The sequence below is a fragment of the Pedobacter cryotolerans genome, assembly GCF_005116475.1.
GTDB lineage: Bacteria > Bacteroidota > Bacteroidia > Sphingobacteriales > Sphingobacteriaceae > Pedobacter > Pedobacter cryotolerans.
On the sequence record NZ_SWBO01000007.1, the window covers coordinates 57,672 to 115,342 of the forward strand.

Genomic DNA, 57,671 nt, shown 5'->3' on the forward strand with positions numbered 1-57,671 from the left:
TGGTTTCTTTGGTGGTTTATTTTTTTTGAAAACGAGTGCTAGGGGCTTTTGGCTAATGCAGCCCTGCTCTCCCTTCTGCCAATTAAACCTGTTATTTATTTTCGCTACACTATAAAAAAGTAACCAATGCTATTTGAATTGGCATTACGCTAAATCAGGTTTATATTACAAAGGCAGTAGTTTTTGGCAACAGCAAAACGCATAAAACATCAGACCTAAAACAAATCTGCTTAGGTAAACTTGGGTCACTTTGGTGGTAAAAAATTAAAACTAATCTATGTTTTAAAAGGTAAAACACAAAATAATACCTTTAAACTTTTCGTTAAATATAATATGAAGATAGCTGCAATAGACCTTGGAACAAATACTTTTCACTTAATCATAGCCGAACAAAACGGAACAGAATTAGAAATCATTTACAAAACCAATCAGCCTGTTAAATTAGGTGAAGACATTACGAAAGACAATCTAATTATTCCAGCAGCTTTTGAAAGAGGAATAAATTGCTTAAAACAGTTTAAAGAAGAGTTAGATCAGCATCATATTGTAAACCTAAAAGCTACTGCAACTTCTGCAGTTCGTAGTGCCATAAACGGTCAGGATTTCGTAACCGCTGCAAAAGCCGAAGCCGGAATTGAGATTGACATTATTGATGGCGATGAAGAAGCACAATTGATTTACGAAGGTGTAAAGTTAAGTGGCGCTATTACTGGTAAATCATTGATAATGGATATTGGTGGCGGCAGTACTGAATTTATTTTATGTGATGAGGAAAACCTAATCTGGAAAAAAAGCTACAATATTGGTGCAGCAAGATTAATGCAAGGCTTTTTTAAGTCAGACCCAATTAATGAAATTGATCAACAAAAAATTCAGCAGCACGTTGCAAATGAATTAAAAGCCCTTAAAGTAATTTGTGAAGAATACAAACCAGAAACTTTAATTGGTTCTGCCGGCGCCTTTGAAACTTTTGCCCAGATGCTATTGCCAGAATTAGACATTAAAACAATAAGTACAGCTGAGATTTCTTTTGCAGCTTATCAAAATTTAGCAACAAAGTTGATCAGTTCTTCTCATCAAGAACGGGCAAAAATGGACAACCTAATTCCATTGCGTGTAGATATGATTGTGATGGCAACTTTGCTAACCAATTATGTACTAAACGAGTTTAACATCAACAATATCAAACTATCTACCTACGACCTGAAAATGGGCGTTTTGCAAAGTTTGAGAGATTAGTTTGATGGCATATTAGCTGCAAATTCATTAAAACAGATGCTAAAATAAATTCAGCATCTTGAAACTTTGATTTGACTTCACCTGAATTTATTTCAGCTTTACGAAAAATATCAAACTAATGTATTCTGTAATTGACTTGTTGATCATCATCAGTTATTATAGCCCGTAGTTAAAAAGTGTCGTCATTGCGAGGCACGAATCAATCTTAAAGCGGTAGTTTTGTTACCTACAATAGTTGTAGGATTGCTTCGTGCCTCGCAATGACGGATAAACAAGCAAAACAACGTTAAACTAGATAAATTAAATCTATCTTAACTCTTGCAAAGCTTTATACAACTTCTCTGTTGGTAAACCCATTACATTGGTGTATGAACCTTTCATAGCAGTTACAACAGCCAAACCCCACCAATCTTGTATACCATAACTTCCAGCTTTATCAAATGGCTTGAAGTTATCAATGTAATAATCAATTTCTTCTGCTGTAACGGTTCTACAAGTAACTTCAGTTAAATCATAAAATGAGGTAATTTGATTATTTTTAACTAGAGTAACACCAGTATAAACCTCGTGTACACTTCCAGAAAGTTTAGTTAGCATTTCTTGAGCATGAGCTTTATCTTCAGGTTTACCTAATATCTCGCCATTCAAAGCTACAATCGTATCAGCAGTTATCACAATGTGGTTATCTTTTGCCTCAAATGCCTTAGCCTTTTTTTCTGATATATAAACTGCAATTTCTGATGGTGATAAATCAGTCGGAAAACTTTCGTCAACTTCTTTTAGTTCAATCGTGAAATCTAACCCCATCAATTGCATTAATTCTTGTCTACGAGGTGATTTAGAGGCTAAAATAATGGGTGAGTTTTGTTTATACATATTTAATGGTGCGTTTAGCTTTGTCAAAGTTATAGCGAATATCAAATAACTTTGACAAAGCTTATTAAATTTTAAGCTAAAATAACAAAATCATATTTGTTATTAAAAATTGTGCGTCTTACCCAACTCGATTGGGTATCGTAAAGCGTAAAACATTACTTATATGCATTCTTTTTTATTGCTTTACGATTCCCGCCTTCGCGGGAATGACGAAATCTCAAAAACAACAAAAGCGACCCGAAAGTCGCTTTTGTTGTTTAAATTTATTTTGATTATTGACCGCCAGCTTGACGTTCTTTCATCATTTTCTCTCTATCTGCTTTCACCTGATCTTGCCAAACTTTGTATGCTGTTTTTTGCTCTGCAGTAAAAATCGCATTTAATTTCGTGTCAGTTTCTGCGTTCATTTTCTGCATTTTTTCCATCATTGCTTGTCTATCTCCGCCACCTTGCATTTCTTCACGCATCTTTTTCATTTCATCAGCCGCTGCTGTGTAAACTGCAGTAGCTTTAGTTTTCTGATCGTCGGTTAATTTTACCTTCTCATCTAATTGCTTAACTCTTTCTTCTGGTGCTGCCATCATTCTGCCACCGCCTTGTTGTGCATTAGCAAATGCAACTGTTGCGAATAATAATCCGCAAATCATCAATAATTTTTTCATGTTTTTTTTGATTTTGATTCTTGTTTTAAACCTCAGTTAAAAGAGATTTATGGTTGTTGTTTTATGCCTATTTGAGCATAAATTTATCAGAAAGTTTAATTTACAATTTAAAATAATTGTAACATTTTTAAACCTATATCCGCAAGAATTAAAATTGTATTATTTACTGGCTTCAGCAGCATCTGGATTAAGATCAAACCAGTTTTTTTGAACTTTCAACACTTTCTCTATCACATCTCTTACTGCACAATCTCCTCCTTTTTTAGGAGAAATGTAATGTGAAATATCTTTAATTTCGTCAATAGCATCACTAGGGCAAGTAGCTAAGCCAACTAATTTCATCACATAATAATCTGGCATATCATCGCCCATGTACAGTACCTGTGCTGGTGAAATGTTATTTTCTTTCATGTATTGTTCAAACACAGCAACTTTGTCGCTTACTTTTAAATAAACATCAGGCAAACCTAAATTTTCGAAACGTTTGGTTGTTGCCGCACCTCCACTGCCAGATATGATACAAATTTTATAACCTTTCTTTAAAGCTAACTGTAAAGCATAACCATCTTTGATGTTGAATGTACGGAGTAAATCTCCAGATTCTGATGCAATAACAGTTCCATCTGTTAATACACCATCAACATCAAAAATAAATGTGGTTATTTCTTTAAGTTTTTCGAAGAACATGTATAGGGTTATGTTTAAAGGTTAGCCCTTCGACTACCAGCCTTCGGCAGGCAAGCGCTAAGGGTGACAACTGTAAACTAGAAACTGTTAACTTAATCTTGGTTATCTCTCCACTCATAAACCCAAGCAGATTGAATTTGCTCTAAATGGCCTTCGTTACTTTCTTCACGAGTTCCTTTAAAATTAGGTAATTCTAATACCCATTCTAACAATTCTGTAAAGCGGATGCGGTATATTTTTGGTTCACCAAATTCATCGCCAAATTTTTCGTAAAGCTCTTGCGCAATGTCTTCGTGATCGTTCCAGTAAATTGGTAATGCAAATTTATCGTTGTTCATAATTGTTGTTCAAATGTTGAAAGGTTGTAATGTTGTAATGTTAATGTCCTTCGACTACCAGCCTTTGGCGGGCAAGCGCTCAGGATGACAAATAACTGAAACTGACTAGTGTCCTAAAAATTCTGACTGATCAGGTATAGTTACTTCAATATCACCATCTAAAACTACACATTGGCAAGCCAAACGCGAAGAAATTTTTGGTCTAACTGCTCTATCAATAAAATCTTCTTCTTTATCAGAAATTTCTTGAAGGTTATCCATACCCTTATTGATGTATATATGGCAAGTACTACAACCACATACACCACCGCAATTATGCTGCAATTCTATACCATTGTCTAAACAAATGTCTAAAACATCTTCTCCTGCCGCAATAGGCAATTCTATGGTTGCTTTATCAGCTTCTTCGAAGTTTATTTTTAATTTATAAATACTCATAATTATTTGCAAAGGTATTAGCTAAAACGGCAATTTTATAATTATCTCGTTTTTTTAATGCTATTACTTAATATTTTATAGATCTCAAGCAATTCTTGATGATCATTTAGCAACTCTTCATGCTTTTTGAGCGTTTGCTCATCATGCCTAATCGCTGGTCCGGTTTGTACTGTTAAAGGTAAAGCATATTGTACTTTACTTGCTGTTTCGGTAATTAATGGCCTAATGATATCGAAATCTAAATCATTTGCTTTTAACAAATCATCCGCTAATGCGTACAAATGATTAGTGAAATTACAGGCAAAAACTGCCGCCAAATGCAATATCTTTCGTTTATCGCTATTTACTTCTAAAACATTTGTGCTTAATTTATTGGCTATTTCTTTTAAAACAGCTAAACTTTCTTCGTTATTGGCTTCTAAACAAAGTGGAATAGTCGAAAAATCGACCTGCTTATTTTTAGAAAAAGTTTGTAATGGATAAAAAACTCCAAAATTTTCGGAATTTTCTAACACAGCTAAATTCACTGAACCAGAAGTATGGGCGATGATACCTTTAAATGATTTCAATTGATTTACTATGTTAACAATTTCATCATCCTTAATAGCAATCAAACATACATCTGCATCAAAATCTACCTCCGAAAGCTCTTTAATTGCAGTTGCACTAACATCATTAGCTAAAAGCGATGCATTTTGATAATGATAAGACCAAACTTGCGCTATATTTACATTTACTGCATTTAAAGCTTTAGCAATATGTGTGGCAACATTTCCTGATCCTATTAGTACAACATTCATTTTATGTGGTAACTTCTTTCTTTCTTCTAAAAATAGAAATTATAAAACCTACTACCATCACAATTGTACCTACCCAATATAAGTTGATGTAAGGGAACTCAATCGATTTAAACACCAACCAATCTTTAGCTTGTTGTGGTTTTTCATAAACCTGTATTTCAAATTTCCCCTCTTCAGGAATAATTTTAGTAAATCTTAACCTTAAACCTAGTTCCTCAATTTTTCTGGCAAAATCAAATGTATTATTTCCTTTAACCATAAACAAAGGCTCGGCTTTGTATAATTTACCACTCACATTTACTTCTAAAGGCAAAGCAACTGCCAAATCACCTTCAGCAATTTTTAAATCTTTAACCACTGGTTTTGCGTTCAATTGGCCAACTGTTAAAATTCCGCTGCTGGTGTGTATGGTATCACCTGGTTTTACACTTAATATTCTTGGCGCTTTGTAATTCTCCTCTTCTGTATGCCCTTCGTGATCACCATGTTCTTCTTGCTTTTGTGCTGCACTAGTAATGTGAGTATAAATATCAGAGGTTAAATAGTGTTTGGTATCAGGTGATGCAATTAAACCCATATCTCCGTTTTCTTGAATACTTGGATTTAAATCAAAATCTTCTTTTACCTTACCCGCAGCATCAAAAACTTTAAAATTAAGTTTGTAATAGGTATTTGGAGCAACTGTTGTATCGCTTAAATACGTGATGGTGTACTTGCCCATTTTTTTAGGCTCATTTTTGTACAGCATGATATTTTCACCAGGTTTTGCTGCTTTTTCAAAATCTTTAACTGGAATAAAATTGGTTTCGTTAATTGAAATTGTATTACTTGTTGCCGCAGCTACTAGAGCTCCCAATAATAATATGGCAAAGCCGATGTGTGCAATTGACGAACCCAACATTTTATTTGCTTTACCAAAAGCTCCACTTAATAAACGAGCATTAGATAAAACAGCAAACAAACAACTAAATGTTAAAATTATGTACAGTAAGTTTGTATAAACTCCTGTTAGCCAAACAAAACCACCGGTAAGTACTAATGCAAAAACAACTGATGACACTAAGCTACTGTAAAACTTACGTGGCTCGGTTCTTTTGTATTTTAAAAACTGCGAAAAACCAGAAATTAAGGTAATAAATACCGCAAAAACTGCTTGCCATTTGTTATAATATTGAATTGGGTCTTGTAAAACTTTTGAAGTACCAAATACTTTATTAAATACTGGATAAGAAGTGGTTACTATTACTTGAATACATGCTACAGTTAGCACTAAAGCACCAATAAACATCCAAAACTCACGAGAATAAGTTTCTTCATCTTTAGTAGTAATTGGTAAACTTTTCCACCTTGTGGCAACAAAATATACAGAGATTGCTAAAAATGCTACAATGTAACCAATTAAATGGCCAAACATGCCCAAATCTGTAAATGAGTGTACTGAGGTTTCTCCTAAAATACCACTACGTGTTAAGAATGAAGCATAAAGAACTAAAAGGAAACTAATTAAAATTAGTGCAATTGCAGTAAAATAAGCATGACCAGTGTTTTTGAAAACAATTAATACGTGTACACCAGCAATTAATGTTAACCAAGGAATAATAGAAGCATTTTCTACTGGATCCCAAGCCCAAAAACCACCAAAATTTAACGCTTCGTAAGCCCAAAAAGAACCCATAATAATACCTGTACCTAAAATCATTACTGCAAATAATGCCCAAGGTAAAACTGGTTTAACCCAATCTTTAAAACGTCTTTCCCATAATGCAGCAATTGCATAAGCAAAAGGCACAATCATGCTGGCAAAACCTAAAAACAAGGTTGGTGGATGTATAACCATCCAATAATTTTGCAATAATGGATTTAAACCTTTACCGTCTGTAATAAATTTTAAGTAATTTTTGTAGTTTTCTGGATCAGCAAAAACTACTGGTGCAAATTCTTTTAAATTTCTTGCCTCTCTTAACAGGATGAATGGAGAACTTCCCACTCTTTGACCAAATATTTCAACACCTAAAAGCATTGAAGTTAAAAACAGCTGAGAAAAACCAATTACAGTCATTACACCATTTTCCCAAGTTTTGGCTTTCCAAATTAAAATGGCACCTATTAATGATTGCCAAAATGCCCATAACCAAAAACTTCCTTCTTGGCCTTCCCAAAAAGCAGAAATAATATAGTATACAGGTAATGATTTAGAAGAGTGTTGATAAACGTAATTGTATTCGTAATAATGATTTAAGATTAAATAGAAAAGCGTTGCACCGATACCAATAATACTTACAATATTAACGTAGAAACCAATTCTACCTAAATTCGTCCACGATTTATCTGCTAAATCTTTGTTTTTAGTCGCGAAAAAATAAGCGATTGTTGAAAATAATGATGCTGCAAAAGCTAAAACAATAAAAAACTGCCCTACTTTACCCGGAAGGAGTGTTTCTCCGTAAAATTGAATATCCATTAAGATTTTTTGACTTGAGTTACTGTTCCATCTTGATTAACTTCAACCATGTTGTCGTTATATTTAGAAGGGCATTTCATTAATATTTTAGAAGCATAAAAGGTGTCATTTTTCATTTCGCCTATGATAACCAATTTCTCAGAACGCTCAAAATCTTGAGGTTTGGTGCCATTTAGCACCACTTTATTTACTTTGCCTTTTTCATCTTTCATGTAAAAAGCAAAATGGTTAGGATCTTTAACTGCATCATAATGCATTCCTTTTGTTTTTTCCCAATGCCCTATCACATGCTCTTCTTTTTCAGAGCCAGCTGCTTGAGTAAAATTAGAATACGAATCAGTTTCTGCATTTAAGCTTACCAACAGCCCGATGCAAATTGCAATGGTAATTAAACCGATAATAGCACTTTTTCTCATTTTGGTTTGAATTGAAAAATCCTTGACCACAAAGATAAAAAAACAATACTAGCTAAGGCAATTTGGCATGTTTGGAAAGTGTAACGTGACAATTAATTGATAGTTCGACATAAAAAGTTCATTTGTTCACTCGCTCATTGGTAGAACCAAATCATTAAAGCTATTTAAGTCAACCAATAATAAGAGAAATTAACTATACAGTATTTCGTTATCTAATTATTAATAATAAAGAAATGAGAATATATATGCGTAAAGTTCAAAGGTAAACCTTGACCAAATGAACCTATAACTAATGAACCATTGAACGAATGAACTACTTATACTCCTTTTTCAATAACTCTGGAAAAGCTTTTCGCAACTTTTGCACTTTTGGTCCACATACATTTTGGATATAAGAACTATTTGGATTTAACTTATAGTAATTTTGATGATATGCTTCTGCTGGATAAAAAACTTCGAATTTTTTAACTTGTGTAACCACTGGCTGCGAAGCAAAACCAGCATTTTTATATTTCTGTATGGCTTGTTCAATTTTGTTTTTTTCGTCTTCTGTACGGTAAAAAGCTATAGAACGGTAGCTTTCTCCATAATCTGGGCCTTGGCGGTTGAGTTGTGTAGGATCATGCATGGTAAAAAATACTGCTAATAATTGGTCAAAACTTATCACACTTGGATCATAAATTACTTGCACCGCTTCTGCATGACCAGTTTTCTCCGCACTTACTTCTTCGTAAGTTGGATTTTTTTTGAAGCCGCCAGAATAGCCACTTGTAGATTTTTTTACTCCTTTTAATTGAATAAAACCTTCTTGTAAACCCCAAAAGCAACCGCCTGCAAAAGTAGCCGTCTGTTCGCCTTTGCTTGCTTTAGGCAAATCTGCAACTTTTTCTCCTTTGCTTCCTTCGGCATTGTTGCAAGAAGATAGCACTACCAGCGTTAATAAAAATCCAAATAATATTTTCATACTACAATATACGGAGTTAGTTGTATTTTGTTTTTGTGTGTTTGTCATAAAATGATAATTATTTGAAGCGCAGAGGTAGAATGATGAATTATCTGTAGTTCAAATTCCGTTTAATCCTTTTTGCTCTTCAACCCTAACTACACCTGGCAATAGCTCAATGTGATTAGGTTAAAGATTTTTAAAAATTAGCGGGGACGCCAACGTTGGAAATCTCTGGGGTTGGCGCCCCCACCAACTCTTAACAAAATAACATTGGGCAAGAGCATCAGCAAGGACAAAAAAGTATACCGCTTCAATTCTTGTCTGCCGTGGCTGATAGGCTATTTAACCTGGGCTAGTGCATTAAACCCCATAGTAGCAAAAACCTAAGTTTACAAACCTGATTGAAGTGTAAATACTTTTTTCTAAACCTCGTAGGTTTTAAAAACCTACGAGGTTTGATGAGAAAAAAGATTGAAACGAAAAGCAGGGCTAACTTTAAGATGAAAAACTGAACTTGCTTTTCAAAAAAAATCCCTGCAACTTTAAAATTGCAAGGATTTGTTAAAACTTACGAAGTTTCTAATTAACTGCACTAATAAAACTTCGTAAGTTTATGGTCGTTATCCTTCGACAAGCTCAGGATGACAATTTTCTACGGCCAAATCCCTAAATTCATGTAAGAAACAGCAATTTTATCAATTGAATTTACAAAAGCAGCAGTTCTTAACGTTTTAACTTCTGGTTTGGCTAACCAAGTAGCTCTAATTTCTCTGTACGAATGGATCATGGTATCTTCTAAGCCAGAGTTTACCAATTCCATTTCAGAGGCACCTTTAACAATCATTAAACGATTTTCTGCAGGAATTTGTTTACCAGTTAAACTTTCTAAAGTGTTAATTAAGTTGGCATTTGAGTTCTCAGCATAGCGACTTTCCATACGGCCAAAAGCAACGTGAGAAAGATTTTTTAACCACTCGAAATAAGAAACAGTTACACCACCAGCATTACAGTACATATCAGGAATGATCATACCGCCCATTGCCGTAAAAATTTCTTCTGCTTCTGGTGTACATGGTCCGTTTGCACCTTCGGCAATAATTTTTGCTTTAATGTTACGAATGTTTGTTTCAGTTATTACATTTTCTAAAGCTGCAGGAACTAAAATATCGCAATCTTGCTCTAAACCTTCCATAGAATTTTTAAAGTCGGTTGCACCAGGGAAGCCTAAAATTGAACCAGTATTTTTACGGTGAGCAAAAACCTCATCGATATTTAAACCATTTGAATTATAAATAGCACCTTCAAATTCGCAAATACCAACAATAGTAGCACCGAATTCTGCCAAAAATTTAGCCGAATGATAACCCACGTTACCCAAGCCTTGCACAATAACTCTTTTACCATCTAAACCAGCGGTTAAGCCAACTTTAGCCATATCTTCGGCAAAAGAAACACACTCGCGTACTGCATAAGCAACACCACGACCAGTAGCTTCTTTACGACCACGGATACCATGTAAAGCAATTGGTTTACCTGTTACACAACCTAAAGCATCTAAAGAACCTGGGTTCATGGTCATGTAAGTATCTGCAATCCAGCTCATTTCACGCTCACCCGAACCGTAATCTGGAGCAGGAACATCGATACCAGGCCCAATGAAATTCTTTTTAATTAATTCTGTGGTGTAGCGACGAGTAATTGTTTCTAACTCGGCAATTGTATAATTTTTTGGATTGATACAAATACCACCTTTAGCACCACCAAAAGGAACGTTTACAATTGCACATTTGTAGGTCATTAAAGCTGCAAGTGCCATTACTTCGTCTTCGTTAACCATTTCGCTGTAACGAATACCGCCTTTTGTTGGGCTCATGTGATGTGAGTGTTCTACACGCCAAGCATCAATTACTTCGAAACCGTTACCCCTACGAATAGGGAATTGAAAACGATATACACTGTTACATGCTTTTATTTGAGCCAATAAACCTTCGGGATGGTTGGTAAATTGTGCGGCACTATCAAAGTTCTTACAAACATCTTGAAAGAAACTTGTAGGGTTTGCTGTATTAGCCATTATTTTTTGTTTTATAAATTGTAGTTTTCTTCTTTTACGGGTGCAAAATTGCATTAAAAAACACCACTATTGCAAGTAAAATTTTGCTTAGTGTAAGATAAACACTTTAGCAAAATGGGTAAAAGATTAGGCTTATGAGGTTTAAAATTAGTTTTTAGCAGAAGATTTTTTTTCTAACATTTTTAAACGTCTATCTAACGCGAATAAATAGAATAGTAAGCCGAATAGAATTATCAGGATTACAGCTACTACAACATAGATTTTTCCGTCACTACGCATAGCATCGGCCATTTCTACATTATTTTCTTGTGCAAATATGTTTAAGGTAGTAAGTAACATCAATAAAGTAAATGCAATTTTTTTCATCGGTATATTTTTAATAGTAATGAATTTAAGTTTATCGGCTTGTTTAATTAAAGTGAGGCTGATGTAATGTATTTAAAGCTGTTTATTTTCTATACTTCTAATTCTGAAACGGATGGTATAAATCCAATAACCAATAATGATCCATCCTAAGCAAGCTGGGTAAAATACAGCCCTCATACGGCTATCTAAATCGTAACTATTAAAACCTGGATTACCGCCGTTACCAGGATGCAAAGAAGATTGTAAACGTGGCAATACAAATAACAAAACCACCATCATCGGAAAAGCAAATATGTTATAAATGGCTGAAATTTTTGCTCTTTTTTGTTCTTCGTCTATCGCATTGCGAAGCACTAAATAAGCAAAATATAAAAGAATTGAAATTGCCGCAAAATTTTGTTTTGGATCGAAACTCCAATATTGCCCCCAAGTAAATTTTGCCCAAACTGCACCAGTTACTAAACCTAAAACACCAAAAACGATACCTACGTTTATGCTTTCAACGGCTCTTAGATCGTCAATTTCGCTTTTAGAACTTAATGATTTTATACTGTAAAACACTGAGATAGAGAATAAAACTATCATAGCAAACCACATAGGTACATGGAAATACAAATTTCTGATGGTTTCGTTTAAAATATTAAGATGTGGAACACCTAACAACAAGCCAGCAACAGTTGTGTAAATAACTAATACGGCACCTAAAATTTTCCACCAATTTTTACTCATAATGCTTTAAAATTTTGAATGATTGATTTTTAAATGATTGAATAAGTTGGCAACTTAATATAATTCAGTCATTCTATAATTCTCTCATTTAATCATTTGTTTTAATCTCTCCACAAAAATGGAAACAGCAGCAAAGATACCGCCATTACCAACACATTTACAATAGCAACCATGCCAATATCATCTAAACTTACACTTCTGTCTAAACCGTCAACTGCATTTTTAGCCAATTTAATTAATAATATTAATACCGGAATAATAATGGGAAAGCTTAAAACTGCCATTAACATACCCCCATTACCAGCTTTAGATGCTATAGCCGAAACCATTGTAAAAATAGTTGCAAAACTTAAACTACCCAATACGGTTGCAATGATATACATTAACAAATCTCCAGTTTCTGGAAACTCAAAAACCAAACAGTAAAACAATAAAGCGATTAGCGTTAAACCAATCATCAACAAACTGTTGTAAATGGTTTTAGCAATAATTAATGCCGTTGGACTAACCAATGTGTAGATGTATAAATGACGACCTTTACTTTCCTGTAAAAAACTTTTGGCAACAGCGTTGATAGAAGCAAAGAGCATAATGATCCAAAAAAGAGCGTTCCATGTTATTTTCTCGATACTAATGAAAGACAAATAACATACAAAAACGGTAGAAACAACATACAACAATACACCATTAAGTGCATATTTTGAGCGCCATTCTAATAGCATCTCTTTTCTGATGAGTTGTTTTACCTGTTTTGCTAATTGCATTGGCGCAAAGATAGTTTTATTGCCAAATTGTTGTATTGATAAATTGTTGTATTGTTGTAATATTGTATGTTGAATGAAAAAATTTTGTAGTGTAGTTAAAAGCCCTATTGGCGATGTAATTATTTTAGCTGATGAAAATGCGGTTAATGTGGTTTCTTTCCATCCTAAAGAAGTTGATGGATTAACAGAAAATCACATCAGCCAGTTGGCGGCAAAAGAAATTGAGGCCTATTTTACGGGCAATTTAACTATCTTCTCCTTCCCTATTTCACAGAACGGAACCGAATTTCAGCAAGAAGTTTGGAAAAATTTAATGCAAATTCAATATGGCGAAACTTTATCCTACGCTAAGTTTTCGGCACACCATCCCTTAGCTATTAGAGCTATTGCAGCAGCCAACGGAAAAAACAATTTAGCTGTAGTTGTTCCTTGTCACCGGGTAATTGGTAGTGACGGTAAACTAGTTGGCTATGCAGGCGAACTTTGGCGTAAAAAATGGCTTTTGCAACATGAAAGAGAAGTTGCGCAAAAAGGGCAAACAGAGTTGAAATTTTAAGTATAATACGAAAGTTTTTAGTCGGGAAGTCGGAAAGAGTTAAAGTTTTAAGTAGGAACTGTTAGCTGCATCTTTTTTACAGAAGTTACCAATAATAAAACACCTACCAACAAAACAATCCATCCCCATTGGTAATGAATGGTTTTAGCTAAAACTTTATCAAAAAACTTCGATCCGAAATAGTTGTTAGATTTAAAAAACACTGCAGCTGCCATTAAAACACTCCAAATAAATAGCACATAAGTAAAAATCCTAAATGCGGCTACTCTTCTTAGGTATAAACAAAATCCTGTTAAGGCTACCAAAACAAAACTGATAAAAAATAAGCGATCATCAGTTTGATATAAAATCCAGTTGCCCTTAATTGGTACTTTTATTATTGGCGATATGGTAATCGCGATTACAACAAGCAAAAAACCGATGTAAGCATTCGTTTTTCTAATGGTTAACATAATTTAAAAACTTTGAAGTATTGTTTAATTGTGAGATTGTTTAATTATCAGCTGTCCTTCGACTACCAGCCTTAAGCGGGCAAGCGCTCAGGATGACAAGCAACTGAAAACTGATTTACTTTTTAGGATCAATACCCATTTTCTCTGCAAAATGCGCACAATAATCACGCAAATCTTCTACAATATTTTCTTCGCCTGTGGCTTTTAAAAAGCTATCTCCCATGGTTTGTAAAGTTTCGTAGAAAAAGCGCTTCATCTCATCAACTGGCATATCTTTAGTCCATAAATCAATACGCATTGAGTTTTTATAGTTATGATCCCATAAAGCCAAAATCATAGATTTAACAGGCACCTGATCTTTAGTTTCGGCATCTGTACTTTCCCAAAGAATATTCTCTGGCATATTTTTATCGTCTAGCTCTACGGTAATTTTTATTTCTGCTGTTCTCATTATAAAAGGATTTCACCGATTAAGATGATTTCACCGATTAAGATGATTTCACCGATTTCGGTCTAAATATATTTTTCGGTTGCAAATATGCTCATTTTACAAAGCAAATTTAAGCCCTCATCGTTTTACTTTTGTAATATTAAAAATAATACTTTTTAAGTATTAAAAACAGGATAACTGTTAAAGCAATAAATAACAGTTCTACAAACCAAATACGTTTTAAATCTTTAAAAATAAATCTAAAAATCATATCGGTAATAAAAGCAACCAGCACCATTCCGCCAAAAATTACTTTGTAAAACACGCTAAAATCAACATGGCCCCTATTTTTATCCGTTTGAAAAAATGATATGATAAAAAATGCCAGAGCTAGTGCAGCAACAATATTTAATGGCGTTATTCTTAGCTTTTTCATTCCTATACAACGATCTTTTTAATCCTAAAATCCTGATCTTTATTTCTTCTTATCAAAACGTTTTTTATTCTTAAATACTTTTGTTTTATGCGCCTTGTTTCTAGCTTTCTCTCTTTCACGTTCCTCTATCTGCTTGGCATTTTTCTTTTCGTGGAAAGCACCTTTAAAATCAGGGTCATCTTTACGTTTCTGTAAATCTATTTCTTTTGCAATTTGCTGTTTTTCATCATAACCTGTTTCTTCAATAAAAACACCTTCTGGTATAGGCTCAACATTTATAAACTGGCGAGTTAACTTTTCAATCTTACGGACGTAATATTTTTCAGCTTCTGTACAAAAAGTTATGGCATCGCCTTTAGCAAAAGCTCTTCCAGTCCTACCAATTCTGTGTACATAATCTTCAATAATAATGGGCACATCAAAATTAATTACATGGCTAACCTCTGTTACATCAATTCCTCTACTTGCCACATCTGTAGCCACCAAAACTCTAATATTTCCTTCCTTAAAGCTATTAATTGAGTTTATTCTTGTATTCTGACCTTTATTAGCGTGAATAACACGAACACTTTCTTCTCCAAATTTTCGCACCACGTAACTAAAAATATTATCAGCCACTGCTTTGGTTTTACAGAAAATAATTAACCTATTAAACACTTCAACATCCTTCAGCAAATGCTGTAAAAGATTAATTTTAGTTTTAAAATTTGGCACTTCATACAAAACCTGCGTAACCGTTTGTGCAGGTGTTGCTTGCTCAGAAGCCTCAATAACTGTTGGATGTTTCAAGAAATCTCCGGCAATTTTTTGCACTAAATCGCTCATTGTGGCAGAGAAAAGTAAGTTTTGACGTTTACGAGGCACCACTTCCAAAATCCTATGGATTGAGCCAATAAAGCCCATATCCATCATTTTATCAGCCTCATCTAACACCAAAAACTGCAAATATTTGGTGTTAATTTCTCCTGATAGGTAAATGTCTAAAAACCTGCCTGGCGTTGCAATAATAATATCAACCCCAGCTTTTATCTGTTCTTTTTGCGCTTTCGGACCAATACCGCCAAAAATAACCACTGAACGTAAATCTGTATAAACAGAAAAACGCTTCACTTCCTCTGCAATTTGCATGGCCAATTCACGTGTAGGTGCTAAAATTAATGCCCTTGCAGCATCGCCTTGCGCATATTTCAACTTCATTAACATTGGCAAAACGTAGGCAGCTGTTTTACCAGTTCCAGTTTCGGCAATGCCACAAATATCCTGACCAGATAAAACTGGTGCAATTGCTTTTTCTTGTATTGGCGTGGCAACAGTGTAACCAGCATCGGCAACTGCGTTTAATATTTGCCTATTTAAATTAAATTCTTCGAACGATTTTGCCATAGCGCACAAAGATAGCTTTTTTAAGCTGAAAGCTTAAAAGACTAAAGAACACAGCTTAAAGCCGAATTATATAAGTAAAGCAAAGTCCCCTTTAGGCGATTTAGGGGTAAAGCAAATTAAGTGCTAATCGGTTGCGATAGTCCTGCCCTCGCTGCAATCCCCGAAGAAAAATCGGGGGATTTTCGCTAAGTCAGGTTTAGAGAACAAAAGCTTGTACTACTATCAGCGGCTAAAGCCAAAAATGTAAAACCTACAGTCCGTTGGCTGAAGCCAACGGCAATGAACAAATAGTTATTAAGAACGCAACTAACGGCACTTTTATGAACTCAAGATGTTCTTTGAATAGAGCTAAATCTTAATTTATGCAAAATCAAAATCTAGTATTCATTGCCGCAAGATCTTCTTTGAATAAAGCTAAATCTTTAATTTATGTAAAATCAAAATCTAGTATTCATTGCCGCAAGATCTTCTTTGAATAAAGCTAAATCTTTAATTTATGTAAAATCAAAATCTAGTATTCATTGCCGTTGGCTTCAGCCAACGTCTAAGAAACAGAATACAATTGGCTTTAGCCACATTTAACTTTATCAAAGTAATTTGGGGTGTACTAAAACTTCCCGACATTCGGACTTTCCGACTCTAATTCCTACCTTTACCAAATGAATACTTACCTCATAAAAGGCGCTACTTTAGTAAACGAAGGACAGCAATTTATAGCTGATGTTTTAGTTAAAAACGGTTTAATTGAGAAAATTGGGCAATCGCTTTCTGCTCCAGAAGCACAAGAAATTAATGCCGAAGGCCTTTACCTTTTACCAGGAATGATAGACGACCAAGTTCATTTTCGTGAGCCTGGCTTAACCCATAAAGCAGATATTTTTACAGAAAGTATGGCTGCCGTTGCTGGTGGTATTACTTCTTTTATGGAGATGCCAAACACAGTTCCGAATACTTTAACGCAAGATCTATTAGCAGATAAGTATCAAATTGCGGCAGAAACATCATTGGCTAACTATTCGTTTTATATGGGTGCTAGTAATGATAATATTGAAGAAGTTTTAAAAACCGACCCAAAAAACGTGTGTGGCATTAAGGTTTTTATGGGTTCATCAACCGGCAATATGTTGGTTGATAATGAAAAAACACTAGAAAATATTTTCAGTAAAGCACCAATATTGGTAGCTACGCATTGTGAAGATGAAGCAACAATTAGGGAAAACTTAGCCAAGTTTACAGCACAATATGGCGAAGATTTAACAATAGATATGCATCCGTTAATTCGTAGTGCAGAAGCTTGTTATAAATCATCATCATTAGCGGTTGAGTTAGCTAAACGTTACCAAACTCGTTTACATATTCTACATATTTCAACCGCGAAAGAAATTGCTTTATTTGATAATACCATTGCATTAAAAGACAAAAAAATAACTGCCGAAGCTTGTGTGCATCACCTTTGGTTTAACGACCAAGATTATGCAACTAAAGGAAACTTTATAAAATGGAACCCTGCAGTTAAAACCGCTGCAGACCAAGCTGGAATTTTAGCTGGCGTTTTAGCAGACCATATAGATGTAATTGCAACCGACCATGCGCCACACACTTTAGCAGAAAAGCAGCAGTCTTATTCGCTAGCGCCATCTGGCGGACCGTTAGTGCAACACGCTTTACCAGCATTGTTGGAAATGCATTTGCAAGGCAAAATTTCTTTAGAAAAAATCGTTGAGAAAACAGCGCATAACTTAGCTATTTGTTTTGATATAGAAAAACGTGGATTTATTAGAGAAGGTTATTGGGCAGATTTGGTTTTGGTAAACTTAAACGACCCTTTTAAAGTAACACCAGTAAATATTTTTTACAAATGCGGTTGGAGCCCATTTGATGGAGAAACTTTTCAAGCAAGCATAACCCACACTTTCGTGTCTGGAAATTTGGCTTATAAAAACGGTAAATTTGTAACTAGTGAGATTGGCAAGAGGTTGAGCTTTACTAGATAATTGATTATATTTGTTTAGTTAGCAGCAAATTAAGATGACAGATTTACAATTATATTCAGAAATTTCTTCACTTCCCTCTGATTTAAAACAGGAAGTTTCTGACTTTGTTGCCTTTTTAAAGCAAAAGTCAAAAAGAAAAGAAAAATCTTCTGATGCGGTCAACAATGTTGAAGAGCCTTCGGTTGATTATAATTTTAAAATTTCTGATATTTTATTAACTGGACCCGTTTTTTCTGAAGAGCAAGTTCAAAAAATTGAGCAGACTAGAAAATCTATAAATGAATGGCGGACCAAATGATAATGAATTCTATTTAGCAAGATGAATTCAAAATCTATATTTAAACAATTCATTATATTATCTATCACAACCTTAATTATCTTCCTATTTGGTTTATTCCCTCAAATAGTTCTAAATATTTATTCAAAGGGTTTATATCCAATTATCTCTTCTGTTTTAAGATGGATTTCTTCATTACTTCCTTTTGCAATAGGAGACATTTTATATGCAGTAATAATTGTCTTTCTATTAAGACTAATCTTCAAATTCTTTATAAGAATTAAAAAAAATGGATGGCAAAAAACCGATAAAATCATTATCCCTATTTACATCCTAAACACCCTTCTGATTTTTTACATCAGTTTTAAATTACTTTGGGGATTAAATTACGCTCGCCCAAGTATTAGCAAGCAGTTAAACATTAGCGACGAAAAATATACGGTAAAAGAATTGCAATTGTTAGCTAATTACTTTATCGAAAAAACCAATAAATTACAACCTCAAATATCACAAAATCTAAACTATAACATTAAACAACTACAACTAAAAGCAGTTATCGATTATCAAAACGCTGCAAAAGAAAACCCGTTTTTTAAATACAATCAGCCTTCTGTTAAACCTGTAATTAATGGCTGGCTCATAAGTAAAATAGGTATCGAGGGCTATTACAATCCATTAAGTGGCGAAGCCAATGTAAATATGAAGTTGCCTGCTTGGGTTTTACCATTTGTAACCTGTCACGAAATTGCCCATCAATTAGGGGTTGCAAAAGAAGATGAAGCTAATTTAGTGGCATATTTGGTAGGCGTAAAAAGCAATGATGTTAATTTTCAATATTCCGTAAACTACAATATGCTGAGGTATATTTTGTTAGAAATCAGGATCAAATCCCCAGAAGATTACATCGCCCTACGTACTAAAATTACTCCAGCAGTTTTGGCAAACTTTAAGGCAGAAAACGAATTTTGGGCTAAATATAACGGACAAATGTCTACTTATATGAGTATAGCATTCGATAAATTTTTGAAATTTAACAACCAACCAAAAGGTATAGATAGCTACCAAGATATTGTAATTTGGTTGTGGAATATACACAAAGAAGAGTTAACAGTTGGCAATTAACGGTTTCCAGTTTTGGGGGCAAATCTAGAAACTGCTTAAACTTAATGCCATAAAGCGGAAGCAACTGAAAATTGCAAACTGAAAACTGGGCTACCCGTGTATCGCTTCCTTTTTACCAAAATTTTTAATCAATTCGCCTTCAAATGCTAACCATTCTTTCCAGCGTTTATCAACATCAACATCTATTGTGTATTTACGAGCAAAGTTTAAAAAAGTAGTATAATGTGTAGCTTCAGAAACCATTAAATCGTGGTAAAATTGAGCTAATTCTACATCTTTAATATTTTGAGACAAGGTTTTAAAACGTTCGCAACTTCTAGCTTCTATCATTGCAGCAAACAACAAGCGCTCAATAAAAGCATTATTACGTGAGCCATCTTTTTTGCAAAACTTCATTAACTGCCCAACATAATCATCTTTTCTTCCGCGACCTAAAGTATAACCTCTCTCTTTAATTATGTTTACCACTTGCTTAAAATGCTCCATTTCTTCCAATGCAATTAACGTTAGCTCATCAACTAAATCCTGATGTTCGCAATTATCCGCTATTAAATTAATCGCATTTATGGCAGCTTTTTGTTCACACCAAGCATGATCGGTTAAAATCTCTTCTAAATTAGTTTCCGCAATGTTTGCCCAACGTGGGTCTGTTAATAATTTTAATCCTAACATCTGTGCTTGTTGTTGATTTGCAAAATTAAAATAATTAAATTAGAAAAACAGTGTCATCCAAAATCGCTTTCGGCAGTCCCTCTTTTCGTTCCTGCCGATGTAAAATCGGCATACACTTCAATAGGGTTTATATTTTAAAGCCAGTAATTCTTGGCTACCTTTCCCTTCAATCGCCTTAAACTATTGCCAATCGAAATCATTTTAATTCTCGAGAGAAAAAAAACACTTATTTTGCATAAATTTTAGAAGATGAGTGTAAAGAAATTATTAATTATTGGATTAGTTTGGCCTGAACCTACCTCATCAGCAGCCGGAACTAGAATGATTCAATTGATCGAATTATTTCTTGCCAATGATTATCAAATTACCTTTGCCTGTGCGGCAGCTAAAAGCGAATTCAGTTATAATTTGCAACAAATTGGCGTAAATGAACAATCTATTAAATTAAACGACCAAAGTTTTAACGATTTCATCATTTCATTAAACCCTCAAATCGTAATGTTCGATCGGTTTGTGATGGAAGAACAATATGGTTGGCGTGTGCAACAAGAATGCCCAGAAGCCATGACAATTTTAGATACCGAAGATTTACATTTCCTACGTAAAACACGCCAAAAAGCAATTAAAGAAGCATCAATATTAAAAAACGAAGATTTGTTTAACGATGATGCAAAAAGAGAAATTGCCTCCATTTTGCGTTGCGATTTATCGTTAATCATATCAGAACAAGAAATAAATATCCTTCAAAACCAGTTTAAAATTGATCCTTCTCTACTCCACTATCTTCCATTTTTAGAAGATGAAATAACAGCTACGGCAAACTGGCTCAGTTTCGAAGAACGGAAAGATTTTATCTTTATTGGTAATTTTTTGCACGAACCCAATTGGCAAACAGTACTTCATCTAAAAATTAAAATTTGGCCACTTTTAAGTAAACTTTTACCACAAGCTAAGTTACATATTTATGGAGCCTACCCAAGTCAAAAAGTATTGCAATTGCATAACCCAAAAGAAAATTTTTATGTTGTAGGCAGAGCCGACGATGCAAAACAAACTATTGCAAAACACAGAATTTTATTGGCCCCTATCCTTTTTGGCGCAGGTGTAAAAGGCAAATTTATTGATGCTATGCATGTAGGAACGCCGTCTGTTACGACAACAATCGGTGCCGAAGCTATGAAAGGAAATTTAGATTGGAACGGTTATATTGAAGATGATGTAAATCAGTTCATATCCAAAGCTATTGAGCTTTACCAAAATAAAGCATTGTGGCTACAAGCTCAACAAAATGGTGTGAAAATTATTAACGAACGTTTTAGCAAAAACAAATTTAGTCAATCGTTTATTCAGCAAATTGAAGTCTTATCTAAAAATTTAAAAACTCATCGGCAGCAAAACTTTGTTGGTCAACTGTTGCATTACCACACCAATCAAAGCACAAAATACATGTCTTTGTGGATTGAGGAGAAGAACAAATGAGTTGGCAGTTTGGAGTTTTCAGTTTTGATCGTACAAAATCTTACAACTTTCAAACATCTTAATCTTCCAACTTTCTAACATTACAACATTCAAACAATTTTAAAACAACAATTGTGTAAATTTGCGTTGTTATGGCAAAAATATCCATCAACTTGGCAACAGGTTCATTTCAGAAGGAAGAAATTATAGTAGGTATAGATTTAGGCACTACCAATAGTTTGGTTGCATTTATCAACCCAGATAAAAACCCGCAAGTAATTAACGATACTGGAAAAGGACTTTTAGTACCTTCTGTTGTGCATTTTAACGAACATGGAGATGCAGAAGTGGGTAATGAAGCTAAAGCTTTTTTAACTACAGATCCTGCAAACACCATCTTTTCGGTAAAACGATTATTAGGTCGCTCTTACAAAGATGTGGCCGCTCACCAAGATATTTTTAGCTATAAAATTATTGATGATGATACTGATGCATTGGTGAAAATTAAAGCTGGAAACAGATTTTACACCCCAATTGAATTATCTGCAGAAATTTTAAAAGAGCTAAAAGCTAGAGCAGAACACGCCTTAAAAACACCTGTAAATAGAGCAGTAATCACCGTTCCAGCTTATTTTAATGACAGCCAGCGCCAAGCCACTCGTGATGCTGGCAAGCTAGCCGGATTAGATGTTTTGCGTATTGTAAACGAACCAACCGCAGCAAGTTTAGCTTATGGAATTGGTTTAGACCCAACACAACAAAAAACAATTGCAGTTTATGATTTAGGTGGCGGAACATTTGATGTTTCTATCTTACAAATTCAAAATGGCATATTTGAAGTTTTAGCCACAAACGGCAATACGTTTTTAGGTGGCGATGATTTTGACAGAGCCATTTTAGATTTTTGGATAGCACAAAACAAACTTGATTTTGCAAGCATTGCGGCAGACAATATTTTAATGCAAACTTTGCGTTTACAAGCTGAAGCCGCTAAAAAAGCATTATCAAGTCAAAACTTGTACAATGAAAAAATTGGAGATATTTGGTGTACACTAGACAAACAAACCTTTGAGCAATTGATTGCTGCTAAAGTTGAAGAAACAATAACTTGTTGTAAATTAGCATTAGCCGATGCAAATTTAACCATAGCAGAAATTGATGAAGTTGTTTTAGTTGGCGGCTCTACACGTACACCATTCGTTAAAAAAGCAGTTAGCGAATTTTTCAATCGCCAACCACACGATCAAATTAATCCTGATGAAGTTGTAGCCTTAGGTGCAGCCATACAAGCTGATATTTTAGCAGGAAATCGTTCTGATATTTTATTGTTAGATGTTACTCCGCTTTCTTTAGGCATAGAAACCATGGGCGGCTTAATGGATGTAATTATTGCCCGCAATAGCAAAGTCCCTACAAAAGCTGGGAGACAATACACTACCTCGATAGATGGCCAAGTAAACATGAAAATTTCTGTTTACCAAGGCGAACGCGATTTGGTAAAAGAAAACAGAAAATTAGCAGAGTTTGATTTAAAAGGAATTCCGGCAATGCCTGCAGGCTTACCAAAGGTTGATATTAACTTTATGCTCAATGCTGATGGAATTTTAACCGTACAAGCAATTGAATTACGCTCTGGCGTAAAACAAGAAATTGATGTAGTACCAAGTTACGGTTTAAGTGATGATACGGTAGAAAAAATGCTAATAGACAGTATTGAAAATGCCAAAAGCGATGTAGCACAACGTATGCTAATTGAAGCCAGAAGCGAAGGCGAGCAATTGGTTTACACTGCTGAAAGATTTATTGCTAAAAACAGTCAGATTTTAACAGCAGAAGAAATTACAGCAACAAATATTTACATTATAGCTTTAAAAGATGCTTTAGCTCAAGGAGATAAAGATAACATCCTTAAAAAAGCAGACGAACTGAATGAATTTACCCGTCCGTTTGCAGAGCGTTTAATGGATATGGCTGTTGGCCAAGCCATGAAGGGTAAAAGTATTGATGAGTAATATTAACCACAGATAAATATTCTTAAACTTTATCGACGGTTCAAACTTTGTCAATCTGTAGAAGATTGACAAATTAGTTTAGTCGTCATTGCCAGCTCGACTGGCAATCGTAATGCAATAAGCAAGAAAAAAAACTAACATATTTTCCCTACAGTACCATAAAACTTTGGCTATCTGTAAAAGACTAACAATGTAGAAATAACGCGTCATTGCCAGCTCGACTGGCAATCGTAATGCAAAAAAAAATGTAATATAAATTCCCCTAATAACGCTTCAAACTTTGTCAATCTGTAAAAGATTGACAAAGTACAGGTTATTAGGCACCATGCAACTTCAAATAGCTGCACAATCCTTGCACTCTAAACCGCATAGCAGCGGCATCCTCCGATTTTTCATCGGAGATATAGCGAATAGGCGGACCGAATAACCCCAAATCCCACTGAATTTCCTTTACAGAAAATCTTCCATCCTGTGAGTTAAAGTTTAAAATAATTAGCATATCATCTCTCAAAGCTTAGTATATTTAAGAAAATTACCTCATGCTATCGAATGGAAAACGACAAGGAAAAGCTAAATTTACTGCTACTTAAACTCGAAAATTTATCGCTTAGGCAACAGCATTTTGAGACAGAAATACAAGATTTAAGAAATCAAATAAGACAGTTGCAGTTTCCTGGTGATGCTGTTGAACAAACGCAACCTACTCCAATTTTACAAGAACATAAAATAGTTTTCCCGCCAAAGAATACACCAATAAGTACTGCAAAACCCGTATTTAAGCAAACAACAAAGCCAAAGTTTAGCGATAATTTCAAAAGGGCCAGCTACGAGAAATCTGATTTTGAGAAATTTATTGGCGAAAATTTAATCAGCAAGATTGGAATTTTGATTTTAGTGATTGGCGTTGCCATTGGCGCCAAATATGCCATTGATAAAGATATGCTTAGTCCGCTAACGCGTATTATTTTAGGCTATTTGGTTGGGATTGGTTTAATGGGTTTTGCCATAAAGTTAAAAGCGAAATACGAGAGTTTTAGTGCTGTATTATTGAGTGGCGCTATTGCCATCATGTATTTTTTAACTTATGCAGCTTATGATTTTAATAGTCTAATTCCGCAGGCTTTAGCATTTGGCTTAATGGTTATTTTCACCTCATTTACCGTTGTGGCAGCCATTAAATATAATAAACAGGTAATTGCACATATTGGTCTAGTAGGCGCTTATGCGGTGCCTTTTTTATTGAGTGATGGCTCTGGAAAAGTGGCTGTTTTGTTTAGTTACATGGCTATTATTAACATCGGCATACTAATTTTAAGCTTTAAAAAATATTGGAAACCTTTATTCTATTTATCCTTCGGACTTACTTGGATCATTTTCGCCTCGTGGTTATTTATGGATTTCTCAGACGCCAAACATTTTAATTTGGCATTAGGTTTTTCGAGTATATTTTTCTTGATATTTTATGTAAGTAACTTGGCTTATAAGGTTAACAAAGCCGAGGTTTTTGGCATAACTGATGTGATTATTCTGCTACTAAATTCGTTTGTTTTTTATGGCATTGGTTACTTTATTTTAAGCGAAAAACATGGAGAATATTTGGGTTTATTTACCTTGTTAAATGCAATTATCCACTTTGTGGTAAGCTTAGTGATTTACAAACGCAAACTTGCTGATAAAAACTTATTCTACTTTGTATTAGCAATGGTAATTACATTTATTACCATGGCCGTACCGGTACAGCTAAGTGGTAATTGGGTTACCATATTTTGGGCGGTTGAGGCTTCAATTTTATTCTATTTGGGCAGAATGAAGGGGATTTCTATTTACGAGAAACTCTCCTACCCGCTTATATTTTTAGCATTTTTTAGTTTACTACAAGATTGGACATTCACATCGAGCGAGTTTAATTACTTAGTTGATTACACCCCAACTAAACCATTTTTAAACGTTGGATTTTTAAGTGCAATCGTTTTTATCGGTGCATTTGCTTTTATGTTTACTATTAGCAGAAAAGCTAAAAATGATGAGCAGCCCAATCAATTTAGAGAAATGTTTAGCTATATTATTCCTTCTATTTTAGTTGCAGTAATTTATTATACTTTTAGAAAAGAGATTGCTAATGTTTTCGAAAATCTGTATCAAGTGAGCAAAATAAATATCAAAACTAATGCTAACAGTCCGAATTTTGTATACAATTATAACTACCCGCTTTTTAAAACTGCTTGCGTTTACATCTATACAATGTTTTTTGCTTCGGCATTTACTTCTATCAACCTTAAAAAAATAAAGAGTAAGGATTTAGCGGTTAGTAATGCAATTATTAATCTAATAACCATTCTGGCTTTTTTAACTCAAGGTTTATATGTATTAAGCGAATTACGCCAAGCTTACATTTCGCAAAGCGACAAATATTTTGTGAGTACGAGCATGAATATTGGCATTAGATATATTTCATTGGCATTTTTCGCAACGCTCATTGCAAGTTGCTATTTATTAAGTAAATCAAAAATATTTAAGGCTAAGCTTAAAACCGCCTTTGATTATGTGCTGTACATTGCCATACTTTGGGTTTTAAGTAGCGAATTGCTGCACATTTTAGAGCTTAGTGGCTTAAAAACTGGCTACAAGTTAGGTTTGAGCATTTTATGGGGTGTATATGCACTGTTTTTAATAGCGATGGGTTTATGGAAAAACAAAAAGTATTTAAGAATTGGAGCAATTATGTTATTCGCTATTACACTCCTTAAACTATTTTTCTATGATATGGCTTCGCTTGATACCATTTCTCGCACCATCGTTTTTGTATCGCTTGGTGTGCTTTTATTGATCATTTCGTTCCTTTATAACAAATACAAACATTTAATTATTGATGATGATAAAACTGAAATTTAAAATATTAACCTTATTAATTTGCTGTGCTTTAGGTTTACAAGCCCAAACAAATGCCTATCGTTACATGCGTGATTTAAAAGGAATTAATACCACTTGGCACAGTTTAACTATACATAATCAGGTTTTTAAAAATACAAAAAGTGGATTAGCAGATTTAAGAATTTATGGTTTTAAAGGAAAAGATACCGTTGAAGTACCCTACATTTTAGAGCAAAGTGCAGACCAGGTTACGGATCGAGAAACTGATTTTAACATCATTAATCAGAGTAGCAATGCTGATGGATTTTTCTATACTTTTCAGGCGGCAAATTCAGCAAGCATCAATCAAATTAAGCTATCGTTTAAGCAAACTAATTTCGATTGGAAAACCAAACTAGAAGGAAGTAACGACAACAAGCAATGGTTTACCATTTTAAAAGATTACAGAATTTTAAGCATTAAAAACAACAATACCGATTACCAGTTTACCCAATTAGATTTTACAACAGCTAAATACACTTATTTTAGGCTAGCTATAAAAGCCAATGAACAACCCCAATTAACTGCAGCTAAAATTTTAAAAACCGATACTTTAAAAGGGGTTTATCAAAATGTGGCCTATAAGGGTTATCAATTGGTAAATGATGCAAAGACCAAACAAACTATGATCAATGTAGATTTGGTTAATCCCACGCACCTCTCCTATTTAAAAATTAATGCACAAAGTGATTTCGATTTTTACAGAACTTTAAAAATTGAATATGCAACGGATAGCTTTAAGACTGATAAAGGCATACAATACAATTATGCACAGCTTTATGATGGCACCATTAGTTCTTTAGAAACTCCGGAATTTAATTTTGCTAGCAATTTTGTTGGCAGAGTAAAAATTACCATCGAAAATAACGATAATAAACCTTTACGCATTTCTTCATTGCTATTAAAAGGTCCTGTTTATGAGTTAATTGGCCGATTTGATGATCCATCATTTAATTATGCATTATTTTATGGCAACAAAGATGCTAATCCGCCAGTTTATGAACTAAAAACTTTCGAGAATAAAATTCCGATGCAGATTAACCAATTAACTGTTGGTAATGAGCAAAATAATCCGGGCTTTAAAGTTGAAGCTAAAAAAGCACCTCTTTTTGAAAATAAGGCATGGCTTTGGGCACTTATGGCAGTAATTATTGGTTTACTTGGCTTTTTTGCTTTTAAAATGTTGAAGAGTTAAGTAACATTACCATTCCCATAACAATTAATTCAAATAATACACTAATGTCTCACTATTTTAAAGGCTTAACACTTCTCATATTCTTCATAAATATTTCAGTTTTCTGCAACGCACAAACTCAAATCTTCGATAGTTTAACAGTTGATAGTACAACATTTGTAAACACGAAAAACAAAATCAATCAACTAAGTATAGAAAGTTTTAAAAAGCAGAAGTTTACTCAACAACAAGTAGAACTTCCTTATCGACTTTTATTGCCAAAAAATTATAATCAATCTCAAAAATATCCATTGGTTATTACCTTCCACAATTCAAGTAGAATTGGCAACGATAACGAAAAACAATTGGAGCCATTGGCAAAAATTTGGCTCAGACCAGAAATTTACGACAATTTTCCTTGCTTTGTGATAGCTCCTCAGTTTAACAAACGTTCATCAAATTATACCAAACAAGCTGATGGAATTTTATCGTCAATCCCTAGTGATGATGTTAACCTAGTTTTAAAATTAATTGATTCGGTATCTTTAAAGTATGGTAACATCGATAAATCTAGAATTTATTTGGTAGGCTATTCTATGGGAGCTTCTACAGCACAAAATTTAATGACTATCGATGCAAAAAAGTTTGCAGCAATTGTATCTATTGCTGCCGTTCCAGATTTATCAAATCTAAGAGCTTTCAAAAACAAAAATATGTTGCTAATTCATGGGCAAAACGATACCGAAAACCCCTATAATGGCAGTGTAGAACTAGCAAAAAAACTAAAAAACAACAAAAAATTAATTTTTAAAACTTACATCAACCTTAATCACGACAACATCAATATTCCATTTCTGTTAAGTGATGAAATACCAAAATGGCTCTTTAAACAAAAAAATAAGACTTAATTTTAACCTTCTCTCATTATCTACATTGTAATTTTTACACATTTTTCATCTAATTAAAACCAAACAAATGAAAACAATCTTTCAGCAAGAAACTGTAAATGAAATAATTGCAAGGCTCGAAAAACTTACGGCAGAAACAAAGCCAAACTGGGGTAAAATGAATGCAAGTCAAATGTTAGCTCATTGTAATGTGAGTTACGAAATGGCTTTTGAAAACATACATAAAGCACCAAACGGATTTGTAAAATTGATTCTCAAACTTTTTGTTAAAGACCAAGTTGTAGGTAGTAAACCATATAAAAAAAATGGTCAAACAGCACCAGCTTTTTTAATTACAGACCCTAAAGATTTCGAAAAAGAAAAGGCTCGTTTAATTGCCTATTTACAGAAAACCTCGCAGTTAGGCGCTAATCACTTCGAAGGTAGAGAATCTTTATCTTTTGGCAAATTAACTGCTGCTCAATGGAATACCATGTTTCAAAAACATTTAGAACATCATTTAACGCAATTCGGAGTTTAAAAATTAGAAAAGCAAAACCAGCAATAATAGGTTAAAGCAGTCCCGTTTTACATTACAAGCCCAATGTTTTGATCCCGAAAATCGGGAAACATTGGGGCTTTACATTTCAACCGGGTTTAGTTTACAAACTTATTGCTACTATTAAAACAACCATACCATGCTGCATAAATTTCTAACGCTTCTTCGTAATTTTGCAACTAATACCTCAAACACCGTTACAACAAACCAAATGATAAAGGATAAAGTAATTGCTGCTTACGAAAAAATGGCAGTAAAATATGATGAACTCATAGACCATAAACCTCATAACGCCTATTACGATAGACCAAATACATTGGCTCTTTTACCAGATGTAAAAGGGAAGAATATTTTAGATGCTGCTTGCGGGCCAGGTAAGTATGCTGAAATTTTAATTGCCCAAGGTGCAAAAGTTTTAGGCTATGATATCAGTCCTAAAATGGTAGAATTGGCAATTAAAAGAAACCAAAACCAAGCAGAATTTTACGTTCACGATTTATCAACTCCGTTTAAAACCATTGGCAATGAAACTTATGATATTGTGCTTTGCGCTTTGGCCTTGCATTACCTAGAAGATTGGGCTCCAGCAATTATTGAATTTAACAGGGTATTAAAAAAGGATGGAATACTTGTGATTTCAATTGAGCATCCCTTTAACGATTTCAACTTTTTTAAATCTAAAAAATACTTCGAGATAGAACAGGTAAAATGTACTTGGAAAGGCTTTGGAGAAGCAATTGAAGTGAACAGCTACAGAAGATCATTAAGTGAATGTTTAACGCCTTTAACCGAAAATGGCTTTTATATTGATAAATTAGTTGAACCAAAACCCACCAAAGAATTTGAAAATGCAGACCCGAGACATTTCAAAGAATTAAATGAATTTCCAGCATTTTTGTGTGTCAGAGCAGTAAAAAGAAACCATTAAACGTTTCGCGATTTGTTTAGTCTTAAATGAAATAGACAATTTAAATCCTCCCCGCTCATGAAATTTTTTGTTTTCACTTTAGTCTTTTTATCAATTTTTGGCTGTAGCAAAAAAAACGATAACACACCCACCGAGCCTGATACAAAAATGTATTTCCCGGCAAATGCCAGCTCAAATTGGGAAACTACAAGTATGGTCGGCTTAAATTGGAATCAAAATGCGGTACAACCATTAAAAGAATACCTGCAACAAAAAAGAACAAAGTCTTTCATAATTTTAGTTAACGGCAGAATTGCAATGGAAGAATATTTTGATGGGCATACCGTAGCCACAACTTGGCAATGGAACAGTGCTGGTAAAACACTTGTTGCCACTACAACAGGCATAGCACAACAAGAGGGTTTATTAAATATCAATACTAAAGTTTCTCAATATTTGGGTAACGGCTGGACGAGCGAACCGATTGAAAAAGAGAATTTAATTACTTCTAAACATTTACTTACCATGACCTCGGGCATTAGCGATGATAAAGAATTGGTAATCAAAGCAAACTTAACTTATCTAGCCGATGCTGGTACTAGATGGTCTTATCACAATGTTTTTCAGAAACTGATGGATGTTGTTGGTGCAGCAAGCAATCAAGAGTTTGAAACTTACTTTAATGCCAAGCTAAAAAACAAAATCGGCATGGATGGTTTTTGGAATAATGGTCTTATTTTTAAAATTTACCATAGCAATACCCGCAGCATGGCTCGTTTCGGTCTTTTAGCATTACATAAGGGCAAATGGAATAGCGAAACTATCATTAATGAAACCTTTTTTAATGAAAGCATCAATACATCGCAAAACATCAATCCATCTTATGGTTATTTATGGTGGTTAAATGGTAAATCAAAATACATGGTTCCAGGTGCTCAAACCGTTTTTAATGGCAGTTTAGTTGCTAATGCACCTGCAGATATGTATGCTGCAATGGGCGCAGAAGATCAACGTATTTATGTTATACCAAGTAAAAACATGGTGATTGTTAGAATGGGTAACGCTTCAGATCCCGCAAATCCAAATTTTGCACTTTCTGGTTTCGATAACGAATTATGGCAAAAGATAAATGCTGTAATTAATTAAATAAAAACATTTGCATGTAGCTTATGGATAATCAAATAAAGAAATTTAGATTTTTTTAAACCACAAAAATTTTCTTTATATTCAAGTTATGAAAAGATTAGCAAAACTTATTTTGTTAATCATCCCTCTCATATTATGTACTTCTTGGGGCTTTTTTGCGCATCGGCGGATTAATCAATTGGCCATTTTTACCTTGCCAACTGAAATGGTTACTTTTTATAAAACTGCCAACAAATATATTATAGAACATGCAGTAGATCCTGATAAGAGAAGATACATCGACACTTTAGAGGCGCCAAGACATTATCTTGATGTAGAAAACTACGAAGAAAATATTGATAGCATTCCAGAAAAATTTAATGATGCTTTGGCAAAATATGGGCAGAAAAAACTCAACGAAAGTGGCATTGTACCTTGGCAAATTCAGCGAACTTACTACAGTTTAGTTAAAGCTTTTAAAACACACGATTCGTTAAGAATTTTAAAATACTCTGCGGATTTAGGCCATTACATTGGCGATGCTCATGTACCACTCCACACCACACACAACCACAACGGACAACTTACCAATCAACATGGTATACACGCTTTTTGGGAAAGCAGAATTCCTGAACTTTTTGCCGGAAAATATAACTTTGTAGTTGGTAAAGCGGTGTATATCGATGATCCTTTAAAAGCTGCTTGGAAAATTGTGAAACATTCGCACAGCCTTTTAGATAGTGTTTTAGTATTTGAAGCAACGCTGAATAAATCTTTTCCATCTGATCAAAAATATAGCTTCTCTGAAAGAAATAATGTTGTACTTAAACAATATTCCGAAGCTTATTCTAAAGCTTATCAAGATAAAATGAATGGCATGGTTGAGAAGCAAATGCGTGCCTCTATCCTATCTATCGGTTCGTTTTGGTTTTCCGCTTGGGTTGATGCTGGTCAGCCAACTTTGAAGAATTTAATCAAAACAGAAATAGATCCTGAGGAGAAAAAATGGATGGAGAAAACTGAACAAAAATATAAAGAAGGTAATATTATTGGCAGGGAGAATTAGAAAAGGCTGGTCTTTAGCAAGTAAACATATTTCGGTCGGTGAGACACCAACCGATAGGAAAAAAATCTAGACAAATTTAATTTTATAAACTGTCACGCTGAGCGTAGTCGAAGCGCATTATAAAGTCTTCGACTACGCTCAGACTGACAAAAAACAGCTAGAAATTATAAGTAGAAAAAAGCTACGAAATTTAATTTCGTTTTCGATATTTCTTTTTGAATTTTGATACAGCCTCTTCTCTCGCTGTGCTGCGTTCGATATGACTAAAGGGGCACAAAAACTAATCTTCTTTAATCTCTTCTTCTATTTGTTTTTCTATTGGTTTTTTAGAGAATAAAGATTTTAGAGCACCGTAAATTACTGGTAAAAATGTACCCACTGCAATAATTAACACTAAAATTTCAAAATTCTTTTCTACAAAAGGAATTTTACCTAATAAATAACCAGCGAATAACAAACTTGCAATCCATACTATACCACCAACAACATTATAAAAACTAAATTTACCGAATGACATTCTTGCTGCACCTGCAACGAATGGAGCAATTGTTCTTATAATTGGCAAAAAGCGACTAAATACAATGGCTTTAGCACCATGTTTTTCGAAATATTCGTGAGATTGATGGTAATATTTTAATTTCAGGATTTTATTATTCTCTTTAAATACCTTAATACCAAAGTATTTACCCAATTGATAGTTTAAAGTATTTCCGGTTATTGCTGCAATAATCAAAATAATTAACATGAACCAGATATTTAAACCAGTTCCCTCGCCTGCTACAAGAGCTCCAACAGCAAAAAGCATTGAATCGCCTGGCAAAAATGGTGTAACCACAAATCCAGTTTCTGCAAAAATGATGATGAATAAAATCAGATAAGTCCAGGTTCTATACTCCTGCATAATCTGCTCTAATGTATCTTTTGTATTCGTAAGTAATTGTACGAGTAAGTCGAAAAATTCCAATGTGTTTATATTTTATTCTGCAAAAGTAAGGATATCGTTTTGATAACGGAGTAATTTTTAAAATATGACTGCAATTAAATAATTTTTGCTTTTATTTCGCGTCATTTCGAACGAGTTTTTCACGAGAGCTAGTTCCGATTAATCGGAAAGAAATCTCTATCTCTCTTAAGCACTGACTGAACTAGTTGTAAAACAAAATCAGCAGCAACTTACTGACAGATCTCTCGTCGCTGCGCTCTGTCGAGATGACGAAATTGAAAAAATCAATGTGACGAAAAAAGGCTCGGTATAAACCAAGCCTTTTTTTATATCATATACTGAAAACTGCCAACTGAAAACCGTTAACTGATTAGTAGCTGTTATTAAGCATTACAGGCATCACCAACATTAAAACATCTTCATTTTCATCGTTAGTTTGTGGTATCAATAAACCTGCTCTATTTGGAGTAGAAAGCTCTAAAGTAACTTCCTCACCACTTAAATTACCCAGCATTTCGATTAAGAAACGAGCATTAAAACCAATTTCTAAATCCTCACCTTCGTATTGGCAACTTAAACGCTCGTGTGCTTCGTTAGCAAAATCTAAATCTTCTGATGAAATATTTAATTCGCTACCGTTTATTTTCAATCGCACTTGATGTGTAGTTTTATTGGCAAAAATTACAACCCTACGTAAAGTATTTAAAAACAAAGCTCTGTCAATTACCAATTTATTAGGGTTATTAGCTGGTATTACGGCTTCATAATCTGGGTAACGCTCATCAATTAAACGACAAACCAAATTGATATTTTCGAATTTGAAAAATGCGCTTGTTGCGTTATAATCTACAGAAACATTTACATCAGAATTTGGCAAAGCTGCTTTTAATAACGTTAAAGCTTTTTTAGGCAAAATAAATGATGATGCTTTATCTGCCTTGCCATCCATGCGACGGTAACGCACCAATTTATGAGCATCAGTTGCTACAAAAGTAATGTGCTGAGGGGAAAGTTGGCAATAAACACCAGTCATTGCAGGTCTTAACTCATCATTACTAACTGCAAAAATGGTTTTTGTAATGGCTTCTGCTAAAACAGATGCGGGTAAATTTACTGAAGAGGCATTATCTACAACCGGAATTTTAGGAAAATCATCTCCGTTTTCGCCACTTAATTTGTATTTACCATCACCAGCACTAATTTCGATAGAAAAAGTATTATCATCAATATTAAATGAAATTGGCTGATCGGGTAATGTTTTTAAAGTATCTAATAATATTCTAGACGGAACAGCAACTTTACCTTCTTCTTTAGATTCTACTGGCAATGAGGTTGTCATGCTGGTTTGCAAATCTGTAGCAGAAATGGTTAAATTCCCATCCTTAATTTCGAAAAGGAAATTTTCTAATATAGGCAAAACTGTACTGCTGCTAGATGCACCGTTAACCGTTTGTAAATGTTTTAATAATGTAGAGGTTGATACTATAAATCTCATTTTGGTTTTATATATATTCAAAAATATAAAAATTACTTTGCATACTTATGCTTACGGTAATAATGTTGAAAAGTTGCGAAACATATTAACAATATGAACGGGAAAGCAGTATTAATTAATTGCCATTTTAATTTTTCGGCTTTTATTAATGCTTTATTTAGCAATCTTACTTTTATTTCTTTGTTTCGCAAGGCGATAAGGTTATCATCATCTGTAAAATAATCGGCGATATTTAACAATAATGCTTTATTGCCATAATTTTGTTGGGTATATCTATCTAATCCTAACGGGAAAATAGAATTGTCAGCCTTACTATATTGATTTGCAAAAATATCTCCATCGCCAATTACTATCATTTTGGTTGGTTTACTAATAGCTGGCAAATTGTAATCTTCATCAATTCCTGCTGGTACTGGTCTATTTAAAAATACTGATTTAAATCTTCCTTCTAATAAAATACCTGCAGTTTTTGGCATACTGGTATATTCTTCTTGTTTTGGCTCTTGCGCCAACATTTGTAGGGAGAGCATTTTAGGCGTTTCAAAAACTTTATTGTAAGGTGATGTTTGAAGAATTATTGTTTTCTTTATGTTTGGCACATCTATAATATCTACTGTACTTGCAAATTCTGCTTTTACACCATCAATATTTTTCACCAGAGCATTGGATGTATCAGGAGTAAGAATTGGATAATAAATCCATGGTGCCAAATCTATTTGTGCTTGCTCACCAGGATTGTTGGTAGCCACCGGAATAGCTGCACTATTAACATCTGTTATTAAATTATAATTAATTCTAGCACCATATTCAAAAAGCATGTCATCAATGTTTAATTGATTATTGGTAGCCATTATTTCTGGTCGCTTTTGCAAACTATCTAAACTGGCAATAACCTGATCTATAGACCAAACCAACCTGCCACCTTTCATTACAAAATAGTTAATTTTATACTTTTCCAATTCGCTTAAAGCTGTTTGTGGTTTGGTAATAAAAAGAACATCCAAATCATCTAAGCCTTGTTTTTTAATAATTTGGAGATCTACAAAACCTGCATAAAAATTTTGCGAAAGCGTATTATTTACTGCATCGTAAAATTGAGTTTCTAATGCTTTGTTATGACCATCCAAAAATCCAATTTTAGGATTTTGGCCTTTTTGTAACCTCTTAATTGCTGCTGTAAATGAATATTCTAAATTTTGTATCGAGCTATTGATATTTGTTTCGTAATCAGTTGCTGGCCCGCCAGTTTTTTGCAATAAATTAATTGCCATTGGCTTGCCATCAATATCAATTAATGCCATTGGGAAGATAATTTTTTGCGTTAAACCAGCATCGTTTTTAATATTAATTGCGATGGGTTTAATCCCAATCTCACCCAAACTTTTAATTAGTGTATCTTGTTCATTTGCCGCCACACCATCCAAGGGATCTTGAAAAATAATTTTTACTTTGGCATTTGAGTACGCTTTATAATCATTCAACAAATCCTTCGTCGCATTGCGTAATCTCTTAAAAGCACTTGGTATTTCTCCGTCTAAAAACACAGTTATGGTGATGTCTTTTTCTGTTTTCGCTAAAATTTCTTTTGTTTTTGAGTTTAAGGTGTATCGTTTTTCTTTAGTAAAATCGATGCGTGTATAAAAGTATTGAGCAATTACATTTATCAACACCAAAACGGCTAAAAATCCAAGTATTTTTAGCCAATTCTTCTTTTTTAGTCTTTCAGAATTAGTCTTTGGTCTTTCAGCTTTAGTCTTAAAATCTACCACTTTCTACCTCCTATTGCTAGCTGTGTAAATCCTAAAAACAACAACACAAAAGTGATAAAGTAAACTAAGTCTCGAGTATCTAAAACTCCTCTGCTTATCGATTGATAATGCTCATTGATACCTAAATTGATTAGAATAATACCTAAAGTTTGCATTTCAAAGAGTTGGCTAAGCGATTCAAATCCACTGAAAGTGAAAAAGCATAAAAAAACAGCTACCGCGAAAGCAATAACTTGATTTTTTGTAATGGATGAAGCAAAAATACCAATGGCAGTAAATGCATTTCCTAATAAAAATAAACCTAAATACGAACCAATTACAGCTCCACTATCTATATTCCCTTTAGTTAAACCCAATTGATAAATGCTGTAATAATAGATTAGTGTTGGTAATAAAGCAAATAGCATTAAAACTACACAGGCAAGAAATTTAGCAGCTATAATTTGAGTATTGGTTAAAGGCTTTGTTGCCAAAATTATATAAGTACCTTCTCTTCTTTCTTCTGCAAACGAACGCATGGTAATAGCAGGTATCAAAAAAATAAATAAAAATGGCGCAAGACTAAAAAAGCCATTCAGCTCTGCATAACCATAATCTAATATAGAAGTTTCTGGAAAAAACCAAAGTAACATGGCGCAAGCCAATAAAAATATACCAATGGTGATGTAAGCCACCGATGAATTTAAAAAACTAAATAATTCTCGTTTAAAAACTGCGTACATGCAATGCGATTAATGATGCCGAAGTTAGCTAATTATTTATGAGTAAGAAATTATTCACCTTTCAAATGTGAATTGAAAATGCTGCTTATATCTGTTATACTTTGGTAATTTGGCTGTATAAAACCAAGGTTCGGGTGGTCTTGATCCCAAATTGCAGCTACCATAACCCAACTAATAAAGAAAAAGATACCTGCAAGTATGAAGGTTTGGTTATTTTCGATATTCATCATAAAACCTATTAAAAACCCAATTAAAAGCGAATAAACAATGAGAATTGCAATAATTAATGTTGGTGTACTTTGATTGTAATTCTCAGTTAACCTTATATAGGATGATCTTAAATTTGTGATGTGTGTTAAAATTCTATCTATTTCTGCACTTGTTTCTGCATTGGTTTTTTGATGCTGAATTAAAAATTTATCTAGATTTTGATCTATTTTAATAACTTCTGCAACAACCCTTGAAGTTGAAAATCCATTTACTTTTAAATTTTTATCATGTATTTCGAAAAATGATTTAAGATAGGTTTGCAAATGTTGCTTAAGTGGTTCATCGTAATATTTTGCCTTTTTCACCAATACTGATAATCTGTCGGCTACTGCATAAATTTCATGATTTCTATTTGCTGCATGGTTGCTAGATAAAACTAATGAAAATGAAAGTAGCAATGAGTAAATACTTACTAAGCTAGATTCAAGCCCGATAGATTTCCAAACTTTATTGAGTTTAACACGCTTTTTAGCATACAAAATGCCAATGTAAATACTAAAATAAAGCGCTGCCGGATATATTAGAAAGAAAAATATGTATTGAAATATCATAAACAAAAGGGATTACCATAAAATTAACAATAAAAAAGGCTTTCCACAATGTGAAAAGCCTTTAATAATGTAAAATATAATTGCTTACAAACCGAATGCAAAAGCTGCACGCAAACCAATAAAACCTCTAGAGCCACCATCTCTAGACCAGTTTTCGTAACGTACACCAAAATCTAAGCTAGATTTGTCTGAAACTGAAAAAGAAGTACCTAAAGTTGGAGCAAGAATGAATGAAGTACCCATTCCGTCTTCTGTGCTAATAGCAGCACCAACTTCACCTGCTCCATAAAAGTTACCTCCGAAATAATATTTAGCACCTGCTTTTAAAGGAATGTAGCCAAAACTTGTTGGTAAACCTGCTGCTTCTAGTATGTCTTTTGGATTTCCTGTAACCATATTAGCTAAATAACCTGCTGATAAAGTTAAATTTAATGCTTTAGCTACTGGTTGCTCAAATTGTAATGAACCACCTACATACAATTTATTTTCAGAATTGCTTCCTGTAGGAAAACCGAAATCTGCGCCAACACTTAATTTTCTAACCGCACCTTCTGTTTGTGCACTTGCTGCAAAACCTAAACCTGCAACTAAGGCTAATGATAATAATAATTTTTTCATTGTGTTTTTGTTAAATTAAATTTGAATTAATTGAACTTTAAGACACAAGAAGTTTGCCAATCGTTACAACTTTTAAGAGTTTTAGGAATAAAGATTAAGTTTTAAAAAACTAACAAAATGTAAATCAGTTCATTAATTTCTGAGCGAAATTTAATTCCTACATTAGCTTGACAAATGGTAAATAACCATATTGGCAGATTTTAACTAAAGATTAAAAGCGTAAGCAACCCTTAAACCAATAAAACTAAAAGTACTAAACGTTGCGTTTGTAGCTGTAATTGTTCTTCTGCTCGACCAACCTTCATAACGTAAGCCCACATCTAATTGGTTATCAGAATTGCGGAGTTTTAAATAAGTACCAACTCCTGGCGACCAAACGAAGCCTGATTTGGCATTTCCCGATATAGGAAAATTTGTACCAACTTGCCCTTCTACATAAAAATTAGGTGACGTATAATATTTAAAGCCACCTTTTAACGGTACAGCAGTTTCTGCTGGTGTGCGAATGCCAAAATAATTACGCCCTAAAAAACTAGTGATGCCACTATTAATAGTTAAACCAGTTTTTGGCGACAAGCCTAATTCTACTTTTATGGCCGCACTTGCTCCAATTGAACTGATATTTGATGAATTACCTGTTGGCACATTTAACTCTGGTCCGATGCCAATGGTACTAATTTGCGCTTTTGTAGTTGTAAAGATAAAAACGCAAATCAGCATGGTTAGTAATGTTCTAATTCTCATTTAATCTGACGTTAAGTTTCTAAAAATTTCTTCTAATGATGCTGTCTTATTTTTTTCTTTTAATCCCTGAAGCGTCTCATTTGCAACAATATTGCCTTTATTTATGATAATTACTTCATCACACAAAGCTTCTACTTCTTGCATAATGTGGGTAGAAATAATTACGGTTTTTTCTCTTCCTAAGTTTTTAATCAAAGTTCTTATTTCTGCCAATTGATTGGGATCTAAACCAGAGGTTGGTTCATCTAAAATTAACACTTCTGGATTATGAATAATGGCTTGAGCTAAACCGACACGCTGCTTGTAACCTTTAGAAAGTGTGCCAATTTTTTTATGCTGTTCTGCCGTTAAACCCACTTTTTTAATCACATCGTCAACTCTGTTTTTAAGATTGGGGATTTGATAAGTTTCGCCAACAAAATTTAAAAACTCACGGATGTACATTTCGTTGTACAAAGGTGTATTTTCTGGCAAATAACCAATTAGCTTTTTCACTGCCAATTCATCAGTTAAAATACTTTTACCACAAATTTCGGCATCGCCGGATGTTGGCTTCATATAACCAGTAAGCATTTTCATCGTTGTAGATTTTCCGGCACCATTTGGCCCTAAAAAACCCAAAATTTTCCCAGGTTTTGCCTCAAAGCTAATCTCATTTACTGCGATTTGGCTATCGAACTTTTTAACTAATTTTTTTACAACGATGCTCAATTTACTTTATGCTTAGGTTAGCAAATTTAAGTTTTTTATCAGTTCTATAGCTATCAAATTGTTTTCCTGCTAATACAACTTCATCAGTAGATATCATATCTGCTCCGTTAGCTAGTAATTTTTCGTAAACCTTTTGGTTTGGGTTAGCCATCGCACTGCGATCTAAGTTGCCCATTGAACCTAAAATGCAACTAATGCCTTTGCTGTGCAAATATTTATAAACTACCTGATCTGGTGCTGCTGTACCCACAAAAGCTACAATTCTATTGTTTGGTACGCCCATACTATTTAAACGCTCAATGTCTTCCACTTTTCTGGCAGATGCCGATATCATTAAATCTGGTGCTAATTTATGCACCTCGGCAGCTTGATTGGCATTATAAGTTATAATAATGGCGTTCGTTTCAGATTTAGTTTTACGTACCGCATCTACAATTTTAGCATAAGGTACACCTCTTTTAATATCGATGGTAAAAATCACCTTGTTTTTGCCCCATTTCAACACTTGCTCAATTGTAGGTATTTTAAATGAGGTTACCTGTCCTGCTTTATCTTTTAAGCTAAACTTTTGTAATTCTGTAAAGGTGTAGCTGCCAATTGGTCCAGTACCTGTACTTGTTCTGTCCAATTTGTCATCATGCATAACCACTAAAACAGAATCTTTACTTAAAGCCACATCAAACTCTATAATTACTGGCTGATAAGTAGTTGAATTTTCAAAAGTTTCAATCGCATTTTCTGGAAAGCCAGGCATTGGACCTCCACGGTGTGCACTAATTAATGGAAAACCGGCTGTTTCTCTATTTAAGAATGAACGAAATTCTTTGGCCGTTTTAAAACTAATATAATGATGTTTTGTTGGCCCGATAAATGAAATGCCAACAATGGCAAGAAGTAAAAACGAAAATTTAATGTGCTTCACGTAATCTATTTTGAATCGCAAAGTTAATCCTTTGTATTAAATTAGAATGTAATTAATGTGATGCTTATCGCTTTAAAAAGTTCCAAACTGAAGTTTCTTCTTTAGCTTTTTTATCTTCGATGAGATTTTTCACAATACGATCCAATAATTCTTCATTTTCGCTAACTAACTTATCGCCAAGGGAAACTATTTTTTGAATATTGGAAGGCGTAGCGGCATCCATTGAAGAATTTATGGAGGAAAGATTACTGGGATCGATACGGATATAATTGCTACTCTCATTTACCGATCTAAATAATTGTTTGAGAAAATAATTGCTACTTTCTGCAGAACTGCTACTCATAATGTCTACCAAAGCTGGCCCGATAGAAATTGCTTTTTTCTTTTTAAAATCTTCGTACTGGTAAGATATTTTCGACAAACCCGTACCTAATGATAAAATCCAAATATCATCAATTTTGTAGGTTTTGTAGGTCTTCATTACTTCTAACATTGCAGATAGAGATGGATTATGAGCAAATACACCACCATCTACCAAAGGATAACGTGTTTTTGCTAAAGAGAAGATTTCGGCAACAGCAAAATAAGTTGGCGCTGCAGCTGTTGCTCTGCAAACATCTTTGATATAAAAATCTCTAGAGGCACCATGAGAAATGGCTTTCTGTTGCCTGAATAGATGATTTTTACGTAACTCGATATCATAAGCGGTAATCATACAAGGCCTTAACAACTCGCTTAATTTTTTATTACCAAAATAGCCGTCTAAAATTTTCTCTAAAATTGTGGCATCATATAACTCGCTCACCAAACCAAATTTACCTAAAAACCGGCGCCATCTATTGGCCGAAAAAATTTCGACACCATGTTCTAAGTAAATATCTAAAGCTTGTTTTGCGGTATATTTAGGTTTTTGCAGGTTCTCATCATCCGGACAAAGCAAAATAGATAACAATATACCGCCCGTACTTGTACCAGCAAAAAAATCAAAATAATCTATTATATGTGCGTTTTGATTTTTAGTTGCCCTTTGAATTTTTTCTTCCAATGCCACTAAAATCATACCTGGGATAATCCCACGAATGCCGCCGCCATCTATAGAAAGAATTCTCTTCATTTTGTATACGCTTAGTAAATTACCGAAAGTAGGAAAAAATATTGAGTTGGCGTGCAGGGGTTAGTTGGTTAAGGGCTTAGGGTAAAATGCTTAATTTTTTTCTAAAAAAGCAAAAACAGAACTCTATTAAAGTAAGTCGGGCTATGCACTTCAATCTTTTTGTGCGCTTCGACTACGCTCAGCGTAACACAAAAAGGATTTCCGCTACTATCCCGTTTATATAACTTAAGCCGGTAATTCTATTACGGGTTGCTGTACGCCTAGAACTACATAGTAGCAAAAGCCTGAGTAAGATAAACCCCTGCCTACCGGCAGGCAGGCGACTTAGCGGAGATACTTTTTTGTTTAAACTTACGAAGTCTTCTAACACACGAGCAAGAGACTTCGTAAGTTTTAAAAAACAAAAAAGATTGTAGCGAGGGCGGGACTGATATAAGTTTTTTTGTAATAGAATTGCTTTTCAATTGACCATATAAGACATTTAAGGAAATATAAGTTGTCCGCTTGCATGTTATTAAGCTATAGTAATTCTGCTTTAGTCTTTTAGCTTTAGTCTTTCATCTTTAAATATTATCTTTGCGCTACTATGGCTAAAACAAACGACGAACAATTTAAAAATGTAATATCACACGCTAAGGAATACGGTTTTGTATTTCAAAGCAGCGAAATATATGACGGTTTAAGTGCCGTTTACGACTATGGACAACTAGGTGCCGAATTAAAGAATAATATTAAAACTTACTGGTGGAAAGCAATGGTGCAGATGCACGAAAACATTGTAGGAATTGATTCTGCAATTTTTATGCACCCTAAAGTATGGAAAGCAAGTGGGCATGTTGATGGTTTTAACGACCCAATGATTGACAATAAAGACAGTAATAAACGTTACCGTGCTGATCAGTTATTGGAAAATAAAATTGATGAATTATACTCGGAATTAGCAAATTTTAGCGAAGAGAACAAAACTAAATTCGAAAGCTTTCAGCATGGAATTTTAGCAAAAAGCGATGAAGATCAGGCTACTTGGATTACTGGTTTTAGAAACGAAACAGAAGTTGTAGATAATGCACAATACTCTTTTGTAGATGAGGCTAGCTGGAAGTTTGTTAAAAAAGGTTTAGCACTTGAGGTTGAAATGAATTTAGCCTTGAAATCTGAAAATCTAGCGCAACTAAAAGACTTAATTGTTGATTATAAAGTAATTTGCCCTATTTCTAAAACTTCAAACTGGACTGATGTTCGTCAGTTTAACTTGATGTTTAGCACCCAGTTTGGTGCAATGGCTGAAGGTAGCGATGAAGTTTACTTGAGGCCAGAAACAGCTCAAGGTATTTTTGTTAACTTTTTAAATGTGCAAAAATCTGGCAGAATGAAAATTCCTTTTGGGATTGCACAAATTGGAAAGGCTTTTAGAAACGAAGTAATTGCTCGTCAGTTTATTATGCGGATGCGTGAGTTTGAGCAAATGGAAATGCAATTTTTTGTTCGCCCTGGCGAAGATGTAAAATGGTTTGCTTACTGGAAAGAAGCTCGTTTAAAATGGCACAAAGCTTTGGGCACTGCTCCAGAAAAATATCGTTTCCACGACCATGTTAAGTTGGCACATTATGCCAATGCAGCAACAGATATCGAATTTGAATTCCCTTTTGGTTTTAAAGAAGTTGAAGGTATACACAGCAGAACTGATTTCGATTTAACACAACACCAAGAGTTTTCTGGAAAGAAAATGCAATATTTTGATAACGATTTAAATGAAGAAGGTAAACCTTATGGCAATTACGTTCCTTATGTTATCGAAACTTCGATAGGTTTAGATAGAATGTTCTTGTTAACAATGATTAACGCCTTTGAAGAACAAGATTTAAGTACTGAAGATAAACAAGACAGTAGAACTTTGCTTCGTTTACATCCAGCTTTGGCACCAATTAAAGTGGCTATTTTCCCTTTAACTAAAAAGGATGGTTTACCAGAAAAAGCTCGTGAAATTATGGATCAATTGAAATTTGATTTCAACTGTGTTTATGAAGAGAAAGATGCTATTGGTAAACGTTACCGTCGTATGGATGCCATTGGCACACCTTTCTGCGTAACTGTAGATCATCAAACTTTAGAAGATAATACAGTAACAATAAGACATAGAGATACGATGGAGCAACAACGTATTGAAATTAAAGAATTACATACAATTATTGAAGGTAAAGTAAGCTGGAGAAATTTATTGGCTTAATATGCACCCGTCATTTCGAACGAGGCACGAGGAGAAATCTGTTTAGATTGTTTACAAAAAAGATTTCTCCTCGTGAAAAACTCGTTCGAAATGACGTTAATTTTTTTACAAAATCTCATCCAAAGCATCTTCACTTCTACCAATAACCGCTAAATCGCCTTTAATTAAAATTGGTCTTTGTATTAAAATCGGGTTTTCATGCATGGCTAAAATCCATTCTTCATCAGACAAGGTTTTGCCTTTAAATTTTTCCTTGTATAGGTTTTCTGTAATTCGAACCAGTTCAAAAGGCTTAATGCCTAGTTTTGCAATAATTTCTTTTAAAAGTTTAATACTGGGTACCTGTTCTAAGTAATTAATAACTTCAAAATCTTCTCCACTTTTTGTTAATTCTGCCAAGGCAGTTCTGCTTTTACTACAGCTATTGTTGTGATATATTGTAATCATCTTATTTTCTCCCATACCAATCGTGTTCCTCTACCCTCGTAATTTCGGGCTTACCAATTTCAGTTAAAATTCTTCGAGCACCAACCAAAGTTGTGCTTTGTCCAGCATCATAATTGGCAGCTGTTGGTATCAAACTACTAATTTTAACCATTCCAGCGCTTTGTATAAACTCTCCATCGCCCATGTAAATTGCAGTATGGGTAACTCTGCCGCCATTTACACCTCTCCGCTTTGCGGCCGAAAAAAATAACAGATCTCCAGCTTGTAAATTTTTCATACATTTTGCTACGCTAATGTTATCATTTTCCAAAACATCAACTACGTTGCCAACTAAAGCTTGCTGCGATGCATCACGTGGAATAATAATCCCATTTAAAAAATAAGCGGTTTTGGTAAAACCACTACAATCTACCCCTTTAACAGATGTACCGCCCCATAAATAAGGTACGCCAACTAAATTTTTTGCAGTAGTTAAAATTGCTTTAGCCGATGGATTGTTTCTTTTAACCCAATCTTCATAAGGTTTAATTTTAGCTGTTTCTACATAACCTACTCTCCCATCAGGATAAGCGACTTTACTAAAGACCTTTCCATTATTTAACAATTGTAAGATATTACCACTCACCAAATCAGAAACACGTAACTCATTAGCATTAGGTTTTGTAAATGCATGACCAAAATCTGCCGTAAACACCACTTTTTCTGCAGCTTGCCACGTTTCAAATTCGGTTTTTGTCATTGGCTTAATCGCACTTCCATCCGTCCAACTCAAATATAAATCTGGCGTTTGCACCAAATAAAATCCACCTTGCTTTTTTAAAATCTTAACGGGCGTACCCAAAATCATTTGTGTCATCAGCTCTGCTGCATTTTGGGGATTTGCTCTATTATTACTTACAGACAAATTAGAAACCCCATATTCTAATCCGTTTAATGCTTTACTCGGCAACAAAACCGAAGTATATTTAACCTCAGAACGAGTTGGTTTTAATTTCTCAAATTCGGCTAAAACCAATGCAGACGAACTTTCTAACCATACCGAGTCGCCTTTAATTTGTAGGTTTACATAAATTGCTCGTTTATCAGGAGCAAATTTCTTTTGAATTTCTTTGGCTAATAAGCGATAAGCAGCCGTATCAGTCTGCCCATGAGCAAGCAATTCAAAAAAACTCAAAATTAAAGCAAATAACAGGCTTTTCATCATATCTCAATATTGAAAGACTAAGGTACAAAAACGCACTTTATATCCATTTTTGAAACGTAAATATCTGCTTACAAAAAGCAAAAAACCAATATTTATGTGTATTTTAAGAAATCTACAAACACTAAAGCGCTATAAATGTTATTAAAATACAAATTAAATTATGCTTAAAAAACTACAATTACCCTTATGGACAATAGTGGCACCCATTCTTGCTTGGTTAGCTTATTTTAGTCCAATAAGTGGGTTAGGTACATCATACATTATTATACTTACCATATTATTAATTGCAAGCGTTTTAGCTGCAGTGCACCATGCCGAAGTAGTTGCACACAAAGTTGGCGAACCTTATGGCACGTTGCTGTTGGCATTGGCTATTACAACAATCGAAGTGGCACTAATCGTGTCATTAATGTTAACTGGCGGACCAGAAACTACTGCTTTAGCCCGAGATACAGTACTAGCTGCAGTAATGATTATCCTTACTGGTATGATTGGTATTTGTATATTAGTTGGAGGTGCAAAATTTAAGCAACAAGTTTTTAGTTTAAGTGGCGTAAGTGTGGCTTTAGTAGCTTTGAGTGCAATTATTGTTCTAACACTAATTTTACCAAATTACACTACCAGTAAACCTGGACCTTTTTACAGTCCGGTGCAATTGGGTTTTGTAGCAGTTATCTCCTTAATTATTTATGGTGCTTTTGTATTAACGCAAACCGTTAGGCATCGAGATTTCTTTTTGCCTCCCGTAGAAGCTGGTAATGAAGAAGTTCATGCAGCACCACCCTCAAAAAAAACAGCTTTAATTAGTGGCATTTTGCTACTCACTTGCTTAGCCATTGTGGTGTTATTAGCCAAAGCATTAGCACCAGATATAGAACTTGCCATTGTAAATGCTGGTGCGCCAAAATCTTTAGTTGGGGTAATTATTGCAGCCGTAGTTTTACTACCCGAAGGCTTAGCAGCCTATAATGCCGCCCGAAAAAACCGCCTGCAAACTAGTTTAAATTTAGCTTTAGGCTCGGCATTGGCTAGTATTGGTTTAACTATACCAGCAGTAGCCATTGTAGCTATGATTACTGGCATGACGATCACATTAGGGGTAGATATGAAAGCAACCGTATTACTTTTACTATCGCTCTTTACCATTATGCTATCATTAGCTACTGGAAAAACCAATATGCTGCAAGGTGTAGTTTTATTGGTTATTTTTGCCACTTACCTTTTTACCATTATAGCGCCTTAAAACAAGTTGCAAATTTTAAAATACCATAGTCAATACTTAAATTGCGTGCTTTAAATAATAAAGCACGCAATTGTTTATATAATACAATTTTTAGCTAAGCTTATGCGTTACAAAATAAATTAACAACTCTTGCCAACCTATGCGTAAAGCCATTTTAGCCATTATAGATTTCTTTTATCCACCTTTTAAAAAATGGTTTTCGTTACATACATTTAGGTACATGGCCAGTGGAGGTATTACGGTTGCAACAGGCATTATTGGCTACTACATTATCTACAACTACATTTTGCACCAGCAAGATGTGCACATTAACCGATTTTTAATCACTGCACCAATTGCCGCCCTAATTTTAGAATCTGCAGTAACTTTTTGTGTTGGTTTTGTGCTAAACAAATACCTGGTTTTTACCAAATCTAACCTCAAAGGGCGCATACAATTATTTAGGTATGCCACTGTTTACGGTACAAATATTTTGTTAAACTACGCATTAATGAAAATTTTGGTAGAAGGATTTTTATTTTACCCAACTATTTCCAAAGCCTTAATTACACTCATATTGGCTGTATTTAGTTACTTTTCGCAAAAGTATTTCACGTTTCGCGTTAAAAAAGATTTCCCTAAAATTTAATTTTTAGCAAAGCTATGGCACAAGCTTTTTTTAAAGTTTGCTCCTGCTTTTCGCTATATCTTTTTGCCCACTGCAAAACTTGCGAAGTCTATTTACTACTTTGTCAGAAGACTTCTTAAGTTTTAAGACTTTAACCAAAAAGGATATCGCTGCAATCAGGTTTAGAATGAAAAAATAGTGCTCAAGTTTAAGGTTGCATGACGGGTTGAAAAAATAAATTATGCTTACGGGAAACCGTAACGTGGTGGTTAAATTTTGTATTACCTTGCTTCTGAAAATAAAGAATTAGCAACTATTGACAATAAATATGTCATTGAGAATGAAAAGTTAATCGATTGCTACAATTTATAGTTAATTGAAATCCGACATTTTAGATCTAACGGGGAAAGCTGAAAACCGAATAGAGTAAGCACAAATGAAAAAACCAAAAATATTATGGCAAACTTTTATTGCAAATGGTGCGGAAATAAATATTCCAGCGTTTCAAGTTTAACAATGAACTCTTGTTCAAGAAATCCAGAGGGAAAGAAACACGAACTTTACGAAGGAAGTGAAAAACCACAATACACTTGTAAATGTTGTGGAAACAAGTATTCCAGTTTGTCAAGTTTGACTATGAACTCTTGCTCAAAAAGTCCAACAAAAAAACACCAACCAGCTCTTTAAAAACATTTATCAAAGGTGGCTTCGTCACCTTTGATATTTTTTAATCCGAAACATATTTAATGGAAGCATCTACAACTATAAAACAAATGTTAGCAGGCAACAAGATTTTTGTGCCAACTTATCAAAGAGCATATTCTTGGGACACAGAACTTGAAAAAGTAAATTCACCAAAACAGACAAACGTTTTTTTATCTGATTTGGAAGACTATAATAAAAGTTCAACCAAATCAAAATACTATTTCGGACACTTTTTATTTGAAGAAAAAGACGAGAAAAAGTTTGGAATAATTGACGGACAACAGCGAATGACGACAATCATTATTTTCTTATCAGTATTATTCAGCAGACTAAAACAAATCAGACCTTTAAATGAAACAGAGCAGGAAACATTTGAAGATATCATTAAACGAAACTCAACTTATCGTTTTGAAACAGTTGATTATGACGACAGATTTTTCAAAGATTGCGTAATTGACCAAAGCAAAAAAGACAGAAATGGAATAAAAACCGTTTCTGCAAAACGTATTGCAATTGCGTTTGACTTTTTCACTTCACAACTTGCAGATAAAGACGAAACGTATTTATTGAAAATGTTGGATACAGTTCAAAACGCATCTTGCACAACACATCCAGTAAAAGACGCATCGGAAGCAATTCAAATGTTTATTTTCCAAAACAACAGAGGTAAACAACCTTCAAATTTGGAAATTATTAAGGCTCAATTTATGTTCAACGTTCATCTTTATGGTGGAGAAGAAAAAGAAAGTCTGATAAAAGAAATCAAAGACCGATTTGAAGAAATTTATAAATCAATTTCTTCAATTGAATACCGAATTAACGAAGATGATGTTCTGGTTTACACACTTCGTGTTCATTTCAATTCACTTTGGGAAACAAATGCAATCGACAAAATAAATAAGTTGTTAACGGAAGCAAATCCAATACCATTTATCAAATCATTTACTCAATCGCTTGCAATCAGTTTTGAGCATCTAACAACATTTTTCAGCAAAGACGAAAGAGAAAATTTGGAAATTCATTCGCTTGTAACACTTGGTGGAATTGGTATTGCAATGCCTTTCATTATCAAAGCATACAAATTTGGTTTACCAATAAATCAAATCAATTTGCTTTGTAGCAAGTTGGAAACAATGGTTTTGCGACATAGACTAATCGGAACAAGAGCCGAAATTACATCACGATTAAATGACGTTTACCAAAAATTCACTTCTGAAAATCCTGACATCACACCAATAAATATTAGAATTGATTGGATGAAAACTACACAAGATTGGTGGTGGTCATATTGGGGGAACAAAGAATTAGAGCGTTCAATTCAAGGCGGATTAAATCATTCAACTGCAAAATATCTACTTTGGAAATATGAAAACCATTTGCAAAGTCAAGGCAAAAGTGGTTACAAAGCAACACGTTTTGACAAAATCGTTAATCCAGAATTAGAACATATTGCACCGCAAACCGAAAATCCTGAAACAGGATATGACAATTATGACGAGGAATTTGTAAATCAATACATCAATTGTTTAGGGAATTATTTGTTGCTTTCTAAGTCACATAATTGTTCAGTTGGTAACAAACCATTTGCCGATAAGAGAGCTACTTATAAAGAGTTGACACAGCAACGAGAAATTCAAGAAATGACGGTTAAAAGTGAAACTTGGACGAAAGAACTTATACAACAACGTAAAGAGAAAATCGTTAAATTCGTAATTGAAAATGTATAACCGAAAACAACACAGCAAGTAACAACACATTTGCAATAGGCGGGCTTTCGTACTCCGCAGACAGTTTTGTGGTAGTCGAAAGTTTTGTGCTCTGAATAAACATTTGTGCTAAAAATCCGCCACATCGCCAAGCCGTAAAACGTTAACTACTTAAACCAACACCATCGATAAAAATGACTATAACCGAAAGCCAAAAAGTAGAAATTGCTGAAAATGGTTTTACGACTGTTAACAATATATATACTGATGAAGAAATAGAGCAAATACTGTGGGCCATTAACCACGCCAACCAAACAAAAGAAACTTTTAGAAAATCGGCTGATCTTTTCGCCATTAGACAGTTTTTAAAAGAAATTCCAGAGATGAGGAATTTAGTATTTAACGAGAAGCTAAATAATATTATGGTTCAAATATTAGGCGATAAATACTTTGTGGTAAAGAGCATTTATTTCGACAAACCTGAAACTTCAAATTGGTATGTTGCTTATCATCAGGATTTGACAATTTCTGTTGACAAAAAAATTGAACTTGAAAATTTCGGACCTTGGACAGCAAAGCAAAACCAGTTTGCGGTACAACCACCAATTCACATCTTAGAAAATAATTTTACTATCCGCATTCATTTAGACGATACAGATGAAAATAACGGTGCATTAAGAGTTATTCCACAATCACACTTAAAGAAAGTTTATAGACCAGAAACTATCGATTGGACAACTGAAATTGAAACAACATGCGTTGTTAACAAAGGTGGAATTATGATAATGAAACCTTTAATTTTACACAGCTCAAGCCGTACAACCAATAACAAAAAAAGACGAGTAATTCACATTGAATTTTCAAATCAAGAACTACCAACAGCACTAAAGTGGGCAGAAAGAATGAATTAACAATAAAATCATTTGAACAATTGGTTTTTGTATTCTATTTAAGCTGTTTAAAAAACTGATCTTCGACTACGCACGGACTGGCTTCAAGAGATAGCTATTTAAAGGCTAATTAGCTCGTTTGTCACGAAAAACTATTCCCAACCACAACAAAAGCTCTCACAACAAATTCAAATTAATTACCAATTCCCCTTTACATTTTCCATCTTTGCTTAAAATACAACACCATGAATTGGATCATTTTAATTATTGCTGGCTTATTTGAAGTAGCTTTTGCTTCTTGCTTAGGTAAAGCCAAAGAAGCAACAGGCAACGATGTTTATTATTGGTACATCGGCTTTTTTATTTCGCTTACCATAAGTATGTTGTTGCTAGTTAAAGCAACCCAAACCTTACCAATTGGCACCGCTTATGCTGTGTGGACTGGTATTGGCGCTGTTGGAACAGTACTAATGGGCATTTTTGTTTTTAAAGATCCAGCAAATTTTTGGAGAATATTTTTTATTTTTACTTTAATAGGTAGCATTATTGGCTTAAAAGCTGTTTCTGCACATTAAAAAAATAGCTTACTGATATTTAAAATACAATGGCAACTAACATTATCCAAACCACGCCCGAAAGCGAAATTGTAAGCTCAAGGATTGTAAACTTTAAAATTGAAAGTGTTTTTGAAGCATTTGCTAATCCGGCTCATTTAAAAAATTGGTGGGGACCAGCAGGTTTTACCAATACTTTTAATGAATTTGATTTTAGGGTTGGTGGCAAATGGAGTTTTATAATGCATGGGCCCGAAGTTGGAAATTATGCCAACGAATGTGAATTTATTAAAATAGAAAAACCTACATTAATTGCTTGGAAAAGACTTTCACAACCCTTGTTTCAAGTTCTTTTTACGTTTGAGAGCTTAGCCGAAAGCCAAACCAAAATTGTTTTTAAAATGCTTTTTGAAACTGCTAAAGAGTGCAGCAAGCTAAAACCTTATGTAATTGATAAAAACGAGGAGAACTTTGATAAATTAGAGGTTGAGCTTGAAAAATTGAATGACTAAAAAATCTACTTCATTCGCAGCCCAAGCGGCAATTTCATTTTTTTTAACATAAGTATTTGAAAATCAACACTTTAAATAATTATCTAAGCTTTTGGCATTTACATCCTGCAACTGAACCAAAGAGTAGTACAATTGCATTTTAAACCCGACTTAGCGAGAAATACTTTTTTGTTTTAAACTTACGAAGTCTTCTAAAGCAATCTCGAGAGACTTTGTAAGTTTTAAAAAACAAAAAAGATTGAAGCGTTGGCGGGACTCCTTTAGCCAAAAGCTGCTGCAATTGCTTTTCAAATAAAAATGATACTCATCATATTAGCGTAAAAGGGCATTCTTTTTTTGGAATACTAATTCTAAGAAGCTAATTTAGCCATAATCAACATCCACATATACTATGAGTGATTTTAATGATTTTAATAATCAACAAGTAGCCAAACTGCCTAAACACTTGAGGCAATTTATAGTAGAGCAAAATTACGAAAAATATACGCCGGTAGACCAAGCGGTTTGGCGTTATGTAATGCGCCAAAATTATAGCTATTTAAAACATGTGGCATTTTACCCTTATATTAAAGGTTTGCAAAGGGCGGGTTTAAGTATAGAGTATATCCCAGATTTGCAATCGATGAATGATAATTTAGGTAAAATTGGTTGGGGTGCAGTTACAGTTGATGGCTTTATTCCGCCTGCTGCTTTTATGGAGTATCAAGCTTATCGTGTTTTGGTAATTGCGGCAGATATTCGCCAAATTAACCACATAGAATACACACCTGCTCCAGATATTATTCACGAAAGCGCTGGTCATGCGCCAATTATTGCCGATACCGACTACAATAGTTACCTCAGTTATTTTGGTTCTATTGGCGCAAAAGCCATGTTTAGCAGTAAGGATTTTGAACTGTATGAAGCGATTAGAAAACTTTCTATTTTAAAAGAGGCACATGGTGTTGATGAATTAGAAATTGCTACTGCTGAAAAGCATTTAAAGTTTATTGCCGAAAATATGGGCGAACCAAGTGAAATGGCTTTATTAGGCAGGTTGCATTGGTGGACGGTAGAATATGGGTTGATTGGCACTTTAGAAAATCCGAAAATTTATGGTGCTGCTTTGCTTTCATCGATAGGTGAAAGTGCAACTTGCATGAACCCAAATATTAAAAAAATATGGTACGATATTAATGCTGTTAATTATACGTATGATATTACACAGCAACAGCCTCAATTATTTGTAACTGAAAATTTTCAGAACTTAATTGATGTTTTAGAAGCTTTTGCGGATACTATGGCATTTAGACGTGGCGGTACGGAAAGCATTTTAAAAGCGATTGAATGTAAAAATCCGAGTACGGCGGTTTACAGTTCTGGCTTGCAAGTTACTGGAGTTTTTACTGATGTAGGTATCGATAAAAATGATGGTTTAACTTTTATAAAAACTACTGGAGAATCTGCTTTAGCTTTTAATGGTAAACAATTAAACGGACACGGGAAAGCCTACCACAAAGACGGGTTTTCATCGCCAGTTGGCAAATTAAAGGATACTGATAGGCCATTAGAAGCACATACTTTAGCAGAGCTAGAAATAATAGGCGTTGCAAAAGGTAGCAGAGCTGATTTAACTTTTGAAAGCGGCATAAATGTTAAAGGGGTTGTTAAGGATATTTTAATTGCTGATGAAAAAGTGATTTTAATTGCTTTTGAAGATTGTACCGTTAAAGAAAGTAACGAAAACATTTTGTTTAAACCAGAATGGGGAGTTTACGATATGGCTGTTGGCGAAAAAATTGTTTCGGTATTTAATGGTGCTGCAGATAAGGATGCTTATGAAGAAATACCGCTCATTAGTCATGCTCAAACTTATAAAATAGTTTATGATGAACATACTAAAAATCTTCATAATTTATACCAAAAAGTAAGAAATACCAGAGAAAATGAGATTGGATATGCAGAATTACCAAGCATTTTTAACGAGCTTAAAACTAAACATAGACATGATTGGCTTTGCGCTTTAGAGATTTTAGAAATTGTTTACCACAAAAGTGTTGATGCTGTTTTTGAAAAAGAGTTACGTATTTATTTGGAAATGAAAGCTGCCACAGAACAAGATCATACGAAATTAATAAACGATGGGTTACATGTGATTGCTAATCCGGTAACGCAACTGATAACTGAAGAAGATTAATTGTGGGTGAGTTAGTTAGCAGGTTGAGTTGATGAGTTGGTGAATTGAAATTTGATAATTAATTTAAAGTTCCGCAGCGGCGGATTAGGAAATGAACATAATAATTACTGGCGCTAGCAGCGGAATTGGATTTGAAACTGCTTTAGAATTTTCTTTAGATAACAAAAACAAAGTTGTTTGTATTGCTCGTTCGACAGATAAGTTGAAAAAACTTTTTGATATTGCCATACAAATTAACCCAGATTGCACATTGTTGCCAGTTGCTTTTGATTTAGCAAATGATGATTATTCGTTGCTTATTCCGTTTTTACAGGAAAGATTAGGTACAATTGATATTTTAATAAACAATGCAGGTAGCTTAATAAATAAACCTTTTTTAGAAACTACAGAAGCAGATTTGGCAGAAATGCTAGATAGTAATGTGATGAGCCATTTTAAAATGATTAAAGCTTGTGTGCCATTAATGCAAAGCGGAAGTCATATTGTAAATGTGGGCAGCATGGGCGGATTTCAAGGAAGCGTAAAATTTCCTGGTTTAGCAGCATATTCGGCAAGTAAAGCAGCTTTGCATACTTTAAGCGAATGTTTAGCGTTCGAGTTAGCAGATAAAGGTATTAAAGTTAATTGTTTGGCTTTAGGATCGGCACAAACAGAAATGTTAGAATCAGCCTTTCCTGGTTACGAAAGCCCAGTATTGGCATTTGAAATGGGTAAATATGTTGCCGATTTTGCCCGTACGGGGCATAAATTTTTTAACGGAAAAGTTTTACCTGTAGCAGTTACCACTCCATAAGCGAGTTAATTGGGGTTTATTCATTTGATTTTGTTTGGCAATTAATTTGATAATTGTCACTAAAAAACAAACTTATGGAAAACAACACTACAACAGACAACGGCAAAACAGCAGCAATTATTAGCTATTTTTCAATTATTGGATGGCTTATAGCTTATTTCGCTTTACACAAAGATCAAAAAACAGCCTTAGGCAGCTACCATTTAAGGCAAACCTTACTTTTCGCAATTGTATCATTAATTATTGGATGGGGAGTTGGTTTTGTTTTAGGCATATTAATTTTAACTACAGGAATTGGTGCATTAGTTTATATTATGTATGTGTTATACATTGTCTTATTTATAATCTGGGTAATTGGATTAATTGGAGCAATTAATGGCGAGCAAAAACCTATGCCACTAATTGGTGAAAAATCACAAAACATGTTTCCTTCAATTTAAAAAATGAACAAAAAATTAAAAGCCTCGATACCAAATCGAGGTTTTTTTCGTTAGATCAACTATCAACATGCAAGTTATCAACATCTTACCGCAAAGATAATTTTATTGCTATCTTTGAATATAAATTATGAAGAAAACCTTATTCATCATTTCATTCTTTTTGTTTGTAGGGCTAACTAGTAAAGCTCAAGAAACTAAACCGAAGTCGCTTCCTAAACAATATCAGGAAGCAGTTACAAATATCTTAGGTCAAATACCTGATGCTGCTAACCAAAAAGCAACTCAAGTGATGGATTTCGCAAAATCTTTACTTGGTGTTAAATACAAATATGCTTCTGCAAGCCCAGAAAGAGGTTTCGATTGTTCTGGTTTTGTAAGTTATGTATTTAAAAATTTCGGTTTTACTGGTGCTAGATCATCAGTAGATTTTGCTAAAAAAGGCAAACAAGTTAAATTAGAAGAAGCAAAAGTTGGCGATGTATTGGTGTTCACTGGTACAAATTCTAAATTAAGAAGTCCAGGCCACGTTGGAATCATATCATCAATTGATGAAGATGGTAAAATTAAGTTTATTCATTCTTCATCTGGAAAAGCCAAAGGGGTAACTATTACTGATTTAGAAGGTTATTACAAAAATCGTTTTCTGAAGGCTGTAACTCTTGTAGAGTAAATCATTTTAAAGTGCCATTTAGCAATTCTTAATTTCAGGCTAAATCACAAATACCTTTACAAGAAACTGCAGTTGCAAAATCGCTAAATAGCAACCGTATGTAAAAAGATCAATTTGTTATCACGATAATGAGTTAAACTACAACAACACAACTTTCAAAGCATCAATAACATTCCCTACTGCTAATAATTGATGAGCCAACTCATGCAACTCTCTTTCTCTGTTTGTTGTATCGCCAATTGTGGCATCTAAAATATCTTTTACATTGCTGTTCCATTGTATCGCATCAATTTCTTCTGCTGATGGTAAATTTTCTACATTGCCCAACATCCCTAAATCATTGCCCGTTAATACCTTCGAATTTCTCACAGAAATAGGCAAGGCATTTACACCAATTCCTAAGGTAGTAAGTGGTTTAGCTACTTTAAATAAACTTTCTGGTGTAACTCTGCAATACCAGTCGCCGCCCAAACGTGCTACCAAATCTATTTTTGCTTGGTCAATTTTTCCCTCGCTATCTAATATTTCTTCCTTAATATGGATCAACTTTATTTCTGCTAAAATTAAATTTCCAGCGCCATTTTGTTCTCCCAATGGGATAACCTGATTAACAATGCATTCTAATTGAACAGGTGCTTCTGCAACTCGAGGCGGTTTTACCAAATGAGATTCGAGCATGCTAAAACCGGCTTTCTCAAATTCATTTACACCTTTGGCATATTCTGTACTCGCCAAGCTCATTTGCTGTACCATGGCATAATCAACAATATTGATTACACATTCTTTTACCTCTAATACGTTTTCTAAAGTATGCTTAGTGGTATTATCTCTTACTCTCCTAGCGGGAGAAAAAATACAAACCGGTGGATTAGTACTAAACATATTAAAAAAACTAAACGGGCTTAGATTTATATTCCCTGCAGCATCTATAGTTGAAGCAAAACAAATTGGACGCGGTGCAATGGCATACTGCAAATAGTTTTGCAATTGCATTGGCGAAAGATCTGATGTTTTTAAGGTAAGCATACAAAAATGATCTAGACAATTATTAAAGGTTCTTGCCTATTATCGAAAAAGAACAAGAGGTTTATACTTTTCGGCTTAACTTGATAAAATAATGCAGTATGTTTAGTAAAAGTAGCAATTCTAACGTTTTCATCAATTGATGATGATTTGTACATAAAAGGTTGCTGAGAGATTAAATGAATTGTTTTTTCAGCTTTACTTAAAAATTGATTAGCAATTTTAATACTGAACTTCTCAGCAATAAAATTATAGACTAAAACAAAAGTTTCTTTTGCTTTAGGCGTATAAAATACGTCAAGTGCCATTTTATTTTAGCAAATCATTTAATCCATGATATGGAATTAAATCCCCATCTTCTACCTGCTTTAAAGATTCTTTAACTCCTTTTATAACAAA

General features: G+C 34.0%; 58 protein-coding genes (1 of these 58 only partly in view). 25 read left to right on the forward strand and 33 right to left on the reverse strand.

Going from position 1 to position 57,671, the window contains the following annotated elements; translation table 11 throughout:
- Positions 1-333: 333 nt before the first annotated feature.
- On the forward strand, positions 334-1,239 hold the full coding sequence (locus FA045_RS12685) for a Ppx/GppA phosphatase family protein (protein ID WP_136877459.1): 906 nt from the start codon (positions 334-336) through the stop codon (positions 1,237-1,239).
- A 306-nt stretch (positions 1,240-1,545) separates the two neighbouring features.
- On the opposite strand, the gene FA045_RS12690 is transcribed toward FA045_RS12685, so the two are convergent.
- From FA045_RS12690 to FA045_RS12750, 13 genes are all read right to left on the reverse strand, one after another.
- Positions 1,546-2,115 (reverse strand): Maf family protein, encoded by a 570-nt coding sequence (locus FA045_RS12690; RefSeq protein WP_136877460.1) that lies wholly within the window; start codon positions 2,113-2,115, stop codon positions 1,546-1,548.
- Between the two features lie 272 nt (positions 2,116-2,387).
- Positions 2,388-2,777 (reverse strand): hypothetical protein, encoded by a 390-nt coding sequence (locus FA045_RS12695; RefSeq protein WP_136877461.1) that lies wholly within the window; start codon positions 2,775-2,777, stop codon positions 2,388-2,390.
- A gap of 159 nt (positions 2,778-2,936) precedes the next feature.
- Positions 2,937-3,464, reverse strand: a complete 528-nt coding sequence (locus FA045_RS12700; RefSeq protein WP_136877462.1) for a KdsC family phosphatase — start codon at positions 3,462-3,464, stop codon at positions 2,937-2,939.
- Between the two features lie 92 nt (positions 3,465-3,556).
- Positions 3,557-3,802 carry a Fe-S cluster assembly protein IscX gene (gene iscX, locus FA045_RS12705; RefSeq protein ID WP_136877463.1) on the reverse strand — a complete coding sequence of 82 codons (246 nt, stop codon included), beginning with the start codon at positions 3,800-3,802 and terminating at the stop codon, positions 3,557-3,559.
- Between the two features lie 105 nt (positions 3,803-3,907).
- Positions 3,908-4,240: a 2Fe-2S iron-sulfur cluster-binding protein gene (locus FA045_RS12710; RefSeq protein WP_136877464.1), complete on the reverse strand. Its 333-nt coding sequence runs from the start codon at positions 4,238-4,240 to the stop codon at positions 3,908-3,910.
- A gap of 41 nt (positions 4,241-4,281) precedes the next feature.
- Positions 4,282-5,040 carry a Rossmann-like and DUF2520 domain-containing protein gene (locus FA045_RS12715; RefSeq protein ID WP_136877465.1) on the reverse strand — a complete coding sequence of 253 codons (759 nt, stop codon included), beginning with the start codon at positions 5,038-5,040 and terminating at the stop codon, positions 4,282-4,284.
- Position 5,041: 1 nt separating this feature from the next.
- Entirely contained in the window at positions 5,042-7,501 is a 2,460-nt protein-coding gene (locus tag FA045_RS12720) for a heme lyase CcmF/NrfE family subunit (RefSeq protein ID WP_136877466.1), read from the reverse strand.
- The gene (locus tag FA045_RS12725; RefSeq protein ID WP_136877467.1) at positions 7,501-7,917 is read right to left on the reverse strand and encodes a cytochrome c maturation protein CcmE domain-containing protein; all 417 of its coding nucleotides are present in this window, start codon (positions 7,915-7,917) and stop codon (positions 7,501-7,503) included. Before FA045_RS12725 ends, FA045_RS12720 begins: the two co-directional genes overlap by 1 nt.
- Before the next feature lie 313 nt (positions 7,918-8,230).
- On the reverse strand, positions 8,231-8,881 hold the full coding sequence (msrA, locus tag FA045_RS12730) for a peptide-methionine (S)-S-oxide reductase MsrA (protein ID WP_136877468.1): 651 nt from the start codon (positions 8,879-8,881) through the stop codon (positions 8,231-8,233).
- A gap of 634 nt (positions 8,882-9,515) precedes the next feature.
- Complete coding sequence (locus tag FA045_RS12735; RefSeq protein WP_136877469.1) at positions 9,516-10,937, reverse strand: Glu/Leu/Phe/Val family dehydrogenase; 1,422 nt, start codon at positions 10,935-10,937, stop codon at positions 9,516-9,518.
- Positions 10,938-11,084: 147 nt separating this feature from the next.
- Positions 11,085-11,303, reverse strand: a complete 219-nt coding sequence (locus FA045_RS12740) for a CcmD family protein (RefSeq protein ID WP_136877470.1) — start codon at positions 11,301-11,303, stop codon at positions 11,085-11,087.
- Between the two features lie 72 nt (positions 11,304-11,375).
- Positions 11,376-12,032, reverse strand: a complete 657-nt coding sequence (gene ccsA, locus FA045_RS12745; protein ID WP_136877471.1) for a cytochrome c biogenesis protein CcsA — start codon at positions 12,030-12,032, stop codon at positions 11,376-11,378.
- A 101-nt stretch (positions 12,033-12,133) separates the two neighbouring features.
- Entirely contained in the window at positions 12,134-12,796 is a 663-nt protein-coding gene (locus FA045_RS12750; protein ID WP_136877472.1) for a heme exporter protein CcmB, read from the reverse strand.
- A gap of 73 nt (positions 12,797-12,869) precedes the next feature.
- Here FA045_RS12750 and FA045_RS12755 point away from each other — a divergent pair, with 73 nt between their 5' ends.
- Positions 12,870-13,352 (forward strand): methylated-DNA--[protein]-cysteine S-methyltransferase, encoded by a 483-nt coding sequence (locus FA045_RS12755; protein WP_136877473.1) that lies wholly within the window; start codon positions 12,870-12,872, stop codon positions 13,350-13,352.
- Positions 13,353-13,399: 47 nt separating this feature from the next.
- On the opposite strand, the gene FA045_RS12760 is transcribed toward FA045_RS12755, so the two are convergent.
- From FA045_RS12760 to FA045_RS12775, 4 genes are all read right to left on the reverse strand, one after another.
- The gene (locus tag FA045_RS12760; RefSeq protein ID WP_136877474.1) at positions 13,400-13,804 is read right to left on the reverse strand and encodes a hypothetical protein; all 405 of its coding nucleotides are present in this window, start codon (positions 13,802-13,804) and stop codon (positions 13,400-13,402) included.
- 115 nt (positions 13,805-13,919) lie between these two features.
- On the reverse strand, positions 13,920-14,255 hold the full coding sequence (gldC, locus tag FA045_RS12765) for a gliding motility protein GldC (protein WP_136877475.1): 336 nt from the start codon (positions 14,253-14,255) through the stop codon (positions 13,920-13,922).
- Positions 14,256-14,394: 139 nt separating this feature from the next.
- Complete coding sequence (locus tag FA045_RS12770; protein WP_136877476.1) at positions 14,395-14,670, reverse strand: hypothetical protein; 276 nt, start codon at positions 14,668-14,670, stop codon at positions 14,395-14,397.
- Between the two features lie 39 nt (positions 14,671-14,709).
- On the reverse strand, positions 14,710-16,053 hold the full coding sequence (locus FA045_RS12775) for a DEAD/DEAH box helicase (protein WP_136877477.1): 1,344 nt from the start codon (positions 16,051-16,053) through the stop codon (positions 14,710-14,712).
- Positions 16,054-16,712: 659 nt separating this feature from the next.
- Here FA045_RS12775 and FA045_RS12780 point away from each other — a divergent pair.
- Genes FA045_RS12780 through FA045_RS12790 form a run of 3 tightly spaced genes read left to right on the forward strand, consistent with a single transcriptional unit; the run spans position 16,713 to position 19,446 of the window.
- Complete coding sequence (locus tag FA045_RS12780) at positions 16,713-18,047, forward strand: dihydroorotase (protein WP_136877478.1); 1,335 nt, start codon at positions 16,713-16,715, stop codon at positions 18,045-18,047.
- A gap of 34 nt (positions 18,048-18,081) precedes the next feature.
- Complete coding sequence (locus FA045_RS12785; RefSeq protein ID WP_136877479.1) at positions 18,082-18,345, forward strand: DUF2281 domain-containing protein; 264 nt, start codon at positions 18,082-18,084, stop codon at positions 18,343-18,345.
- A gap of 21 nt (positions 18,346-18,366) precedes the next feature.
- A complete protein-coding gene (locus tag FA045_RS12790) occupies positions 18,367-19,446 on the forward strand; it encodes a DUF3810 domain-containing protein (protein ID WP_136877480.1) in 1,080 nt (359 codons plus the stop codon).
- 90 nt (positions 19,447-19,536) lie between these two features.
- Here FA045_RS12790 and miaE read toward each other — a convergent pair whose 3' ends face one another.
- Positions 19,537-20,118 carry a tRNA-(ms[2]io[6]A)-hydroxylase gene (gene miaE, locus FA045_RS12795; RefSeq protein ID WP_136877481.1) on the reverse strand — a complete coding sequence of 194 codons (582 nt, stop codon included), beginning with the start codon at positions 20,116-20,118 and terminating at the stop codon, positions 19,537-19,539.
- Positions 20,119-20,367: 249 nt separating this feature from the next.
- Between miaE and FA045_RS12800 the strand changes: the two genes are divergently transcribed.
- The 9 genes from FA045_RS12800 to FA045_RS12840 all read left to right on the forward strand — a co-directional run bounded on the left by FA045_RS12800 (position 20,368) and on the right by FA045_RS12840 (position 32,216).
- A complete protein-coding gene (locus FA045_RS12800; RefSeq protein ID WP_136877482.1) occupies positions 20,368-21,597 on the forward strand; it encodes a glycosyltransferase family 4 protein in 1,230 nt (409 codons plus the stop codon).
- Between the two features lie 131 nt (positions 21,598-21,728).
- Positions 21,729-23,588, forward strand: coding sequence for a Fe-S protein assembly chaperone HscA (hscA, locus tag FA045_RS12805; protein ID WP_136877483.1), 1,860 nt, complete (start codon positions 21,729-21,731; stop codon positions 23,586-23,588).
- A 549-nt stretch (positions 23,589-24,137) separates the two neighbouring features.
- The gene (locus FA045_RS12810; RefSeq protein WP_136877484.1) at positions 24,138-26,480 is read left to right on the forward strand and encodes a DUF2339 domain-containing protein; all 2,343 of its coding nucleotides are present in this window, start codon (positions 24,138-24,140) and stop codon (positions 26,478-26,480) included.
- On the forward strand, positions 26,458-27,693 hold the full coding sequence (locus FA045_RS12815; RefSeq protein WP_136877485.1) for a DUF3999 family protein: 1,236 nt from the start codon (positions 26,458-26,460) through the stop codon (positions 27,691-27,693). The genes FA045_RS12810 and FA045_RS12815 overlap by 23 nt, the downstream gene beginning before the upstream one ends.
- Before the next feature lie 44 nt (positions 27,694-27,737).
- Complete coding sequence (locus FA045_RS12820) at positions 27,738-28,580, forward strand: carboxylesterase family protein (RefSeq protein ID WP_136877486.1); 843 nt, start codon at positions 27,738-27,740, stop codon at positions 28,578-28,580.
- Between the two features lie 67 nt (positions 28,581-28,647).
- Positions 28,648-29,100 (forward strand): DUF1569 domain-containing protein, encoded by a 453-nt coding sequence (locus tag FA045_RS12825; protein ID WP_136877487.1) that lies wholly within the window; start codon positions 28,648-28,650, stop codon positions 29,098-29,100.
- Between the two features lie 157 nt (positions 29,101-29,257).
- Entirely contained in the window at positions 29,258-30,046 is a 789-nt protein-coding gene (locus FA045_RS12830) for a class I SAM-dependent methyltransferase (protein WP_136877488.1), read from the forward strand.
- Between the two features lie 57 nt (positions 30,047-30,103).
- Positions 30,104-31,171, forward strand: coding sequence for a serine hydrolase domain-containing protein (locus FA045_RS12835; RefSeq protein ID WP_136877489.1), 1,068 nt, complete (start codon positions 30,104-30,106; stop codon positions 31,169-31,171).
- Positions 31,172-31,259: 88 nt separating this feature from the next.
- The gene (locus FA045_RS12840; RefSeq protein WP_136877490.1) at positions 31,260-32,216 is read left to right on the forward strand and encodes a zinc dependent phospholipase C family protein; all 957 of its coding nucleotides are present in this window, start codon (positions 31,260-31,262) and stop codon (positions 32,214-32,216) included.
- A 280-nt stretch (positions 32,217-32,496) separates the two neighbouring features.
- Here FA045_RS12840 and FA045_RS12845 read toward each other — a convergent pair whose 3' ends face one another.
- The 10 genes from FA045_RS12845 to FA045_RS12890 form a co-directional block, all read right to left on the reverse strand.
- Positions 32,497-33,180, reverse strand: a complete 684-nt coding sequence (locus FA045_RS12845; RefSeq protein ID WP_394347474.1) for a VTT domain-containing protein — start codon at positions 33,178-33,180, stop codon at positions 32,497-32,499.
- Between the two features lie 349 nt (positions 33,181-33,529).
- A complete protein-coding gene (gene dnaN / locus FA045_RS12850; protein ID WP_136877491.1) occupies positions 33,530-34,654 on the reverse strand; it encodes a DNA polymerase III subunit beta in 1,125 nt (374 codons plus the stop codon).
- A gap of 32 nt (positions 34,655-34,686) precedes the next feature.
- Positions 34,687-36,423, reverse strand: coding sequence for a gliding motility-associated ABC transporter substrate-binding protein GldG (gldG, locus tag FA045_RS12855; protein WP_225871338.1), 1,737 nt, complete (start codon positions 36,421-36,423; stop codon positions 34,687-34,689).
- On the reverse strand, positions 36,417-37,145 hold the full coding sequence (gldF, locus tag FA045_RS12860; protein WP_136877492.1) for a gliding motility-associated ABC transporter permease subunit GldF: 729 nt from the start codon (positions 37,143-37,145) through the stop codon (positions 36,417-36,419). Before gldF ends, gldG begins: the two co-directional genes overlap by 7 nt.
- Before the next feature lie 50 nt (positions 37,146-37,195).
- Entirely contained in the window at positions 37,196-37,966 is a 771-nt protein-coding gene (locus tag FA045_RS12865; protein WP_136877493.1) for a bestrophin-like domain, read from the reverse strand.
- An 84-nt stretch (positions 37,967-38,050) separates the two neighbouring features.
- Positions 38,051-38,584 (reverse strand): hypothetical protein, encoded by a 534-nt coding sequence (locus FA045_RS12870; RefSeq protein ID WP_136877494.1) that lies wholly within the window; start codon positions 38,582-38,584, stop codon positions 38,051-38,053.
- 204 nt (positions 38,585-38,788) lie between these two features.
- Complete coding sequence (locus FA045_RS12875; RefSeq protein ID WP_136877495.1) at positions 38,789-39,328, reverse strand: hypothetical protein; 540 nt, start codon at positions 39,326-39,328, stop codon at positions 38,789-38,791.
- On the reverse strand, positions 39,329-40,039 hold the full coding sequence (locus FA045_RS12880) for an ATP-binding cassette domain-containing protein (RefSeq protein WP_136877496.1): 711 nt from the start codon (positions 40,037-40,039) through the stop codon (positions 39,329-39,331).
- 1 nt (position 40,040) lies between these two features.
- Positions 40,041-40,961 (reverse strand): glycerophosphodiester phosphodiesterase family protein, encoded by a 921-nt coding sequence (locus FA045_RS12885; protein ID WP_225871339.1) that lies wholly within the window; start codon positions 40,959-40,961, stop codon positions 40,041-40,043.
- Positions 40,962-41,025: 64 nt separating this feature from the next.
- Positions 41,026-42,075, reverse strand: a complete 1,050-nt coding sequence (locus FA045_RS12890; protein ID WP_136877497.1) for a patatin-like phospholipase family protein — start codon at positions 42,073-42,075, stop codon at positions 41,026-41,028.
- A gap of 586 nt (positions 42,076-42,661) precedes the next feature.
- Here FA045_RS12890 and FA045_RS12895 point away from each other — a divergent pair.
- The gene (locus FA045_RS12895; protein ID WP_136877498.1) at positions 42,662-44,302 is read left to right on the forward strand and encodes a glycine--tRNA ligase; all 1,641 of its coding nucleotides are present in this window, start codon (positions 42,662-42,664) and stop codon (positions 44,300-44,302) included.
- Between the two features lie 105 nt (positions 44,303-44,407).
- Here FA045_RS12895 and FA045_RS12900 read toward each other — a convergent pair whose 3' ends face one another.
- Both FA045_RS12900 and FA045_RS12905 read right to left on the reverse strand, forming a co-directional pair.
- Positions 44,408-44,749 carry an arsenate reductase family protein gene (locus FA045_RS12900; RefSeq protein WP_136877499.1) on the reverse strand — a complete coding sequence of 114 codons (342 nt, stop codon included), beginning with the start codon at positions 44,747-44,749 and terminating at the stop codon, positions 44,408-44,410.
- A 1-nt stretch (position 44,750) separates the two neighbouring features.
- On the reverse strand, positions 44,751-45,953 hold the full coding sequence (locus FA045_RS12905) for a C40 family peptidase (protein ID WP_136877500.1): 1,203 nt from the start codon (positions 45,951-45,953) through the stop codon (positions 44,751-44,753).
- 160 nt (positions 45,954-46,113) lie between these two features.
- Here FA045_RS12905 and FA045_RS12910 point away from each other — a divergent pair, with 160 nt between their 5' ends.
- The 10 genes from FA045_RS12910 (at position 46,114) to FA045_RS12960 (ending at position 56,249) form a co-directional block, all read left to right on the forward strand.
- Positions 46,114-47,196, forward strand: coding sequence for a calcium:proton antiporter (locus tag FA045_RS12910; protein WP_136877501.1), 1,083 nt, complete (start codon positions 46,114-46,116; stop codon positions 47,194-47,196).
- Between the two features lie 139 nt (positions 47,197-47,335).
- A complete protein-coding gene (locus FA045_RS12915; protein ID WP_136877502.1) occupies positions 47,336-47,824 on the forward strand; it encodes a GtrA family protein in 489 nt (162 codons plus the stop codon).
- 725 nt (positions 47,825-48,549) lie between these two features.
- Entirely contained in the window at positions 48,550-50,235 is a 1,686-nt protein-coding gene (locus tag FA045_RS12925; RefSeq protein ID WP_169305061.1) for a DUF262 domain-containing protein, read from the forward strand.
- A 173-nt stretch (positions 50,236-50,408) separates the two neighbouring features.
- A complete protein-coding gene (locus FA045_RS12930; RefSeq protein WP_136877503.1) occupies positions 50,409-51,125 on the forward strand; it encodes a phytanoyl-CoA dioxygenase family protein in 717 nt (238 codons plus the stop codon).
- A 224-nt stretch (positions 51,126-51,349) separates the two neighbouring features.
- Positions 51,350-51,679 (forward strand): DMT family transporter, encoded by a 330-nt coding sequence (locus FA045_RS12935; RefSeq protein WP_136877504.1) that lies wholly within the window; start codon positions 51,350-51,352, stop codon positions 51,677-51,679.
- Between the two features lie 29 nt (positions 51,680-51,708).
- Positions 51,709-52,170 carry an SRPBCC family protein gene (locus FA045_RS12940; protein ID WP_136877505.1) on the forward strand — a complete coding sequence of 154 codons (462 nt, stop codon included), beginning with the start codon at positions 51,709-51,711 and terminating at the stop codon, positions 52,168-52,170.
- Positions 52,171-52,561: 391 nt separating this feature from the next.
- A complete protein-coding gene (locus FA045_RS12945) occupies positions 52,562-54,346 on the forward strand; it encodes an aromatic amino acid hydroxylase (protein WP_136877506.1) in 1,785 nt (594 codons plus the stop codon).
- Between the two features lie 91 nt (positions 54,347-54,437).
- Entirely contained in the window at positions 54,438-55,139 is a 702-nt protein-coding gene (locus tag FA045_RS12950; protein ID WP_136877507.1) for an SDR family NAD(P)-dependent oxidoreductase, read from the forward strand.
- Positions 55,140-55,213: 74 nt separating this feature from the next.
- A complete protein-coding gene (locus tag FA045_RS12955) occupies positions 55,214-55,579 on the forward strand; it encodes a hypothetical protein (protein ID WP_136877508.1) in 366 nt (121 codons plus the stop codon).
- 127 nt (positions 55,580-55,706) lie between these two features.
- Complete coding sequence (locus FA045_RS12960) at positions 55,707-56,249, forward strand: C40 family peptidase (RefSeq protein ID WP_136877509.1); 543 nt, start codon at positions 55,707-55,709, stop codon at positions 56,247-56,249.
- Between the two features lie 138 nt (positions 56,250-56,387).
- Here the strand turns inward: FA045_RS12960 and FA045_RS12965 are convergent, their stop codons facing one another.
- The 3 genes in view from FA045_RS12965 to FA045_RS12975 are tightly spaced (at most 11 nt apart) and all read right to left on the reverse strand, a layout consistent with a single transcriptional unit that may run on beyond the window.
- Positions 56,388-57,275 carry a flavin reductase family protein gene (locus FA045_RS12965; RefSeq protein WP_136877510.1) on the reverse strand — a complete coding sequence of 296 codons (888 nt, stop codon included), beginning with the start codon at positions 57,273-57,275 and terminating at the stop codon, positions 56,388-56,390.
- Positions 57,276-57,286: 11 nt separating this feature from the next.
- Positions 57,287-57,580 carry a type II toxin-antitoxin system RelE/ParE family toxin gene (locus tag FA045_RS12970; RefSeq protein WP_136877511.1) on the reverse strand — a complete coding sequence of 98 codons (294 nt, stop codon included), beginning with the start codon at positions 57,578-57,580 and terminating at the stop codon, positions 57,287-57,289.
- 1 nt (position 57,581) lies between these two features.
- Positions 57,582-57,671, reverse strand: partial view of a DUF2683 family protein gene (locus FA045_RS12975; protein WP_136877512.1) — the end only. It continues 111 nt past the right edge of the window; only the last 90 of its 201 coding nucleotides appear in the window; its start codon lies off the right edge, out of view; its stop codon occupies positions 57,582-57,584.

What these genes read in the sequence shown, in the direction of transcription:
- FA045_RS12970 (WP_136877511.1), bottom strand. Translation starts at nt 57,580, where the DNA reads ATGGCACTTGACGTATTTTATACGCCTAAAGCAAAAGAAACTTTTGTT.
- FA045_RS12955 (WP_136877508.1), top strand. Translation starts at nt 55,214, where the DNA reads ATGGAAAACAACACTACAACAGACAACGGCAAAACAGCAGCAATTATT.
- FA045_RS12835 (WP_136877489.1), top strand. Translation starts at nt 30,104, where the DNA reads ATGAAATTTTTTGTTTTCACTTTAGTCTTTTTATCAATTTTTGGCTGT.
- FA045_RS12965 (WP_136877510.1), bottom strand. Translation starts at nt 57,275, where the DNA reads ATGCTTACCTTAAAAACATCAGATCTTTCGCCAATGCAATTGCAAAAC.
- FA045_RS12945 (WP_136877506.1), top strand. Translation starts at nt 52,562, where the DNA reads ATGAGTGATTTTAATGATTTTAATAATCAACAAGTAGCCAAACTGCCT.
- FA045_RS12685 (WP_136877459.1), top strand. Translation starts at nt 334, where the DNA reads ATGAAGATAGCTGCAATAGACCTTGGAACAAATACTTTTCACTTAATC.
- FA045_RS12785 (WP_136877479.1), top strand. Translation starts at nt 18,082, where the DNA reads ATGACAGATTTACAATTATATTCAGAAATTTCTTCACTTCCCTCTGAT.
- FA045_RS12905 (WP_136877500.1), bottom strand. Translation starts at nt 45,953, where the DNA reads ATGATGAAAAGCCTGTTATTTGCTTTAATTTTGAGTTTTTTTGAATTG.
- FA045_RS12915 (WP_136877502.1), top strand. Translation starts at nt 47,336, where the DNA reads ATGCGTAAAGCCATTTTAGCCATTATAGATTTCTTTTATCCACCTTTT.
- FA045_RS12900 (WP_136877499.1), bottom strand. Translation starts at nt 44,749, where the DNA reads ATGATTACAATATATCACAACAATAGCTGTAGTAAAAGCAGAACTGCC.
- FA045_RS12865 (WP_136877493.1), bottom strand. Translation starts at nt 37,966, where the DNA reads ATGATATTTCAATACATATTTTTCTTTCTAATATATCCGGCAGCGCTT.
- msrA (WP_136877468.1), bottom strand. Translation starts at nt 8,881, where the DNA reads ATGAAAATATTATTTGGATTTTTATTAACGCTGGTAGTGCTATCTTCT.
- FA045_RS12755 (WP_136877473.1), top strand. Translation starts at nt 12,870, where the DNA reads ATGAAAAAATTTTGTAGTGTAGTTAAAAGCCCTATTGGCGATGTAATT.
- FA045_RS12825 (WP_136877487.1), top strand. Translation starts at nt 28,648, where the DNA reads ATGAAAACAATCTTTCAGCAAGAAACTGTAAATGAAATAATTGCAAGG.
- FA045_RS12760 (WP_136877474.1), bottom strand. Translation starts at nt 13,804, where the DNA reads ATGTTAACCATTAGAAAAACGAATGCTTACATCGGTTTTTTGCTTGTT.
- gldC (WP_136877475.1), bottom strand. Translation starts at nt 14,255, where the DNA reads ATGAGAACAGCAGAAATAAAAATTACCGTAGAGCTAGACGATAAAAAT.
- FA045_RS12950 (WP_136877507.1), top strand. Translation starts at nt 54,438, where the DNA reads ATGAACATAATAATTACTGGCGCTAGCAGCGGAATTGGATTTGAAACT.
- FA045_RS12780 (WP_136877478.1), top strand. Translation starts at nt 16,713, where the DNA reads ATGAATACTTACCTCATAAAAGGCGCTACTTTAGTAAACGAAGGACAG.
- FA045_RS12870 (WP_136877494.1), bottom strand. Translation starts at nt 38,584, where the DNA reads ATGAAAAAATTATTATTATCATTAGCCTTAGTTGCAGGTTTAGGTTTT.
- FA045_RS12695 (WP_136877461.1), bottom strand. Translation starts at nt 2,777, where the DNA reads ATGAAAAAATTATTGATGATTTGCGGATTATTATTCGCAACAGTTGCA.
- FA045_RS12775 (WP_136877477.1), bottom strand. Translation starts at nt 16,053, where the DNA reads ATGGCAAAATCGTTCGAAGAATTTAATTTAAATAGGCAAATATTAAAC.
- FA045_RS12810 (WP_136877484.1), top strand. Translation starts at nt 24,138, where the DNA reads ATGGAAAACGACAAGGAAAAGCTAAATTTACTGCTACTTAAACTCGAA.
- FA045_RS12935 (WP_136877504.1), top strand. Translation starts at nt 51,350, where the DNA reads ATGAATTGGATCATTTTAATTATTGCTGGCTTATTTGAAGTAGCTTTT.
- miaE (WP_136877481.1), bottom strand. Translation starts at nt 20,118, where the DNA reads ATGTTAGGATTAAAATTATTAACAGACCCACGTTGGGCAAACATTGCG.
- FA045_RS12750 (WP_136877472.1), bottom strand. Translation starts at nt 12,796, where the DNA reads ATGCAATTAGCAAAACAGGTAAAACAACTCATCAGAAAAGAGATGCTA.
- FA045_RS12790 (WP_136877480.1), top strand. Translation starts at nt 18,367, where the DNA reads ATGAATTCAAAATCTATATTTAAACAATTCATTATATTATCTATCACA.
- FA045_RS12815 (WP_136877485.1), top strand. Translation starts at nt 26,458, where the DNA reads ATGATGATAAAACTGAAATTTAAAATATTAACCTTATTAATTTGCTGT.
- FA045_RS12940 (WP_136877505.1), top strand. Translation starts at nt 51,709, where the DNA reads ATGGCAACTAACATTATCCAAACCACGCCCGAAAGCGAAATTGTAAGC.
- gldF (WP_136877492.1), bottom strand. Translation starts at nt 37,145, where the DNA reads ATGTACGCAGTTTTTAAACGAGAATTATTTAGTTTTTTAAATTCATCG.
- FA045_RS12690 (WP_136877460.1), bottom strand. Translation starts at nt 2,115, where the DNA reads ATGTATAAACAAAACTCACCCATTATTTTAGCCTCTAAATCACCTCGT.
- FA045_RS12925 (WP_169305061.1), top strand. Translation starts at nt 48,550, where the DNA reads ATGGAAGCATCTACAACTATAAAACAAATGTTAGCAGGCAACAAGATT.
- FA045_RS12725 (WP_136877467.1), bottom strand. Translation starts at nt 7,917, where the DNA reads ATGAGAAAAAGTGCTATTATCGGTTTAATTACCATTGCAATTTGCATC.
- FA045_RS12930 (WP_136877503.1), top strand. Translation starts at nt 50,409, where the DNA reads ATGACTATAACCGAAAGCCAAAAAGTAGAAATTGCTGAAAATGGTTTT.
- ccsA (WP_136877471.1), bottom strand. Translation starts at nt 12,032, where the DNA reads ATGAGTAAAAATTGGTGGAAAATTTTAGGTGCCGTATTAGTTATTTAC.
- FA045_RS12875 (WP_136877495.1), bottom strand. Translation starts at nt 39,328, where the DNA reads ATGAGAATTAGAACATTACTAACCATGCTGATTTGCGTTTTTATCTTT.
- FA045_RS12770 (WP_136877476.1), bottom strand. Translation starts at nt 14,670, where the DNA reads ATGAAAAAGCTAAGAATAACGCCATTAAATATTGTTGCTGCACTAGCT.
- FA045_RS12720 (WP_136877466.1), bottom strand. Translation starts at nt 7,501, where the DNA reads ATGGATATTCAATTTTACGGAGAAACACTCCTTCCGGGTAAAGTAGGG.
- FA045_RS12840 (WP_136877490.1), top strand. Translation starts at nt 31,260, where the DNA reads ATGAAAAGATTAGCAAAACTTATTTTGTTAATCATCCCTCTCATATTA.
- FA045_RS12740 (WP_136877470.1), bottom strand. Translation starts at nt 11,303, where the DNA reads ATGAAAAAAATTGCATTTACTTTATTGATGTTACTTACTACCTTAAAC.
- FA045_RS12735 (WP_136877469.1), bottom strand. Translation starts at nt 10,937, where the DNA reads ATGGCTAATACAGCAAACCCTACAAGTTTCTTTCAAGATGTTTGTAAG.
- dnaN (WP_136877491.1), bottom strand. Translation starts at nt 34,654, where the DNA reads ATGAGATTTATAGTATCAACCTCTACATTATTAAAACATTTACAAACG.
- FA045_RS12830 (WP_136877488.1), top strand. Translation starts at nt 29,258, where the DNA reads ATGCTGCATAAATTTCTAACGCTTCTTCGTAATTTTGCAACTAATACC.
- FA045_RS12710 (WP_136877464.1), bottom strand. Translation starts at nt 4,240, where the DNA reads ATGAGTATTTATAAATTAAAAATAAACTTCGAAGAAGCTGATAAAGCA.
- FA045_RS12800 (WP_136877482.1), top strand. Translation starts at nt 20,368, where the DNA reads ATGAGTGTAAAGAAATTATTAATTATTGGATTAGTTTGGCCTGAACCT.
- hscA (WP_136877483.1), top strand. Translation starts at nt 21,729, where the DNA reads ATGGCAAAAATATCCATCAACTTGGCAACAGGTTCATTTCAGAAGGAA.
- FA045_RS12715 (WP_136877465.1), bottom strand. Translation starts at nt 5,040, where the DNA reads ATGAATGTTGTACTAATAGGATCAGGAAATGTTGCCACACATATTGCT.
- FA045_RS12700 (WP_136877462.1), bottom strand. Translation starts at nt 3,464, where the DNA reads ATGTTCTTCGAAAAACTTAAAGAAATAACCACATTTATTTTTGATGTT.
- iscX (WP_136877463.1), bottom strand. Translation starts at nt 3,802, where the DNA reads ATGAACAACGATAAATTTGCATTACCAATTTACTGGAACGATCACGAA.
- FA045_RS12820 (WP_136877486.1), top strand. Translation starts at nt 27,738, where the DNA reads ATGTCTCACTATTTTAAAGGCTTAACACTTCTCATATTCTTCATAAAT.
- FA045_RS12910 (WP_136877501.1), top strand. Translation starts at nt 46,114, where the DNA reads ATGCTTAAAAAACTACAATTACCCTTATGGACAATAGTGGCACCCATT.
- FA045_RS12960 (WP_136877509.1), top strand. Translation starts at nt 55,707, where the DNA reads ATGAAGAAAACCTTATTCATCATTTCATTCTTTTTGTTTGTAGGGCTA.
- FA045_RS12890 (WP_136877497.1), bottom strand. Translation starts at nt 42,075, where the DNA reads ATGAAGAGAATTCTTTCTATAGATGGCGGCGGCATTCGTGGGATTATC.
- FA045_RS12895 (WP_136877498.1), top strand. Translation starts at nt 42,662, where the DNA reads ATGGCTAAAACAAACGACGAACAATTTAAAAATGTAATATCACACGCT.